We start from the raw sequence: 57,165 nt of genomic DNA on the forward strand, positions 1-57,165 counted from the left end.
CGGAAGATCCGCATTCCCGCTCTTCAGGGTGACGACAAGATCGCCTGCGCTTTCTTCAATCGTATCGATTTCTTCAAGAAGCCCGAGTGCTGCCGAGGTGGAGTCCTTGTCGGAATGACGGCGCAGTGTCTGGACAGCATCGTTGACCGTGAATGGTGTGCCATCGTGAAAGCGCACATTCTTGCGCAGTTTGAATGTCCATACCTTTGCGTCATCTGACGATGTCCAGCTTTCAGCAAGGCTTGGCAGGGCTTCACCGGTGACCGGATCAGTGTTGACGAGGCGGTCTCCCCAGGTAAAGCCGACAACGAACATGGTGCTGCCTGCATAAGTGCCTGGATCAAGAATGTCGGTTGACTGGCCGCCATCAAGGCCAAGCACCAGGTGTCCGCCGGTTTGCGGCTCTTCTGCAGCAAAAGCGGCCTGCGGCATCATAAGTCCGGAAGCGGTGACCGCGAACCCGGCCGCTGCCGCAGAGGTGAGAAAAGCGCGACGGTTCAGGCCGGCTTTTGCTTTGTTCTGATTTTCGTTTCCGTTGTTCATTTTGTTTCCCCGAATTCTGTTTTGCTGTGATGTGTCAATTGAGAACCGCTGCATGTGAGGCAACCGCACAAAGTGTCCGGTGCAGTATGGTCGCGGGATACCAAAAAAGGGTCTGAGACATTTGTGTCAGAAATCATGGCCGAAGGAATAAGAGGTTTGAGATACATGGACAACTTCGCTAATCGACGCTATGTGACGCAAACTGACGTTAGCAAGGGTTTTAGCCGGAGTGAAAAATCAGATCTTTTCAGACAATTTGCGATCTGCCTGCGAAACCTTTCCCTCGATTGCCGCTATCTGCCGCGACATCGGCATCAACCGCCAGCAGTTTAACCGCTATCTGGCCGGCGAGACACGGCCCTCCCCCTACAATCTTGGACGTATCGCGCGATATTTCGGTTTAAGGGCGCGGGACTTTGATCTGCCGCAGGGCCGCTTTCACGAACGACTGAAAACCCCTCCGGACTCCGGCGATGCTATGTCGCTTCTGCGCGATGGGTTTCCCGGCAGTCTGCGCGATTTGCGGCAATATGCTGGCTATTATCAACTTTTCCACAAAAGCCTTTCCTGGCCGGGAAAAATCGTCAGAAGTTGTGCCAGGATTGAAGAAAGAAGCGGTCAGGTCACCGTAAAATCCATTGAGCGCATTTATGACAGCGCACTGGAAATCCGGCAATTGTCAAAATATTCGGGACTGGCTGCCTATTGGCGCAATCGCCTGTTTATTGTCGAGCGAGGGGGCGGAGAGCATTCGTTTCTGTGTCAAACCACGCTCATGCCCTTCGGCGAACATCAGCGCATTTATCTGCGTGGGGTGACAACCGGCGTCTCCTGGCGCGAGGAGAACCTGCCCTATTCGACCCGCACAATCTGGCGCGCTGTCGGCCCCAACCCAGACAAGCGTAAACTGATTGAAGACTGCAGCCTTCTGTCTGAAAAATCTCCCAAATTGCCACTGCCGGTACGCCGATACCTGAATGACGAGGGAGATGATAATACGATGGTGACGGCACGATAGGACAACAGCGGACTGGCATTTCCGCCGGAACGCCACCTTAGGTCGTCCTTTGTGCATCCATTCGGATGCACAAAGGACGACCTAACCTATTGAATCTACGTATCGGACAGCTTCAGAAGCCCTCCATTAAAAAAGCGGCGCCGGACGAACGGCACCGCTTTGTCTTGATCTACAGCACAAAGAACGTGCGTATCAGGCCGAGTGCGGCTTGATGAGATTGCGCTCAAGCAGCAACTCTGCAATCTGAATAGTGTTCAAAGCGGCGCCCTTGCGAAGGTTATCGGAGACAACCCAAAGCGCCAGACCGTTTTCAACAGTCGCATCTTCGCGAATACGCGAGATGTATGTGGCGTCCTCACCAGCGCACTCAACCGGCGTGATGTAGCCACCATCTTCATGCTTGTCGATGACCTGGCAGCCAGGCGCTTCACGCAGAATATCGCGGGCCTGATCAGCAGTGATTTCATTTTCAAATTCAAGGTTCACGGCTTCACCATGACCGACGAAAACCGGCACACGAACAGCGGTACAGGTGACCTTGATCTTCGGATCAAGCATTTTCTTGGTTTCGGCCAGCACCTTCCATTCTTCCTTGGTGTAGCCGTCTTCCATGAAGCTGTCGATGTGCGGGATCACGTTGAAGGCAATCCGCTTGGTGAACTTGTGGTTCTCGATCGGGTCGGCAACAAAAACTGCACGCGTCTGATTGAACAGCTCGTCCATGCCGTCTTTACCTGCGCCGGAAACAGACTGGTAGGTCGAAACCACCAGACGCTTGATCTTTGCGGCATCGTGCAGCGGCTTCAGCGCCACAACCAGCTGGGCCGTCGAGCAGTTCGGATTGGCGATGATATTGCGCTTGCGGAAACCTTCAATCGCATCCGGGTTCACTTCCGGAACGATCAGCGGCACATCAGCTTCATAACGCCAGGCCGAAGAGTTATCGATCACGACACAGCCCTGCGCTCCGATTTTCGGCGCCCACTTTTTCGAAATTGATCCGCCTGCCGACATCAGGCAGATATCGGTATCGGAAAAGTCATAGGTTTCGAGGTTTTTGACCTTCAGCGTCTTGTCACCAAAGGACACTTCCTTGCCGATCGAACGGCTGGAAGCCAGTGCAACAACTTCATCTGCGGGAAAACCGCGCTCGGACAGAATGGACAGCATTTCGCGGCCGACATTTCCGGTCGCGCCTGCAACAGCAATCTTGAAACCCATGATTTTTCAGCTCTCTTTCGTTTCTCTCCTCGTTTGGCTGGAGTGAAAGGCGCGCCGATCAAAGCGCCTTCCCGCCCCCGGCCAAACCGGGGAGAGAGCGGAAGGGCCAGAGACGTCAGACGGTTTTTGTCGTCTTCTTGGCCGTTTTCGTGAAGAATGCGAACACAGGAAGCCCGCGCCCGGCCTCAAGGCCCGGCCGGTTCAAATCGGCGTTCATGCGCAAGTTCAGCGGCATTTAAACTCTTCCTGTTAACGGTAAGGCTAATCGCGCTTTTGGACGTGCAAGTCAAGGCCTGCGGCGGAGCCTGCACGTTTTGCAGCCTTCTTCTGCGCTTCTTCACGCACCTTCTGGCGGTGGCCAAAATCGAGCTTCAGCGCGGTCATGCTGTTGCGCGGAACCGGCCAGCCCGTCGGGTCAATTCTGAAGACCATGCGATGATGCGCAAAGAACAGAGCAACAAGATAAGTCCACCATGCGCCAAACGCCAGACCGGCAACCACATCGCTTGGATAATGCGCCCCGACGATGGTTCGGCTCATTGCGATACAGACAGCAAGGGAAAAGAATAGAACCCGATGGCGGGGAAAGAAAAAGGCAGCAGCAGCAAAGAAGGCAGCGGTCGTTGTCGAATGGCCGGAAGGAAAGCTTGCAAACTTCGAGCTGAACTCCAGCGGATGAAAGGAGAACGCTCCATAATCCTGATAAAGCATACTCGGACGGGCGCGACCGATACTCTTCTTGATCAGATTGACCAACAGGCCCGACGAAGCAACACAGATGAATATGAAACTGGCTGCCTGCGCAAATAAAACACCTTTAGCACGCGTTCTGACATCGGTCTTTTTGGCCACTCCGGCAGCAGTCAGTCCCAGCATAATCGCCACAAAGCTGGAGATCAGCATCCATTCCGCGCTGCCAAAATCGGTGATCATCTCGCCGTAATACCGCACAGCGGGGCTGAGATGCTCCGTCATCGTGGCAACCGGATAGTCGAGGACAGCAAATGACACCGCCACGACACCAAGTGTACCGACCAAAAAACCTCGCCACTGACAGCACGGCATTGGCGTTTTCAGCTTCCTGTGTTTGCTCAACCAGCGAAACGGTACGGCCATCCAGCTTGTGCCCCTCAATTGTAAAAATATGAACGTCCGGAAATATAACCCCGCAAATCAGACACTATTAAAAGTTGCCTGATGGATCAATCAGACACCCAATCATCCACAAAAGCAATAAGGCACTTTCGCCAAGCAGAAACTTCCGGAAAGCTTCTGAAGCTCAAACCAAATTGCTACAGTTTTATGAAATATACATTAATCATTTGATTAATTACTTACCATCGGGCCAGTGGCCACCGAGCCTTTGAAATCTCAAAGACAAGCCGGTAATGGGCAAAAAGGCAGGCCGTAAAGGTTGAAACCCACGCGCCATAGAAGAGGCCTGCAACGATGTCGCTCGGATAATGCGCACCGACTGCAACGCGCGCAAAGGCGAAGAAAATCGCAAGGCTGATAAAGCCCGGTGCCAATCGCGGCTTCAGCAAGGCCAGCGCCATAAAGACAGCACCCGCCGCAGTCGAATGGCCGGATGGAAAACTGGCATAATCATAGACCCAGCCGCCCGGCTGGAAGTTAAAAATGCCAGAAACATCAAACTGAGATGGTCGCCCCCGCCCCAGAAGGTTTTTAATGATGTTGGCGCTGGCCGAGGCAAGCGCAACGGCTGCGAAGAGATAGGCAGACTGATAGCCACAGACCAGTGCACGCCAGCGCTTGCGCACATCCGTGATATTCTCTGAAGCCGCAAAGCAGATGCAGGCCAGAACAAAGGTAACCGAGAGAATCCAGGGGGCCGTTGTAATATCTGTCAGATGCTTCGAAATCGTCACCAGCCAGGCAGGACGCGCGGCTTTATCCAGAACGACCGCCTGGTCCAGCAACGCAAAGGACAACAGAACCAGTGTCAGACCGGGAAACAGAAAAAACGGCCAGCGTGTTGCCGAAAACGAAAACGGCAGGCGCGAACGACGGTTCAAAATCTTAAAACTGAACTGTTTCTCTGTCTTTTGACCTGTCTTCATTCCAGACGATATAGGGCCGGATCAGGCTGAATGAAAGACAAAGCTTGGCAGAGAACGTCGGGCAAAGGGCCGGTCTTGGAAAAACCGGCCCTTTGCTTCAATCAACCAAGCTTTTCGGTAAAGGCAGCCAGCACCGCATCGCCCATTTCAGACGTACCAACCTTGCGGCAGCCTTCCGCCATGATGTCGCCGGTTCGCAGCCCCTGCTCGAGAACACCGGAAATGGCAGCTTCCAGCGCCTCGGCTTCCGCGGTCATGTTGAAAGAATAACGAAGACACATCGCAAACGATGCGATCATTGCAAGCGGGTTGGCGATGCCCTGCCCTGCAATATCCGGAGCAGAGCCATGAACCGGCTCATACATGGCCTTGCGCTTGCCTGTCGCCGGATCTTCTGCACCAAGCGAAGCTGACGGCAGCATCCCCAGAGACCCCGTCAGCATGGCTGCGACGTCAGACAGAATATCACCGAAGAGGTTATCCGTAACAATCACATCAAACTGTTTGGGGGCGCGAACAAGCTGCATACCACCGGCATCTGCCAGCATGTGTGACAGCGTCACATCGGAGAATTTTTCTTCATGGACGCGGCTGACAACCTGATTCCAGAACAGGCCGGACTTCATGACGTTGCGTTTTTCCATTGAGCAGACGCGGTTATCACGCGTTCTGGCCAGTTCGAAAGCGACGGCAGCAATCCGTTCAATTTCGTAGGTATCATAGACCTGCGTATCAATTGCGCGCTGCTGGCCGTTTTCCAGATCGATAATTTCCTTCGGCTCACCGAAGTAAACCCCGCCCGTCAGTTCGCGCACGATCAGAACATCAAGACCTTCGACCAGCTCCGGCTTCAGCGATGATGACGCAGCCAGCGCAGAATAGCAGATTGCCGGGCGCAGATTGGCAAACAGCTGCATATCTTTACGCAAACGCAGCAGACCGGCCTCCGGACGGACATCATAGGGAACGCTGTCCCACTTCGGGCCGCCAACGGCAGCCAGAATGACAGCATCGGCTGCCAGCGCGCGCGCCATATCATCGTCGGAAATAGCAACGCCGTGCGCATCATAAGCCGCGCCGCCAACAAGGCCTTCTTCAATTTCGAAGCCTGCATTTTTCCGGTCATTCAGACGTTTGATAATCTTGACCAGCTCGGCCGTAATTTCCGGACCAATCCCGTCACCGGGCAGAAGAAAAAGTTTACGTTGGCTCAACGAAGCCTCCCTGAGAAAAATCGTCCGCCTCCTTGCCTGCTGAGAGCAGGCAGGCCAGCGGATCTGGCGCATGCTTGTCCGGCACGGGCCACACCGGACCGCCGGGATGAACAGGTTCTAGAATGGCAATTGGGTTATTTCAAGCCGGATGCAGCCATCGCGGTACGGCTTCAGGCCTTGTCAGGGGCCTTGAAGGGGACCTTGTCGGGTGCTGTGCCTGATCCAAAACGAAGACGGTTCAGCAGCGTATCAGCATAAAGGGGCGCATCCGGCGCTTTACCATATTTAAGCTGAACCACCTTGTATCCCTCATCCTTCAGCCGGTTCAGCAAAGGTCCGATCGCTTTTGCAGTCCGTCGTTGCAGGTCGTGCATCAGGATGATGCCGCCGCCATGCTGCTCCAGCCCCAGCATAATGCGGGATACGAGGCGGTTTGTGTCGGCAGGCATATAGTCGAGCGAGTCGATATCAACGCCGACGGGGATATAGTCACGCTCAAAAAGCGCCTGATCGAGTTTTTCATTTTCGGAAAGATAGGGAAACCGGAAGAAGTGGGTCTTCGTGCCGGTCGCCTGATCGACCACGAAGGCTCCGTGATCAATATCTGCAAGCGCTTTCTCGAGAGGCAGCGTGACCAGGTTTGGGTGCGAATAGGTATGCGAACCGATTGTGTGCCCCTCGGCCACCACGCGGGCGGCGACCTCCGGATGATAATGCGCCATTTCCCCGACCATGAAAAACAGCCCCTTTACACCGTGCGCCTTCATCGCATCCAGAACAGCTGGCGTATTATGCGGCACCGGCCCATCATCAAAACTCAACACCACTTCTTTGGGATAAAGCTGAATGTTCTGCGTCTGATCCAGATAAATCGTACGGCCAGCAAGCGGAGAGAGCGGCTTTCCCGATGCAGGATCAAAGGCAATTGTATGCACTTTTGCGGAAGAATCCATTTGAGGGGCGATATGTGAATGGATGGATTCAAGCTGTGCTATATCTTCTCTCTCCGTCGAGCCCGTGATCATCGTGCTCACCGGATCTGCAACCTGCTGAATGGCCATCTGCCGCTTGTTATCGACAAGTGCCGTTTTATAGCTGGCGCCATCTCGCTCCCCGGTGGATGCACAAGCTGTCAAAGCCATCATCATAGTGGCCAGAAGCGCTGGAACGGGACGCAGCATATTTGATCCATTTCAGGTCAGAGCAAGCGACGAGCGGGCCTGGAACCGCCCGCCGGGATACTCACCGAAAATGTGATAATATGGTTACCAACCAGTAAACACAGGCTGTTTCAGCACTTACTTTTTTCAATTTCTAAGTGCATCATCAGTTTGCTGGAAGAACAAGTATCGCCCTGAAATCATTGACATTCGTCAATGTTGGACCGGTAATGACCTGATCGTCAAGGGCTTCAAAAAAACCATGCCCGTCATTATTGTCGAGTGAAGCCTGAGGGTTGATGCCAAGGACAACTGCGCGTTCCAGCGTATCCGGTGTGATGATCGCACCGGCAATCTCTTCAATCCCGTCGACACCATCGGTATCACCCGCAAGCGCATAAACTCCGGAAAGTCCGTGAAGCTGGACTGCAAGTGACAGCAAAAACTCCACATTGCGGCCGCCGCGGCCATTGCCCCTCAGCGTCACGCTGGTTTCGCCACCTGAAAGCACAAGAGCCGGTGCGGCAAGTGGCGCACCATGATGCACAACCGACCCGGCAATTCCTGCATGAACAATGCCAACCTCACGCGCTTCACCTTCAATTGTATCGCCCAGAACAAGGGTTGGAAGCCCCACCGCCTCGGCATAAGCAGAAGCGGCTGCAAGCGACTGATAAGGTGTTGCGATGATATGATTTTCCGTTCGCGCCAGACGCGGATCTTCCGGAGATATGCATTCAGCGTCCGGCTTATCGAGATGCGCCGCAACATGTGGCGGCACGTCGATTTTATAGCGCTTCAAAATGGCTTTGGCATCCGCACGCGTCGTCGTTTCCCCAACGGTCGGACCAGAGGCGATGACGGCGGGATCGTCACCGGGAACATCTGAAATCAGAAGTGCGTGACAGCGCGCCGGGTGGATGGCTGCCGCCAGCCTGCCGCCTTTGACAGCGGAGAGATGCTTGCGCACACAGTTCATTTCATCGATGGAGGCGCCGCAGCGCAACAGGGCCTTGTTCAACGCGATCTTGTCATCCAGCGTCAAACCTTCTGGCGGAAGTGCCAGCAAGGCCGAACCGCCACCGGAGATCAGAACGATCACCAGATCATCTTCTGAAAGCCCCTCAACCATCTGCATGATACGCCGCGCAGCCATTTCACCTGCGGCATCGGGGACCGGATGCGAAGCCTCGACGATTTCGATGCGCGAGCATGGCGCCGAATGGCCGTAACGCGTGACCACCAGCCCTTCAAGCGGCCCGCTCCAGCTGGTTTCCAGCGCTTCCGCCATCCGTGCCGAGCCCTTGCCCGCGCCGATTACAATCGTTCGGCCTTTTGGCGGGGCCGGCAGGTATTTCGCGACCTGCTCCATCGGGTCGGCTGCCGCGACCGCAACATCAAATAGCTGCCGCAGAAAAGCTGTCGGTTCGTCTCTGAATTGCATTTCCGTTCCCCGGCCGTATGATGATCAGTGCAAATCTTTCATAATCATCCGGCCTACTCAAGCCGGATCGGAACCATTTTGCGCGAAAAGCGTTATTGGAACGCGGGACACGCGCCCGGCACTCCCTACGATCAGGAGTTGCTGCGACCTTTAGAACAAAAAGATTTGTCGCTGCAGAGCGCAGTGCTGCCATGGCGCCTCGCCGTTCCGCGACTTGCAAGGAAGGAATGATCATAATGGTTGAAACAAACGAGTCCGATAGGTTTCCCAGTATCGCTCTTGTTTCCACACACGGATATGTTGCGGCAGATCCGCCACTTGGCGCTGCAGATACTGGCGGCCAGGTCGTCTACATTCTCGAACTTTCCAAGAAACTCGCCCAACTCGGCTTTTCTGTCGATATTTACACGCGCCGATTTGAAGATCAGCCGGAAATCGATGAAGTCGATGAGCGGGTGCGGGTCATCCGTATCCCCTGCGGCGGCAAGGACTTTATTCCCAAGGAATATCTCTACAAACATCTGCTCGAGTGGAGCGAAAATGCCCTGCGCTACATGCGCGACCATCATCTGAATTACAGCTTCATCAACTCGCATTACTGGGACGCCGGCTATGCCGGTCTCAGGCTGGCCGAGGCCCTCTCGATTCCGCACCTTCACACGCCGCACTCCCTCGGTCTCTGGAAAAAACGGACCATGGAGACCGATTATCCGGACCAGAAAGAGCAGTTTGAGAAGGATTTCAACTTCACGGAAAGGATCAAGCACGAAAACAAGATCTATCGTGCATGCGATTCCGTGATTGCAACCACGCCTATCCAGGTCGATATGCTGGTTGAAGATTATGGTATTCGCGAAGATCGTGTTTACATGATTCCGCCTGGTTATGATGACAACCGTTTTTATCCGGTCTCAGGGGCCAGCCGGCAGATGCTTCGCGAGCACTTCGGTTTCAAGGGAAAAACGGTTCTCTCGCTTGGCCGCCTTGCGACCAACAAGGGCTATGACCTTCTGATCGATGCCTTTTCTGTCATGGTTGAACGTGTTCCCGACGCGGAACTGCATCTCGCCGTCGGTGGCGAAGACATGGACGAGCTTGAAACCCGGATCATGAACGAGCTGAAAGAGCAGGTCAAAGAGCTTGGTCTGGAGGAGAAGGTTCATTTCTCCGGCTATGTTTCCGACGAAGATCTTCCCGATATCTACCGGGCAGCCGATATGTTCGTACTTTCCAGCCGTTACGAACCCTTCGGCATGACCGCTATTGAGGCCATGGCATCGGGCACACCGACGGTCGTCACCACCAATGGTGGACTCTATCGTGCTATCAGTTTCGGGCGCCATGCTCTTTTTGCCGATACATTCGACAAGTATGATCTCGGTATCATCATGATGAAGCCGTTCAAGCATCAGCGGCTGTATAATCGTCTGGCACGCATGGGCGCACACAAGGCGCGCAGCCTGTTTACATGGACCGGCATCGCCCAGCAGATGATCTCGCTCGTCGAAGGCCGGCCGATGCGTCAGTCACTACAGGACAGTGACTGGGCCGAGCCCTGGAATGACGGCGACTAAGTCATGACAATAAAGATGTTCTCTTCCGATCTCGACGGTACACTTGTCGGCGACAACGCAGCAACGGCCCGCTTCAAGCAGGCCTATGAAGCCATACCGGAACCCAATCGTCCGTTGCTTGTCTATAACAGCGGTCGGCTGGTCGACGATATACTGGAACTGATTCCTGCGGTTGGGCTGCCCGAACCGGACTTTCTGATCGGTGGCGTTGGGACCATGCTGCACGATCACAAAGGAAGCGGTCAGACGCACGGCTTTAGCGATTTTCTGGGCGCTTCTTTTAACCCGGCACGCGTGGCCCACATTCTGGAAGATGTGCCGGACATATCACGCCAGCCGGAGCGTTATCAGCACGGGTTCAAGTCGAGCTGGTATCTGGAACACGCGACCGATGGACGTCTGCGGGATATCGAGCGGACGCTTGCCAATGAGGGGCTGGATATCAAGCTGGTCTATTCCTCAAACCGCGATCTGGATGTGCTGCCGCGCGTCGCGGACAAAGGCGCAGCATTGTCGTGGCTTTGCGGCAGGCTGGGGATCGCGCATAACGAGGTCGTCGTGGCTGGCGATACCGGCAATGACAGCGCGATGTTCATGGTTGAGGGAGTGAATGGCATCATTCCCGCCAACGGTTTTGATGAGCTTCGCCGGATCGCCCGCAGCAATGGCAATGGCAAAGTCTACGAGGCAAAGCGGGAAATCGCCGATGGCGTGATCGAAGGCTTGCGCCATTTCAACGTTCCGCTCTGAGAGACCATGCCGGGCAGCGCTATCGCTGTCCGGCATATTTGGACCGGTCCACCTCAATCCCTGATGGATGAAGGACAATCATCAAAACTATCGACTTTGATTTCCTTACACGAGCCAGAGCAATCATAAATTCAGATCTTGTCGAAACCGTCGTCGTTCTCCCCACTGAACTCGCAGGTCCAAGCCAGCTTATCCTGCGCCCAGTCTTCAAGCGATGGTCTTTCAACCTGAGGCCCCGACGGTCCGGCTGGCGCAAATGACATCAGCGCAACCAGGAATGCCGACAATAACAAAAGAGCCAGTCGCTGGACGACTGGCCCTTATGAAGGAAAAACATATGCCGTCGCCTGGCAATCAGGCCCAGGGACGCTCAGCCGCAAGCTTTTCTTCGTAGGAAGCGATATTGTCAGCCTTCTCAAGCGTCAGAGAAATATCGTCAAGACCATTCAGGAGGCAGTGGCGGCGGAAACCATCAACCTCAAACTTCACCGAACCGCCATCAGGCCCGGTGATCTCCTGATTTTCCAGATCGACTGTGACAACTGCGTTCGAGCCACGCTCGGCGTCATCCATCAGCTTTTCCAGCTCTTCCGGCGACACAATGATCGGCAGAATGCCGTTCTTGAAGCAGTTATTGTAGAAAATATCGGCGAAGCTCGTGGAAATAACACAGCGAATGCCGAAGTCAGCCAGTGCCCACGGTGCATGCTCACGCGAAGAGCCGCAGCCAAAGTTATCACCGGCGACAAGAATCTTAGCATCGCGGTAGGCAGACTTGTTCAGAACAAAATCCGGATTTTCGGAACCATCAACATTATAACGGGCTTCGGCGAAAAGCCCCTTGCCAAGACCTGTGCGCTTAATCGTCTTCAGATAATCCTTCGGGATAATCATGTCGGTGTCGACATTCACAACCGGCAGCGGCGCAGCAACGCCCGTCAACTTGACGAATTTTTCCATGGTTTTGTCCCTTAGCGCATCAGTGCGATATTATGCGCACCGCTTTAGCCCGGTTGGGAAGTTTTTTCAACAAAAAACCGGTACCAAACGGTACGGCCAACCTGTTACAACGCACCGGGGCAGATACGCGACACTCAGAGGTCGATGATCTTACCGCGCCCGTCGTCCCAGACACGCATGGCTTCACGCTTGCGCTGCTCGCGCGTTTTAACCGGCACGGTGGCGCGATCAAGCTTCATTGCGATCAGGCGTGCAATTGAAAGTACAAACAGGACGCCCATCAGCGCCAGACCAACCGAAGCGGCAAAGACAGTCAGAACAGCGACAGCTGCGAGACCGACAACGGCCATGAGAACGGTGCGGATATTTTCCATCGTCAAATTCCTTTCACATTTGACAATCTGGCGTCTGGATGCGGTTTTCGCAAGGGGCTCAGGCCATTTTGTCTCATTGAATGCGCAGGCGAAGTCTGAAAAAGTCCAAATTCGCTTCGGCATTTATCAGTAATGTAAAAATTGGTGGGAATAAGGCCATGAATCAGATTCAGCTTGCACGCTCGGTTCTATGTGTCCCGGCTGTCAATCGCAGGGCCCTCGAGAAATCAGCAACACTTCCGGCAGATGTGATTATTTACGACCTTGAGGATGCCGTTGCACGCGAGCGCAAAGGCGAAGCGCGTGAAAATCTGGAACGTCTTTTCAAAAACAATCGGCCGGCGGGCAAACAGACCGTCATCCGTATCAATCCGCTGGATACCGATTTTGGTCGGGAGGATATGCGCGTGGTTCTGGCATGCCAGCCGGATGCCGTGCTGCTGCCCAAGGTCGAAACCGTAGCGAACATGGCCGCGGCCAGCGCGATCCTCAACAGCAACGGCGCACCGCTGCGGGTGAAAATCTGGGGCATGCTGGAAACGCCGCGTGGCGTGGTCAACGCTGCTGCCATCGCCGGGGCTTATTCTGCAGCACTGGCGGGCGGGCGACTGGAGGCGCTGATCGTCGGCGTCAATGATCTTCGCTCGCAGACAGGCGTTCTGGCCGAAACCGATCGCACCTACCTTGTGCCGTGGCTAATGCAGGTTGTGCTTGCTGCCCGCGCTTATGGTTTGCGGGTCATCGATGGCGTTTATAACGACTTCTCCGATACAGACGGCTTTGTCGCCGAGTGCGAACAGTCTCGTGCCATGGGTTTTGATGGCAAGATGCTGATCCACCCGAGCCAGATAGAAGGTGCAAACCGTCACTTCAGCCCGTCAGACGACGCGCTTGCAGAAGCTCACGCCATCATCAACGCTTTTTCCGCCCCTGAAGCGACAGGACTCAACGTCATTGACCTCAATGGCCGTATGGTTGAGCGCCTGCATCTTGAACAGGCAGAAAAGCTCGTTGCTCTTGCCAGCGCGATCAACCAGACAGGAGATGCGCAATGAAACTTTATCGTTTCCTCACCGGCATTGATGAATCCAGCTTCTGTCACAAGGTCACAGAGGCCCTGAACAAAGGTTGGGAGCTCTATGGCTCCCCCTCGCTGACCTACGATCACCAGTCCGGCAAGACCTATTGCGGACAGGCTGTTGTCAAAGAGGTCGAGGGGAAAGAATATGATCCCTCGATGAAGCTGGGACAGCAATAGGTGATGGACCGATAATGCCAGTGCCTGTAACGGAAAATACCGATATTGTGACGGAGCGCCGGGGCTGCATTGGCCATATCCGGTTAAACCGCCCCAAGGCGCTCAACGCGCTGTCACACGCCATGATCCACGCTCTGCATGCGGCGATCCGGGCTTTTGCCTGTGATGATGCCGTGCGCGCGATCCTCATCACAGGGACCGGAGCGCGGGGCCTATGTGCCGGTGGCGATATTCGTGAAATCCGCACAAGCGTGCTTGAGAAAGATTTGAAAGCCGCGGAGTTCCTGCGTGACGAATACCGCATGAATGCGGAAATTGCTGCGCTGGAGAAGCCTTATATCGCGATCATGGACGGCATTGTCATGGGCGGTGGGGCAGGCGTTTCCGTGCACGGCTCTCATCGGATCGTAACGGAGAAAACGCGCTTTGCCATGCCTGAAACCGGCATCGGCCTGTTACCGGATGTCGGAGCCACGTGGTTCCTGTCCCTGCCGGAAAATGAATTCGGTACCTATATGGGCCTGACGGGCACAACCATCGGCGCAGCCGACGCTTTGCGCATGCAGCTTGCCGATTTCTTCGTGCCCTCGGAAAAACTTGAAAAGCTGACCACAGCATTATTTGAAGCCGACGTTTCGTTGCAGACTGAAACGCTTGATGCGCAGATTGCGGATTTTGCCGAAACACCACCGGAATCTGCGCTTCGCGGAGAACACCGGACTATCGAACAGACATTCCGGTTTGACACCGTCGAAGACATCCTTACCGCCCTTAAAGCCGACGGTTCCTCCTTTGCGCTTGCAACAGCGCAACTGATTGAAAGCCGTTCACCGACGTCGCTGAAGCTCACCTTGAAACTGTTGCGTCTTGGTGGCCGGGCCGAGCGGCTGGCGGATTGTCAGGAGCGTGAGTTTGCTTCAGGCAGCCGCATCATCTTCACCCATGATTTTGCCGAAGGCGTGCGCGCGGCGGTTGTCGACAAGGACCGCAACCCGAAATGGGATCCGGAAAACCTTGCCGACGTCAGCGATGAGATGATTGAGGCCCTGATAGCGCCGGTGCGACAGCCTTTGTTCATCTAGGATGCCGTGGGGCTAATGATCTGAGACCGTTCCGGGCCGCGCACCTAACGACCGTGTCAGCCGGAGCAAATAGCCATCCGGATCCCGAACGCAAAACTGACGATTGCCAACCTCCTCACTGCCGCGTCGATACCACTTTTCCTCAATCGGAAGAAAAAGGGGCCATTCAGCGTCAGCCAACACTCTGACAATGTGATCGGGATCGGTCACTTCGATCTGAAAATTGACACCACGCCCGCTCAAACCATCGGCGACACCATCAAATGTACGGCCCATTCCCACGGTATCAAGCATGAGCTGCGCAGCACCCAATTGCAAAAAGGCAAAGCCTTCTTCCGGGCGCTGATAGACAATGGAAAACCCAATCAGGTTCACATAGAAATCGAGGCTGGTCCGCAAATCCGAAATCTCAAGCTCTGGGACCAGCGCATTTTCCATCACTTCACGGCCCAGAGAACTTTGAAGCGCGCGTTGCGATAGTCCTCACCGCTCTTCTTGCAATTTGCGGCCAGAACATCCTCGTAGGGCAGGCCGCGATTGGCCACCAGAAACAGTTTACCACCAAGCTTCAATGTGTTGCAGGCTGCTTCCACGATCGCCTTGCCGAGAGAAGGTTCCGTCGCCTTGCCAGCGTGGAAGGGCGGGTTCAGGATAACGAGATCGTAGCGCGTTTTTACTTTTTCGTTGACCAGATCCTGCCAGAAATAGCGGATTGCGGTATTCTCTTCTGTCACAGCCAGATTGACTTTTGCCCGTTCCAGTGCGCGAAAATCCGCCTCATAAAGATCGATACCGACTGTGCGTGGCGATCTTTCCGCCAGCATCGCCGAGAGATAGCCCCATCCGGCGCCGAAATCGGCCGCCAGTCCCGAAAAATCTTCCGGCAGGTGCTCACCCAGAATGCGCGAACCTTCATCGATCCTGTCATGAGAAAAAAGGCCCGGAACAGTGGTAAAACGACCGTCAATCTCAACGGTCGGATGCGCAAGGGCTTCAACGGCTGGCGCGATGTCGTCCGGACGGTGAAACCAGACGGCCAGACCATGGTATTTCGGCATGGATTCCAGATCGTCGAACAGGCCTTTCAGCCGCTTGCGCAAAGACTGCGCGCCTTCTTCCTTGGATCCGGCGATCATGATGAGCGCGCCGGGAACTGTTTTCTGCAGCGCTTCAACAATACGGTTCTCGTTTTCACCGCGATGCTTGGTCAGCAGGATCAGCGCCAGGTCATATGGCCCCTCGCCGGCTTCCGGCGTCACGGCAGAACCCGCCTTTTCCAACGCGTTGTAGTGAGGGCGAAGCGGCTGGACCGCATCAACTTCGGCTTCAAAGCCGTCCGGTAGGCGGTAGCCGGGCTCTGCACCCAGAAACAGGCATTTGCGCCCGCTTTCCGGCATGGCGATAACTTCACTTTCGAAGGGGTGAAACAGGGTTTTCAGGGTATCGCGTGACATGATTTTTCCCAAACAGTACGAAAAAAGCGCGGGCCGTTTCAAAACGCCCGCGCTCTTTAATGATCTTTGAAAGAAACGGCCTTATTCGGCAGCGTCATCCTTCGGCTTGCGCTCGGGCTTGGCCAATTCCTTGCCAGTTTCCTGATCGACAACCTTCATCGACAGCTTGACCTTGCCACGTTCATCAAAGCCGATGAGCTTGACCCAGACCTTGTCGCCTTCCTTGACCACATCGGTGGTCTTGGCAACGCGTTCCTGTGCCAGCTGCGAGATGTGAACGAGACCGTCGCGTGGACCGAAGAAGTTGACGAATGCGCCGAAGTCGGCGGTCTTGACGACCGTACCTTCGTAAATCGCATTCAGCTCAGGCTCATCAACGATGGAGTGAATCCACTTCTTCGCGGCTTCGATTTCCTTGGCCGAGGAGGACGCGATCTTGATCGTGCCGTCATCGTCAATGTTGATCTTGGCACCGGTCTTTTCAACGATTTCGCGAATGATCTTGCCGCCGGAGCCGATAACATCACGAATCTTGTCGACTGCGATGTTCATGACTTCAATGCGCGGCGCGTATTCACCAAGCTGCTCACGGCCTTCGCTGATCGCCTTGGCCATTTCGCCGAGAATGTGCATGCGGCCACCCTTGGCCTGGTTGAGAGCAACCTGCATGATCTCTTCGGTGATGCCGTTGATCTTGATATCCATCTGCAGCGAGGTGATACCGGCTTCCGTACCGGCAACCTTGAAGTCCATGTCGCCGAGGTGGTCTTCATCACCCAGAATATCGGACAGAACGGCGAAACGCTCATCTTCCTTGATCAGGCCCATGGCGATACCGGCAACCGGCTTGGCCAGCGGAACACCAGCATCCATCAGCGCCAGCGAAGTGCCGCAAACGGTCGCCATCGAGGAGGAACCGTTGGATTCGGTGATCTCGGAAACAACACGCAGCGTGTAAGGGAACTGCTCGACTTCCGGAAGCATCGGATGAATGGCCCGCCATGCCAGCTTGCCATGACCGATTTCGCGACGGCCCGGGGACCCCATGCGGCCCGTTTCACCGACCGAATAGGGCGGGAAGTTGTAGTGCAGCAGGAAGCGTTCCTTGTACATGCCGGTCAGGGCATCCACAAACTGCTCATCTTCACCGGTGCCCAGCGTGGCGACGACCATAGCCTGCGTTTCACCACGGGTGAACAATGCGGAACCATGTGTGCGCGGCAGAAGACCGACTTCCGAAACGATCGGGCGGACGGTTTCCAGATCGCGGCCATCAATACGGCTCTTGGTGTCAAGAATGTTCCAGCGAACAATCTTGGCCTGAAGATGCTTGAAAACAGCGGCGATTTCTTCACCGGCATATTTGGCTTCTTCGCCTTCAGCCGGAGCATAATGCTCCTTGACCTTGGTCTTGCAGGCATCAACGGCTGCATAACGCTCGGTCTTTTCCGTGATCTTGTAAGCTTCGCGCAGATCAGCTTCGATGAAGGAGAGCATATCGGCTTCAAGCGCGGAGAAATCTTCCGGTTCGAATTCGCGCGGCTCCTTGGCAGCGACTTCAGCAAGCTTGATGATCGCATCGATGACCGGCTGAAAACCCTTGTGACCGAACGTCACGGCGCCGAGCATGATGTCTTCCGGCAGTTCCTTGGCTTCGGACTCAACCATGAGAACAGCATCGCCTGTACCGGCAACGACCAGGTCCAGCGAAGTTTCCGGCATCTCGTCAAGATGCGGGTTCAGCACATATTCGCCGTTGATGTAACCAACGCGCGCGCCACCGATCGGGCCCATGAAGGGAACGCCGGACAGCGTCAGAGCTGCCGATGTGGCAACCATGGCCAGAACATCCGGGTTGTTTTCCAGATCGTGCTGCAGAACGGTGATCACGACCTGCGTGTCGTTCTTGTAGCCTTCCGGAAACAGCGGGCGGATCGGACGGTCGATCAGGCGCGAAACCAGTGTTTCGTTTTCGCTCGGGCGGCCTTCGCGCTTGAAGTAGCCACCGGGGATCTTACCGGCTGCGTAGGTCTTTTCCTGATAGTTGACCGTCAGCGGGAAAAAATCCTGACCCGGCTTCGGCTCCTTGGCAGAAACAACAGTCGCCAGAACGGCGGTTTCGCCGTAGGTGGCCAGAACCGCACCGTCAGCCTGACGGGCAATCTTGCCGGTCTCGAGCTTCAGTGTACGTCCGGCCCACTCAATTTCGACTTTGTGGGTGTTGAACATGTCTTGTCCTTCAATAACGCAATGCCCGCTTTCCGGCTGTGAAGCCGGAGCAGAACAGGCATAATCGTCTGTTTCGTTCGACAGGTCACGGGCAAGACAACGCGCTGCTTGTTACAAAAAGGCTCAAGCAGCCTGCAATCCTGCCCCATGACAGGTCCGTTTTGGCCTCATGATACCGGAAACCCTTCCGGGATCATCTGAATGATCCGGTCCCGTGCCACCGGGGCGGACCGGCGCGGCGAAAACGCGCGCCAACAAGAAAACCGGCGGACGACAACCGTCCGCCGGAATAGCTTTAGCGGCGAAGGCCCAGGCGGCCGATGAGGGCCGTGTAGCGGCTTTCGTCAATGCGCTTGAGGTAATCAAGCAGAGAACGACGGCTGGAAACGAGCTTCAGCAGACCACGGCGGGAATGGTTATCCTTCTTGTGATCCTTGAAGTGTTCGGTCAGGTTGGTAATCCGCTCGGTGAGGATTGCGACCTGAACTTCCGGCGAGCCGGTGTCGTTTTCCTTCGTTGCGTATTCCTTGATGATTTCCGCTTTACGCTCAGCAGTAATCGACATCGCTTCATCCTTTCTAAAAAAGAGGTGATTTCATGCCGCCCGGGCCGGGATGTCGTCCAGCACGGGCCGTTCAAACGCATATGTCTCAATGCTGGCGTTCGTATAGGGCAAAAGGGCACAATTGTCGAGTGTTCAGAAAAACCGGAACAATACAAATTCCAAGCCCCGTGCGCACCAGAGCGACAGCCGACATCGGACTGCTGACACGGCAGACAGGATCAGGCGTATAACCCAGAACCGCGCCGGCAAGCCGCAACCCATCGCGATCTCCCGCGCCGGAATACCCGATAAACGGTTCTTAACGCAGATCGTAACGGCAAATGGGAGGACTATTAGACAGTCGATGCGCCTGGCCAAGCGCGACGCAGACCGGATGGGAAAGTATGACCTAGCGCTGCCGCTGAAGGACAGGGAGCGTACGCCCGAGGTGAAAGAGACCAAGGTGATACGCACCGATCCGGATGCCGGCGACATGGTGCGTGACGGCAAGACGGACTGGAGCGAGGCGACCTACAAACGACGAAAGGAGACAGTGGAGCATCCATTTGCCGATGCCAGGCAACTTCGCGGGCACTGCTATACACGCTTTCGAGGACTCCAAAACCAGCACGGGAATGCAAAGACAAGAGCAGTTTCAGTTCAATCCGAAAAGCTTCGAAAAACAGCTGAGAATTGTCTTCAAACACAAAACCGGGAACCCGCCGAAACATCGACGGGTTTGTAGCAGTCTGAGGGCCGCAAATACGGCCCCCTTCACTTCTTTTCATCAAAGCGATCTCAATCAGCCGATTACAGCCTCGACCTTAACGGCTTTCGTGCCTTCTGCCGGCGGCGCAATCAGGTTGCCCTCAATCGCCTTGCCATCAACCGTCAGATGAACATCATTGCCCTTGCCCTTCCGGGTGATCGTGATGTCGTAGGTCACGCCGCGCCAGATACGCTTGACGGAAAAGCCGGTCCAGCGTTCCGGGATCACGGGTGCCAGACGCAGGCCTTCATATTCCGGGCGAATGCCAAGAATGAACTGCGTGATGGCATAGTAATTCCATGCCGCTGTGCCCGTCAGCCAGGAGTTCTTGGCTTCACCATGACGCGTGGCATCACGACCCGCAATCATCTGCGCATAGACATAGGGCTCCAGCCGGTGCGTATCGGAAATACCTTCTCGTGCTGACGGGTTGATGCGGGTGTAATAATCAAACGCTGCATCACCATTGCCGAGCACGGTTTCGCCGATGACCACCCACGGATTGTTATGGCAGAAGATACCGGCATTTTCCTTGTAGCCCGGAGGATAGGTCGAGATTTCGCCATACTCGATATAATATTTGGTATAGGCGGGCTGCAGCACGACAATCCCATGCGGGGTTGCCAGATGCTTGGCAACGGAATCAAGCGCTTTGCGGGCCTTGCCATCGTCCACACCGACACCGGCCAGAACACAGAAGCCCTGACTTTCGATGAAGATCTTGCCTTCTTCGTTCTCTTTCGAGCCAACCGGACGACCGAAATCATCATAAGCCCGCAGGAACCAGTCACCATCCCAACCGTGTTCACGGATGGTCGCATCCATATCGGTGGCAACCTTGGCATAGGTCTCCGCATCCTGGCTGCGACCGCTTTCCTTCGCAATATCGGAAAGTTCACGGGCAGACAGAACCATCAAACCGGCAATGAACACGCTTTCAGCAACCTTGCCATCCTTGCTGGTTGTCGTCTGGAAGCTTTCGCCGGGCGTATCGGAAAAGCAATTGAGGTTGAGGCAGTCATTCCAGTCCGCGCGGCCGATCAGCGGCAGGCCATGCGGTCCGAGTCTGTCCAGTGCATACTGCATGGAACGCTGAAGATGCACATAAAGCGGCTCTTCCGTGCCAGGCTGATTGTCGAAAACAACGGGCTCTTCAAGGATCGAGAAGTCGCCGGTTTCCTTCAGATACGCGGCAACGCCGATGATCAGCCAGTGCGGATCGTCGTTAAAGTCACCACCGATATCGTTGTTGCCCTTCTTCGTCAGCGGCTGATACTGGTGATATGCGCCGCCGGAGGAAAGCTGGGTCGCTGCGATATCGAGAATGCGCTCACGGGCACGCGATGGCACCATATGGACGAAGCCGAGCAGATCCTGATTGGAATCGCGGAAGCCAAGTCCACGGCCAATACCGCTTTCAAACGACGAGGCCGAACGCGACATATTAAATGTCGCCATGCACTGATAAGCATTCCAGATGTTGATCATGCGGTTGGAATGCTCATCCGGCGTTTCGGCCTGATAAACACCCAGAAGATCATCCCAGTGTCTGTTCAGTGCCTCAAAAGCGGTTTCAACATTCTCTGCCGCCAGATATTTCGAAATCACGGGCAGAACTGTCTTCTTGTTGATGGTCTGCGAACCGGGCGGATCGAACTTCTCGTCCTTGTCATTCTCATGATAGCCAAGCACGAAGATCACCTGACGCGTTTCGCCCGGTGCCAGTGTCATTTTGACGTGATGAGAACCCATAGGCGACCAGCCATGCGCAACCGAGTTGCGCGACTTGCCCTCAGCGACGGCGGCAGGCTTATCCCAGCCGCGCCACGCACCGAGAAAGTCCTCACGCTGCGTATCAAAACCAGCCAGTTCTTCCGAGCATGCAAAATAGGCGAAATGATTACGGCGCTCACGATATTCCGTCTTGTGATAGATCACCCCCTCTTCCACCTCGACCTGACCGGTCGACAGGTTCCGCTGGAAGTTGCTCTGGTCATCCAGCGCATCCCACAGGCAGAATTCAACAGAAGAAAACAGCGAAAGATCTGCAGGCACCAGACGTTCATTGGTCACGGTCAACTGCCAGATTTCCAGCGTTTCGCCCAGCGGAACGAAGTAGCGGTTCGATACGCGGATGCCGTTGCGCTTGGAGCCGATGGTGGAATAGCCCATGCCATGACGGCAGGAATAGTCTTCCACTTCAGACTGGGTCGGCATCCATGACGGCGACCAGAAATCACCATCTTCATTGTCGCGGACGTAAACATAACGGCCGCCATTATCCTGCGGAACGTTATTGTAGCGTCCACGCGTCAGACGGCGCAGCCGGGCGTCGCGGTAATAGGAGTAGCCGCCAGCCGTGGCGGAGAGAATGCCGAAATAGCCCTCACAACCGATATAGTTGATCCATGGATAAGGGGTATCAGGGCGCGTAATGACGTATTCGCGCGCGTTATCGTCGAAAAAACCGTACTTCATGATGAAATCCCGTTCGTTGCTGCTGACCGGCAAAGCTCGCAATCCGTATCGTTTCAGATTGCGCGGCCCAGCCTCCTCCTGCGGCAAATCTCGTACCACAATAATATGCCATTCAAAAGCAAAAGGTTAGAATTTTCGCTAAAAACGGCATCTCAAACCGCTTTTAAACCACGATAGGATAAATCCAAGTGCTGCACCGAACCTTCCATTCAAGGCTTTGGGAAACCCGGAAACCAGCACTGGATGCCTAACAGGTTACGCTTTTAATCCATTGATCTGAAACGTTTCAGAAAATGTTTCAAATCCCTTCAGGCAGGTGCCAGAACATTAGAGCGCCAGAGACACGTAACACGTAACAAGGCCGATAGTTGCGAATAGCGGCTGCAGAGTCCGCCAATCTGATGCTTTCAGCGTTGACAAGCGCGCCCCGGCTGGTCCAGCTTTTGTGGATATCTCGAAAGATCCTACCAGAGCGGGACACTCAATATATGAAGACCATGTTGAAAGCGGCCATCATCGCGGGCGCAGCCCTTTTTGCCGGGCAGGCAGCCAATGCCGAAACCCTGACACTTGCCAACTGGCTGCCGCCTTCACATCCACTGGTGGCTGATGTCATGGTGCCGTTCGCCGAAAACATCAAGGCAGCGACCGATGGGCGCGTGACGGTGAATATGCTGCCCGCGCCTCTCGGCCCGCCGCCTGCGCAATACGACCTCGCCGTCAACGGCGTTGCCGATATCACTTTCGGCGTGCAGGGTTATACGCCCGGCCGCTTCCGCACCACCAACCTTGCGGAAATCCCGTTCTGGGGTGACACTGCCGAAGTCACGTCCATCGCCTACTGGCGCACATGGGATGCGCTTTTGAAAGACGCCGGTGAATATGATGACGTTCATGTTCTGGGGGTCTTCACGCATGGTCCGGGCCAAGCCTTCATGAAGGGCAAGGATCTTTCCAGCCTCGATGCTCTGAACGGCGCAAAAATCCGTGTCGGTGGCGGCATTGTCCATGAAATTGCGACAGCCCTTGGCGCTGTGCCGGTTGAAGGCCCATCATCGCAAACCTATGAGCTTTTGTCTCAGGGCGTTGCTGATGGCATCATGTTTCCCTATGAGTCGGTGAACTTCTTTGGCCTGACCGATCTGGTCGATCAGGCGCTGGTTGTTCCCGGCGGGCTTTACAACACGTCGTTCTTTGTCGTGATGAATAAAGCCAAATGGGACAGCCTCTCTGACGAAGATCAGGCGGCGATCAATTCCGTTTCAGGTGAAGCGCTGGCGCAACTGGCGGGCAAGGCCTGGGATGCCGCAGATGCAGCGGGGCTGGAAGCCATGCGCGATACAGTGACCTTTAATATTGCGACACCTGGCCAGATCGACGCTATCCGGGAAATGGTCGAGCCTGTCGTGGAGGCCAAACTGGCCGAGATCGACGAAGCTGGTGTTTCATCTGAAAAGGCTTATCAGATAATGGAAAAAAACATCGAAGAAATGCAGGGTGAATGAGCGACGTTGACTATATCGCACAAGACAACAAGGCCGCGAGCGCAATTGCCCGCGGCCTTCGTCTTGTTCTGACATTAACTGCAGGTCTGTTGTTGATGGCGCTGATGGGTCTGACGGTCTTTGATGTGATTGGCCGCTATCTGCTGAATGCCCCGGTCAAAGGCGCTTCGGAGCTTTCTGAGCTTCTACTGGTGGCGACCGTTTTTCTGGGATTGCCGGTTGTCTGCCTGGATGGCGGGCATGTAACCGTTGACCTTGTGACCAAGAACATGCCGAAGGCGATCGAGCGGCCCCGCCTTTTCATAACCGGTGTCATATCTACGGCCGTTCTGGCCGTGATCAGCTGGCGGCTTTTTGCCTATGGTGATCAGGTCGCAAGCTATAATCTGGTGACCAACAGCCTCAGATTGCCGGTTGCCCCCGTGGTCTGGTTTTGTGCTGTTTTTACCGCTATAGCAGCGCTCATCACCCTTGCCATGGCTCTCGCCATGCTTTTCAAGAGACACGCATGATTGACTGGCCTATCGGTATCGCGGCGCTGCTCGTTCTTCTTCTGGGCGGCATGCCGATTGCGTTTGCACTGACAATTGTCGGCCTTGTCGGCACAGCCTCGATCATCGGACTGAAGCCGTCCCTGTCGCTTCTCGGACCGACCTTTTTCGATAACGGACGCTCCTATGCGCTCACCGTGATGCCGCTTTTCCTGCTGATGGGCAATTTCGTTGTCCAGTCCGGCATTGCCCGTGACCTTTACCAGTCAGCCCATGCCTGGCTGAGACATCGCCGCGGCGGACTGGCGCTTGCCACCGTGGTCGCATGTGGCGGCTTTTCTTCCGTCTGCGGCTCATCCATGGCAACGGCGGCCACCATGTCTAAGATTGCGCTGCCCTCCATGCGCCGCTTTGGCTATCCGGACAGTCTTGCAACAGCCTCCATTGCCGCCGGCGGCACGCTGGGCATTCTGATCCCGCCTTCGGTTATTCTGGTGTTTTACGGCATCATGACACAGCAGAATATCGGCAAGCTTTTCATGGCGGGTATCATACCGGGTCTGATCGGTATTTTCGGCTATGCCATTGCGGTCATGATCTCCGTACGGCTGTCCGGTGACAATCTGCCATCGGAGGGAAAGCTGCCGCTGATCGAACGTTTCCGCGCGCTGAAAGGCACAGCGGGCGCCATTCTCCTGTTTATCTTCGTCATGGGCGGCATTTATCTGGGCGTCTTCACCCCGACGGAAAGTGCCGGAATGGGTGCATTTGGTGCTTTCCTATTGACCCTGTTTTCCGGAAAATTCAGTTGGTCGGATTTTGGCGATATTGTTTATTCGACGGTCAAGACAACAGCGATGATGTTCTTCATCCTGTTTGGCGCACTGACCTTTACCAACTATGTCAACCTGTCCGGCATGACGGCCGATATTCAGGCCGGCCTTTCCATCTTCGGCGACGGCCCCCTGCCCACGATTCTCGCCATTCTGGTGATCTATCTTCTGCTTGGCTGCGTGCTGGAAGGACTTTCGATGATCACGCTGACCGTGCCGATCTTCTACCCCATTGTCGCCGCACAAGGTTTCGATCTGATCTGGTTCGGCATTTTCGTCGTCGTCATCACCGAGGTCAGCTATATCACGCCGCCGGTCGGCATGAATGCCTTCGTGCTCAACACGGTCGTGCGCGATGTGAGCCTGCGTACCATCTTTGCCGGTTTGCTGCCGTTTGTGGCTATGGATATTGTGCGCATTGCGCTTTTGATCGCCATTCCGGGGATCGCACTTTTCATACCTTCCATGATGTGAAGCAGCTGACCGATGCATAGGCACCGGTCAGGCTTTCTCTCAGGCCGCCTGTCGCCCCCACTGCGGGAACGGGTCCGGCAGGCCAGCATAGGCCCCGGCGTCGAATGGCGTTTCGGTATCGGCATCCACAAGGCAGGCATCCAGTGCCGCACGGATCAGCTTTTCATCCATATTGGTTCCGATGAAGACGATTTCCTGACGGCGATCACCGAAAGCCTTGTCCCAGTTTGCCTCAATCAGAGCCTGTAGTTCCGGGTGATCCGGCCAGCGGCTTTGCGGTACAGCCGCCCACCAGCGCCCAAGCGGCACGGAACGGGCAATTGATCCGGCAAGCGAAAACTCTCCGGCAAAATCCGGTCGTGTTGCCAGCCAGAAATGACCTTTGGCGCGGATCAGGCCAGGCCATGTGGCGCGGGAAAACAGGGCGAATTTTTCCGGATGGAACGGCTTGCGTGCGCGATAGACGAAGCTCGAAATCCCGTATTCCTCGGTTTCCGGCACATGATCGGCAAAGCCATAAAGTTCTTTTGCCCAGAGCGGATGCTGACTGGCCTTATCCTCGGAAAACAGGCCGGTATCCAGCACCTGGTCCAGATCTACCTTGCTGAAATCGGTCTCGATCACCTTTGCATCCACATTCAGTGCGCGCACAACCTTGCGGACATTTTCGCGCTCTTCGGCTGCAACCGCGGAGATTTTATTGATGACTACAACGTCGGCAAATTCAATCTGTTCGACATGCAGGTCCACCAGCGTGCGGTCGTCGCCATCACCGGCCACTTCGCCGCGATCACTCAAGAATTCGTGGCTTCCATATTCTCTCAAAAGGTTCACCGCATCGACAACCGTCACCATGGTGTCAAGACGCGCCAGATCCGAAAGACTGAAGTCATTTTCATCGCGCCAGGAGAAGGTCGCAGCCACAGGCAGCGGCTCTGCTATGCCTGTACCTTCAATGAGGAGATATTCGAACCGTCCATCCTCGCTCAACCTGCGCACTTCACTCAGAAGATCGTCGCGAAGGGTGCAACAGATGCAGCCATTGGTCATTTCGACGAGTTTCTCGTCTGTACGCGAAAGGTCCGCACCGCCATCGCGCACGAGGTCGGCATCGATATTAACCTCACTCATGTCGTTGACGATGACGGCAACCTTGCGGCCCTCGCGGTTGTTCAGGATGTGGTTCAAAAGCGTGGTTTTGCCTGCACCGAGAAATCCGGACAGGACAGTGACGGGCAGACGGCGATCAGTTTCAGTTTGCATCTTGGCCTCTTTTTTGTAATGTTATACTATAACTAATTGAGGTTGCATTTTTCGTCAATGGTGAAGGCTTGTCCGTCACGCTCCTTGTATCTGACGTTCGTTCAGAGCAAGCGAAACACGGCGACGACCTTCAGATTCGGGTGACGAGCGCATCGGCCGGGAAATCGGAATGATTTACGGAAAGCACGATGCGTAGATTCAACAAGTCAGAGCGTCCTTTGTGCGCACGAACGAATGCACGGCGCTAGCGGCGAGAGGCGTTGAGGGGCAGGAAAGACGCCGGCAGTGCCGCGCTTCACCGCATCCGTGCAAGGCTCATCGAAATATGAGCACGGCGCATATGACCGACAGCATCAAGATTGTTCTGCTCCAGCGCCGTGACAATGTCCTCGGTCTCACGGCAGTAGACTTCGGCCTCTTTTTCCAGATCGATGGCGGATGCTGTGATCTTCTCCAGCCAGATGCGGGCTGTCCGGAAATAAAGCCGTTCGCTGATTTTGCGCAGTGGCTGATTTTTGGTGAGCGTTAAAAGAAGCAGGAACATATCGCGGTCGAGCGCAGCGAAATCCCGCGCTTCAGGATTTTCGCGCAGCGCTTCGGCCCTTTGATTCATGACGCGGAAAGCCTCAATCAACGGCCCGGTCACCGCCACCGGCTCGAGGCTTGTGACCAGCACCATCAGTTCCATACGCAGCTGATAGACCTGCATCAGTTCCTGAACATCCACATCGGTCACCATCGTTCCGACACCATGGACGGAAGAAACCAGCCCCTCATCTTCCAACTTGGCCAGCACCCGGCGCAAAGGCGTGCGCGACGTGCCGAACTCGGCTGCCAGCTCGGCTTCGGAAAGCCGCATACCTGGGGGATAATCCAGCATGCAGATGCGCTCACGAATGATATCGTGAATCTGGGCGTAGCGGTTGCGCGCTGCCGGCGCATGCTCGTCGTCTGAGGCTTTGTCGGTTATATCCATCGTTCCGCCAGCTTATCGAGCATGTTCAGACATTTCTCAAGCTCTGCGACAGCGATAAATTCATCCGGCGTATGCGCCTGATCGATCGAGCCCGGACCGCAGACAACAACGTCCATACCCACATCCTGAAAGAACCCGGCCTCCGTGCCAAAGGGCACGAGGTGCGCGGCATTCTGGCCTGTGAGTGCAAACACAAGATCGCGGGCGGCATTGTAGGCTCTGGGTTCCAGCGCGGCAGCCTCACCTACGATCTCGGTTTCAATTGCCGCTTCAGGGGCAACAGAGCGCATCAGCGGCAGAAGTTCATGCTCGCAATAATCTGCTATCTGCCGTTTCACATAAGCCAGATCATTCGCCACGACAGGCCGCGTTTCCCATTTTAGCACAGCACGCGGCGCAATCACATTATGTGACATGCCGCCTTCCAGACCACCAATATTCAGCGTTGAATGCGGTGGCTGATACCCGGTTCCTTCCGGGGTGTGCTCCATCAGCCCGGTGCGCAGTTCAATCAGCCGGTTGATGTAGCGCGCGGCATATTCCACCGCGTTGATCCCCAGTTCAGGTGCAGATGAGTGGCCCGAGCGACCGGTAAACGTCACAGTATATTCGCAGCATCCTTTATGCCCCTCAATCACCTTCATGCGCGTGGGCTCGCCGACAATGGCCATGGCAGGCACGATTTCACGTTCGCGCAGATGGGCAACAAGGGACTGAACCCCGACACACCCCACCTCCTCATCATGCGTAAAGGCAAAATGGACAGGCCTGCGCTGCGCCGCGGCGGCCAGCACATCCAGTTTGGTAAGACAGCAGGCAATGAAGCCCTTCATATCGCAGGTGCCGCGCCCGAACAGGTGGCCGTCGCGTTCTGCAAGTGTAAAGGGATAGCTGGTCCACAGCTGCTCATCGACCGGCACCACATCCGTGTGACCGGAAAGCACGATACCCCCTGGCTTTTCCGGGCCAAGGGTTGCGAAAAGATTGGCCTTGGTGCCGGTTGCGTCCGTCACGAACTCAAGGCGGGCCCCGGCATCGGAAAGCCGTTCTGCAATATAGGCAATGATCGGCAGATTGCTTTGCGAGGAAACCGACGGAAAGCCAACCAGATCTCTGAGAATATCCTTACAGGTTTCGATATCTTGCATCAGTCTTTGACATACAGCTTACGCGGCACAGTGCAGAGGGCTTCTGCCGGGCCGCTGTCTTTGATCAGAATGGTTTCGGTCATTTCAAGCCCCCAGTCATCCATCCAGATGCCGGGCATGAAGTGGATCGTCATACCAGGCTGCAACACCGTGTCGTCACTGAAACGGATGCTCACTGTATGCTCGCCCCAGTCCGGCGGATAAGCCAGCCCTGTGGCATAGCCGGCGCGGTTGGGCCTTGTGATCCCGACTTTCTTGAGTGCAGCTTCCAGCGCCTTGGCAATATCGCTGGCGCGGCTGCCGGCTTTTGCTGCCTCGATACCTGCATTCAGCCCTTCCATCTGTGCCTCGGCTGCATCCCGCATAAACTGCGGCGGCCTGCCGAGAAAGATCGTACGCGACAGCGGCGCATGATAGCGGCGATAGCATCCCGCTTGTTCAATAAAGGTCGCCTCACCGGTTTTGAATGTGTCACCGCTCCATGTCAGATGTGGCGCAGATGCATCGGCTCCCGACGGCAGAAGCGGCATGATCGCAGGATAATCGCCCCAATCCTCTCCCACACCATCGATAGCGGCTTTCATCACCTCGCCGACCAGATGGTTTTTCCGCATTCCCGGTTCGGCAAGTGCCAGCGCATGGGTCATCACCTTGTCCGAGATTCTGGCGGCCTTGCGCATGAAAGCGATTTCCGCCGCGGACTTGATGACACGTTGCCAGTCCAGGAGGCCCGAGGCATCAACCAGCTGCGCACTTGGCAAACCTGATTGCAAGGCGATATGGCCAGCTGCTGAATAATAATAGGCACGCATCTCGACGCCGATCCGGGCGCGCTCGAACCCGAGCATCTTCAGCTTTTCAGCCAGATCATCCATTGGATGACATTCATTGGCCTGAATGAAAAAATCTTCATAGTGAAGAATATAATCATCCGAAAGCGTCGTGGTGCGCCGCGCGCCGTTGGCGTCCATCAGCCGCCCCCACCAGTAAGCCTCGCCGTCCAGCGGCACGATCAGTCCCTGATCGACATAAAACGACCAGCCATCATAACCGGTCAGCCAGTTCATGCCTGCCGGTGTGGTGACGAACAGGACATCAAGTCCCTGCTTTCCCATTGCCTGCCGCGTTAGCGCCAGACGCCGCTGATATTCCTTTTTTTCAAAGGGCATCTGCTGTGCTGCCATGCCATTCCCCATTTATATTTGTGCACAACACAATTTTCACCTTCCAGAGAAGCCCTGAACGCGGCGTTTTTTATCGCTTTTTGGGATTATTTCGCTTGACTTTCGATGATTGCAACTCTGTTGTACACAACAGTAATGCGCTTTTTGAAGCCGGTGCAATCGATTTCTTTCAACAGCGCAAAAACACTGTCCGGTATAAGGTTCCGACCGATGGCGGACTGACCTGATCTGACCTTGCCCCATGAGGAATGCCATGCTCACCAACGACCAGCTTGACCGCTTCGACCGCGAAAACTTTTTCCACCCTTCTACGCATCTTGCACAGCACGCCCGTGGCGAAAGCCCGAGCCGGATCGTCAAAACCGCAAAGGGTGTTTTTATTGAAGATCGCGATGGCAAAAAACTTCTGGATGGCTTTGGTGGTCTTTACTGCGTCAATGTCGGCTATGGGCGTGAAAGCATTATTGAAGCCATTGCCGACCAGGCAAAGGAGTTGGCCTACTACCACGCCTATGCCGGCCACGGCACGGAGGCCTCGATCAATCTGGCAAAGATGGTCATGGACCGCGCGCCGGACCATATGTCCAAGGTCTATTTCGGCTTGTCTGGCTCGGACGCGAATGAGACGAACATCAAGCTGGTCTGGTACTACAACAACATTCTTGGCCGTCCGGAAAAGAAGAAGATCATTTCGCGGCGTCGCGGTTATCATGGCTCCGGCCTGATGACCGGTTCACTGACCGGACTTCCCGGCTTTCAGAAAAAGTTCGACCTGCCGCTCGATCGCATTCTCCACACCGAGGCCCCATATTACTTCCGCCGCGACGACCTTTCGATGAGCGAGGCCGATTTCGTTTCGCATTGCGTGGATGAACTGGAAGTGATGATTGCACGCGAAGGTGCCGACACGATTGCGGCCTTTATTGGCGAACCCGTGCTGGGTACCGGTGGCATTGTGCCCCCGCCTGCCGGCTACTGGGAAGCGATTTCAGCCGTGCTTGAAAAGCATGATATCATGCTGATCGCCGACGAAGTCGTCACCGGTTTCGGCCGTCTTGGCACCATGTTCGGGTCTGAGCATTACGGCCTCAAGCCGGACCTGATTACCATCGCCAAGGGCCTGACGTCGGCTTATGCGCCACTGTCCGGCTCAATCGTTTCGGAGAAAATGTGGAAAGTGCTGGAGCAGGGAACCGATGAAAACGGCCCGATCGGTCACGGGTGGACCTATTCTGCCCATCCGATTGGAGCTGCTGCAGGTATCGCCAACCTGAAACTTATCGATGAACTGAACCTGGTTCAAAATGCCGGAGAAACCGGCGCCTATCTGCGCCATACCATGAAAGAAGCCATTGGCGACCATCCTCACGTCGGCGATATCCGCGGCGAAGGCATGCTGATGGCCGTGGAATTCGTTAAGGACAAGGCCGACCGGACATTCTTTGAGGCGTCGGACAAGATGGGCTACAAACTGGCCGCAGCGCTGCTTTCAGAAGGGGTGATCGCCCGTGCTATGCCGGAAGGCGATATTCTGGGCTATGCGCCACCGCTATGCCTGACACGCGAAGAGGCCGATCAGATCGTCAATGCGACCCATAAGGCCGTTACAACTGTTCTTGGCTGAAATCGGTGGCCCTGAACGGATAATATTGCTGAAATCAGGCCGGGCTGTAATGCCCGGCCTTTAACGTTCGTCGCAATGACGAAACACCCGCAAAAGCGCGTGATAAACAACGTGCAACAACAAAAGCACCAGCCCGCTGACGACAGCCAGACGGCTTAATGGAAACAACAGACTTTCCTGCAGCATTCCGCTTGCGCTCGTGTGTGCATAAAAACAGGCATTAAAGGTCCAGGCGGCCACGCCGACAACGACCATTATGAGCCCGGCAATTTTCATCTCCGATCTCCGTCACATTGGAATGCTGGATTTTCGACACCGGCCCTGGCATGAGCACTTTAAGTCCTGTACGCGTTCATGTCGTTTTGGCCGAAGGTGCGAGGTAACATATACAAAGTGATCGCCGTGCAGCTATGTTGATCTGAGTATTATCTGTTTATGGCTTTTTAAAGCCGCTTCGTGCAGACATTCTAATCTGCATACCAACATGGCAAGCAAGGCAGAAATGACAAAAAAAAGCCGGAATCAAGTACAAGAAAAACGCGCATTGATTGCACTATCATTGAGGAAATACAACCAAAACGTCAAAATCATTTGACAACATTATAACACCTAGGCTTCAACCTGATTTCGCAACAGGGTTCTCTGCGAATTGTCGTGATTGTTTCACAATCGCTTCATCAAAAAAGAGCAGGAGCCGGGTCAGTTCACTAACGATTTCGCCTGACGCACTGACGCCAAGCGAGAGAACGCGGAGAAACACCAATGCTAATCGCTATTGTCATTGTGGCAGCATTGTTCGGATTGCTCTTTGGTTTCGACCAGGGTGTCATTTCGGGCGCATTGCCCTTCATCAAGCAGGACTTCGTCGTCACCCCGTTCATGGAGGGCGTGATCACATCCGCCGTCCCGCTCGGCGCGGTTGCCGGTACCATCGTCGCGATGGTCACCACGGACAAATATGGGCGAAAGCCGATGCTTGTCCTCGGCGCCATCATCTTCTTCGTCGGCTCGCTCGCCTCTGCTCTGGCGTTTGACCAGTATATTCTGACGCTCTCACGTCTTCTGATTGGTGTGGGTATCGGCGCCTCGGCAATGACCGCACCGATGTTTCTGGCGGAAGTGGCCCCGGCACGGATCCGCGGTACGATCGTTTCGGCTTTTCAGCTGATGATCACCATCGGTATTATGGTGTCATACATGTCGAACGCTGCCTTTGGAGCGTCGGGAGACTGGCGCTGGATGATTGGTGTCGGCGTGTTCCCGGCCATCATCGCTTTTGTTGGTATCCTCCTCTCACCGGAAACACCACGCTGGCTGACGCTGAACAAGAACGCAGACAAGGCACGCGATATCATCGCCCACCTTCAGCCAGAAGCGACAGATGCCGATCTTGACCGCATCATCCATGAGATCAAGGAAAGTGCACATGAGGAAGACGCAAAGCCCGCATGGAGCACCTTCCTGAAGAAGGGGATCCTGCCGGTCACAAGCTTTGCCATGATCGTCTTCGTGCTTCAGCAGCTTTCCGGTATCAACGCGATCATCTATTACGCCCCGGAAATTTTCAAACAGGCTGGCTTTTCCGGCCAGATGACACAGCTTCTTGCAACGGTCGGCGTGGGTGTCGTCAATGTCGCCCTGACAATCGTTGCGATGTATCTCGTAGAGTCGATCGGTCGCCGCAAGCTTCTCATTCTCGGCTTTGTTGGCACATCGATCAGCATGGCCGTTGTGACCGGCGCAACCATGGCTGCCATACCGGCAAGTCCCTATATCGCGCTGTTCGGCATCTTTGCCTTTATCGCCTTCTTCGCGGTCAGTCTCGGTCCGTTGCCCTGGCTTTACATGTCCGAGCTGTTTCCGCTTCGTCTTCGCCCGCGCGGTATGGCGCTGGCTTCGGTCGCAAACTGGTTCTTCAACTTCATCGTTGCCTTGTTGTTCCCGGTTCTTCTCAGCGGCATCGGCATTGTCGGCACCTTCGGTATTTTCACGATCTGCTGTGTCGCTGGCATTATCTATGCCATCGCCGTAGCACCGGAAACCAAAGGCGTTTCGCTGGAAGAAATCGAACAACGCATGGTTATGGAAAGCTGATCATAAAGCTTTTCAGCCTGCCAATTCTCAAAAAAGCCCGCGGCGCTGCTCTGCGGGCTTTTGTCGTTTGCACGCCTTAACCATGCCCCAAAGGACTACGACTAATGGCTGCATTGCTGTGGCCAGTACAAATGGGCGAATAATGCAGCGGGAGACACAGACTGCCGTTTCCATGAGACGGTCAGTCAGGCGGGAGGAGCACTGATGAAGACCCATATGGTCCGGACCTACACGTCATCCGAAGGTCTTGCACGACACGATCAGCTAGCCTGGAAGATCGCGGCTGTGGCCGCAGATGATGTACCGCTGGATGATGATGTGGTGGAGATGATCGGCAACCGCATCATCGATAATGCCTCGGTGGCAGCCGCTTCGCTGGCGCGGCGCCCGATTGTGAGCGCACGCGCGCAGGCCATGTCTCACCCGTTTTCTCGCGGGGCATGCCTGTTCGGTCTGCCGGATGCAGAACGTTTTTCACCGGAGTGGGCCGCCTGGGCCAATGGCGTGGCCGTGCGCGAGCTCGACTATCACGACACGTTTCTGGCCGCCGATTATTCCCACCCCGGTGATAATATACCGCCGGTTCTGTCCGTGGCCCAGCATTGCGGTCTGTCTGGCGAAGCGTTGGCCAGAGGCATTGCCACGGGATATGAAATTCAGGTCAATCTGGTCAAAGGTATCTGCCTGCATGAGCACAAGATCGATCATATTGCCCATCTCGGCCCTTCGGCAGCGGCTGGTATCGGCACGGCCCTCAAACTGGATCACGAGACGATTTATCAGGCAGTGCAGCAGGCTTTGCACCTGACGACAACAACCCGGCAATCGCGCAAGGGCGAGATTTCCAGCTGGAAGGCCTATGCCCCCGCATTTGCCGGCAAGGTCGCGGTTGAAGCTGTTGACCGGGCTATGCGCGGTGAAGGTGCACCATCGCCGGCATGGGAAGGCGAAGACGGATTCATCGCCTGGCTGCTTTCCGGCCCGAAAGCGCTCTATGAAGTTCCCCTGCCCGGCCCCGGCGAGGCCAAACGTGCGATCATGGATACCTACACCAAGGAACACTCAGCCGAATATCAAAGCCAGGCCCTGATTGATCTGGCCCGACGCATGGGACCAAAGATCGGCGATCTTTCCGAAGTCCGGTCGATCCTGATCGAAACAAGTCACCACACGCATTATGTGATCGGTACCGGCGCCAATGATCCGCAAAAGATGGATCCCAATGCCAGCCGGGAGACCCTCGACCACTCGATCATGTATATCTTCGCCGTAGCGCTGGAAGACGGCGGCTGGCATCATGAGCGCTCATATGCACCGGAACGCGCCCGCAGGCCGGAGACAGTCGCTCTTTGGCACAAGATTGAAACCACGGAGCATCCGGAATGGACGAAACGCTATCACAGCCACGATCCGGCTGAAAAAGCCTTTGGCGGACATGTGACGGTGGCCATGAACGATGGCCGTGTGATTGAGGACGAACTGACCGTGGCCGATGCGCACCCTCTTGGGGCCCGGCCCTTCAGCCGCCCGGACTATGTGCGCAAATTCCGTATGCTGGCTGACGGCATCGTTGATGCCGATGAACAGGACCGGTTTCTGGATATGGTGGACCAGCTGATCACCCTTACACCGGCAGAGGTGCTTGAGCTGAATTTTACCGCCCTGCCGGACAAGCTGGGTCCGCCCGCCAGAACCGGTATTTTTGACTGGTCCTGAACCACCTGCGGCATGCTTTGAGGAGGGCATGGCGGAGCGTATTGCTTTTGAGGAGGAGCATCATGTCCGAACTGAAAAAGCCGAAGAAATCGGTGGCGCTTTCCGGCGTCGTTGCTGGCAATACAGCGCTTTGCTCGGTCGGGCAGAGCGGCAACGATCTGCATTATCGCGGCTACGACATTCTCGATATTGCAGAAACCTGCGATTTTGAAGAGATCGCCTACCTTCTGGTACACGGCGAACTGCCAAACAGGGCCGCCCTTGCCGCTTACAAAGCCAAGCTCAGAGCGCTACGCGGCCTGCCGACACAGGTGAAACAGGCGCTGGAACTGCTGCCCGCCGCGGCACACCCGATGGATGTGATGCGTACCGGCGTTTCGGTTCTTGGCTGCGTTTTGCCGGAAACGGCCGACCACAACATACCCGGCACCCGTGATATTGCCGACAAGCTTCTGGCCTCGCTCAGCTCGATGCTGATCTACTGGTATCACTTTTCACACAATGGCCGCCGCATTGATGTCGAGACCACGGACGATTCCATCGGCGGACATTTTCTGCACCTTCTGCACGGCGAACGACCGCCCGAAAGCCATGTGCGGGCAATGCACACATCACTGATCCTTTATGCCGAACACGAATTCAACGCCTCAACATTTACCGCACGTTCAATCACCGGCACGGGCACTGATTTCTATTCCGCCATTTGCGGGGCAATCGGGGCTTTGCGCGGCCCGAAACATGGCGGCGCCAACGAAGTGGCATTCGAGATTCAGAAACGTTACACGACCGCCGATGAAGCCGAGGCCGATATCCGCGCGCGCGTGGCGGACAAGGAAGTCATCATCGGCTTCGGCCATCCGGTTTATACCATTGCCGACCCACGCAACCGGGTGATCAAGGAGGTGGCCCGCACACTCTCTAAGGAAGCCGGTACGATGAAGATGTTCGAGATCGCAGACCGCATCGAAGTAACGATGGCCGATGCCCGCAACATGTTCGCAAATCTCGATTGGTTCTCGGCCGTTTCCTATCACATGATGGGTGTGCCGACCGCGATGTTTACACCGCTTTTTGTGATCGCGCGAACGGCTGGCTGGGCGGCTCATATCATCGAGCAGCGCGAGGACAAAAAGATCATCCGTCCCTCTGCAAACTATATCGGGCCGGAAAACCGGCCTTTCGTATCCATTGATCAACGCCCGTAAAGGAGACGGCTTATGCCTTACCTGATGTCAGCCGATCTGCCGGATGAACCGGCCGGCATTCGCTTTCGCCGCGCCGTGGAGAGGCGTGAAATCGTCACCATGCCGGGCGTCCATAATGGCATGGCAGCGCTTCAGGCTAAAAAGACCGGATTTGAAGCGCTTTATCTTTCCGGCGCAGCAATGACTGCCTCAATGGGCATTCCCGATCTTGGTATGATCACCGTTGACGAGGTCGCATTTTTTATTCGCCAGATCACACGGGCCAGTGGGCTGCCGCTTCTCGTTGATGGCGACACAGGCTATGGCGAGGCACTGAATGTCATGCACATGGTCCGCACATTCGAGGATGCGGGCGCAGCGGCTGTTCATATCGAAGATCAGCTACTGCCGAAGAAATGCGGCCACCTGAATGACAAGAAACTGGCCAACCCGCACGACATGGCCGCAAAAATTGCTGCGGCAGCAAAAGCACGACGGCATCTTTATATCATTGCCCGCACGGATGCGGCCGCCAGCGAAGGCATGGATGGAGCCGTGGCACGCGCTAAGATGTTCATGGATGCTGGCGCAGATGCAATCTTCCCGGAAGCTCTGACCACTGCCGATATGTTCCGCGAATTCGCCGAACGTATGGACGGTGTCCCACTTCTTGCCAATATGACTGAATTTGGCCGCACACCTTATATGACGGCGAGCGAATTCGAGGCTTTGGGCTACAAAATGGTGATCTTCCCGGTGTCATCGCTCCGGGTGGCCAACAAAGCGCAGGAACGGCTGTTTCACACCCTGAAACAGACAGGTTCAACGAAGAATGAACTTGAGAATATGCAGACACGGGCGGAGCTTTACGACACGATCGGCCTTGCGGAGTATGAAGCGCTTGATGCCACCATTGTCAGTACCGTTCTGCCCACGCCGGAGAAATAGGAAACGCCGGGCCCGCGGGGCTGTCGGTTGCGTCATTCAAGACAGAATGATGAAACATGCATGAGTGAAAGACCTTTTTCACTCATGGTCCTTGCCTTGGCTTTGAGGACGCGATAGCGGACGACCTGACTTGCCGCAGACGGCATTTTTCACGAAATCCATGCTCCTCCCTTTCAGGCAATCCGGCCATGCCTCATTTCCTGCCCCCTGCCCTGCTGTTTCTGGGCAATGCAACGCTGTTTATCTCACTTTTCGTGCGCATGCCGGAAATCTCGGCAGACATGGGCGTGGGGAAGTCCGCGCTCGGCATTGCGATTTTCGGGGCCTCAATCGGCACATTTCTCGCTCTGCCGGTAGCAGGGCGCATTACAAACCGACTGACGCCCCGCATTGCTGCGACGCTGGCGCTCGGCCTGATGGCACCGCTGATCCCGCTGATGAGTATCATGCCCTATTGGGCCTTCATGCTGGGCTTTGTCAGCTTCGGGTTTATCCGTACTGTTCTGGATGTGGCGGCCAATATGGTCGCGATGGAAGTGGAAAAGACCACCGGTGTGAAAGTGCTTTCCCGGTCGCACGGTTTCTGGTCGGTTGGTCTTCTGATCGGCTCGCTCTATGGCGGGTTCATGGCCGGGCAGGATATCACACCGTTTCCCCACCTGATCACGGTTGCCGTTGCCATTATGGCGCTGGCACTGATCGAATTGCGGCTTCTGCCCAAAGGCGGCGTTTCAACGACATCCGGCAGTGGCGGCAAGATTTTTGTTGTGCCGGACAAGGCCGTGCTTCTGGTCTGCGCCATTGTCTTCGGCCTCGCGATTGCAGAAGGCACGATTTATGACTGGGGGATTTTTTACTTTCGCAATGTGCTGGGCGCCTCACCCGCCAATGCAGGTCTGCTGTTTGCCTGCTTCACCGCCAGCATGGGCCTGATGCGCATGTTTGGCGACCAGTTGCGTGGCCGCTTCACACCCGTTCACCTGCTCAGATTTTCGGTTGTCTGCGTTTTCAGCGGCATCACCGTTCTTGTCGCATTCCCGAATATCGTCGTCGGCGCATTCGCGCTCATCGTCGTCGGCGCTGGTGTGGCGCTCAACATGCCGGTCGCAGTCGCCGCTGTGACACAGCTTCCCGGCCGGTCGGCAGCGGATAATCTGGCCGCAATGACACTGGCACTGATGCTTTCAACGCTCGGCGTTCCGCCATTGATGGGAACCGTGGCCGAACATTTCGGCCTGCAGGTCACCTTCCTTCTGCTGCTGCCAATGCTGGTTGTCAGCTTCTGGCTGGCACCGCGTGCCTATCGCGACATGTGATCAGGATCAGCTGAAGGCCTTGAAAGTCACCAGCGTGAACGTGTCCTTCACGCCTTTGATGGTCTGCAGCTGGCTGGTGACGAAATGCCCGATATCGGCCTCGTCCGGCAGATAGAACTTGGCCAGCAGATCATAGTGGCCGGAAGTGGAATAAATCTCCGAGGTCTCTTCCAGCGTGCGCACGACGATATCGGCAACCTCATAAGCTTCACCGGGATCGCATTTGAACTGAACGAATATCGCCTTCATAGTCTGCCTCGTATCATATTGCCGGATCGAAAATTCCGTTGTCACCGGAACTCTATAACAGATGATTATGTTTCTGAAAGGTGCGGTAGCCTTGCAAGCCGTGCCGCGCTAGCATGAGTTTCAAAATGGCAAGGGAGATTACAATGGCGATTACACCGGAACTGGAATCAAAGTTGAACGACCCGGCGCTTGCCGGTGGCGGCGCCTTCGTCGCCGGCAACTGGCGAAATGAAGCGAAGAGCGGAGAAACTTTCGAAGTCACAAACCCTTCGACCGGAGCGGTGATCGCCACTCTGCCGGATTGTGGCCCGGAGGACGTGGAAGAAGCCATTGCCGCGGCACATCGTGCGCAGAAAGAATGGGCCGCCAAAACCGGTAAGGAACGTGCCGCCATTCTGCGCAAGCTTTATGATCTTATGGTTGAAAACGCCGACGACCTGGCAACCATCCTCACCATCGAAATGGGCAAGCCCTGGAAAGAGGCACGCGGCGAAATTCTTTATGGCGGCAGTTATGTCGAATGGTTTGGCGAAGAAGCCAAACGTGCCTATGGCGACATGATCCCCGGCCACCAGGCCGATAAACGTATTATGGTGATCCGCCAGCCCATCGGCGTTGTTGGCGCGATTACGCCGTGGAATTTCCCGAACGCCATGCTGGCGCGCAAAATGGCACCGGCTCTGGCCGCCGGGTGTGCCATGGTTGCCAAGCCTGCGACCCAGACCCCTCTTTCCGCGCTTGCGCTGGCGGTTCTGGCCGAGCGCGCCGGTGTGCCGTCCGGTGTGCTCTCTGTTCTGACAGCATCCGATGCATCAATGGTCGGCAAGGCTTTCAGTGACGATGACCGCGTGCGCAAGATCACATTCACCGGCTCCACCAATGTCGGGCGAATTTTGATGCGTCAGGGTGCCGATCAGATCAAGAAGATGGGGCTCGAGCTCGGAGGTAATGCACCATTTATCGTCTTTGACGACGCTGATATTGACGCTGCAGTCGATGGCGCCATCGCTTCCAAATACCGCAATGCCGGGCAGACCTGCGTATGCTCAAACCGCCTTTATGTGCAGGCCAATGTCTATGATGCCTTTGCCGAAAAACTGGCAAAGCGCGTTTCGGAGCTTTCCGTCGGCGACGGTATGGAAGAAGGCGTCGATATCGGCCCGCTGATCGATGAGAATGCGATCAAGAAGGTCAAATCCCATGTTGAGGATGCGGTTGAAAAGGGCGCGCAGATCCAGCTCGGTGGTCGCCCTCACGCACGCGGCGGCCTCTTCTTCGAGCCGACCGTGCTGACTGATGTGACCACAGACATGAAATGCGCCCGCGAGGAAACGTTCGGTCCCGTCGCACCGCTATTCAGGTTCGAGACGGAAAAAGACGTGATCGCCATGGCCAATGATACCGAATTCGGCCTCGCCTCTTATTTCTTCTCCCGCGATGTTGCGAAAATCTTCCGCGTCGCAGAGGCGCTGGAATATGGCATTGTCGGTGTCAATACGGGGCTGATATCAACGGAAGTGGCGCCCTTTGGCGGGATCAAACAGTCCGGCATCGGCCGCGAAGGCTCAAAATACGGTCTCGATGACTATATGGAGCTGAAATATATCTGCCTCGGCGGCATCGAATAACGCGATCAACCACGAAAAAGAGCGGTCAAAAACGATAAAAGGCGGGCACCGGGCCCGCCTTTTATCAATCAGTCTTCATGCGGGAGACCTGATTAGTCCTTCGCACGCTCAACGTATGAGCCGTCTTCTGTCAGAATGACAACGCGTGTTCCGGCATCAATGTGCGGGGGAACCATGGTGCGAACGCCATTCGAAAGCATGGCTGGTTTGTATGACGACGATGCTGTCTGCCCCTTAACGACCGGCTCGGTTTCGGTCACTTCCAGCGTTACCTGACGCGGAAGTTCCAGCGCAATTGCAATGCCCTCATGAATCGACAGAATGACGTTCATGCCTTCTGACAGGTAATTGGCAGAATCGCCAACATCGTCAGCGCTCATGGTCAGCTGGTCATATGTTTCCGGGTTCATGAAGTGGAACCCTTCGGCATCATTATAAAGGAAAGTGTGGTTCGTATCCTCAACGAAAGCACGCTCAACCTGCTCCGTCGTCTTCCAGCGCTCCGAGACCTTCACACCGTCAGCAATCCGGCGCATGTCAATCTGGGTGACGGGCGTGCCCTTTCCGGGATGGAAATTCTGGGCGGTGAGAACGACATAAAGCTTGCCGCCGACATCGACGACATTGCCCTTGCGCAGCGACGAGGCGATGACTTTAACCATAAGACTTCCTTTGAACGACGGTTGAGCATCAAAAAAGCACGCATCAACCTTTGAAAATTCTTGAAAGCGGACTAACCCAAATTTGATCGGAATTCTAGGCCGATTCGGAATTCCAGGCTTTACATCCACCTGCCCGGACGCGCTTTTGTCTTCGCCTGAACGCGAATCCGCAGGACCAGGGTTTGAAATCCTCCATTTCGAGCGAAAACAGGCACGGGATAAGACAAAAGCCATGAGCAAGACGGAACATATCAGCAGCGCCTGGTGGCACCCGCACCGCCATGCAGACCGGCGTGCGGCACTTCTGGCGCGAAATCGGACAAAAAGCCGGATTCTCAACTGGTTTGCCGAGCAGGATTTTATCGAAATCGATGTGCCTGCACTGCAGTTTTCGCCGGGTAACGAGACCCATCTCCATGCCTTTCATACCAGTATGATCGGCAATGACGGGGCAGCTGAAACGATGTATCTTCACACATCACCGGAATTCACCGCCAAGAAGCTGCTGGCCGCCGGGGAAGAAAAAATCGTCAGCTTCGGGCATGTCTATCGCAACCGCGAACGTGGTCCGCTGCACCATCCCGAGTTTACAATGGTGGAATGGTACCGCGCCGGTGCGCCTTTCGAGAAGCTGTACGAAGACTGCGCCGCGCTGATGATCATCGCGGCCGAAGCCGCAGGCACAGATCAGCTCCGCTGGAGAGACAGCGTCTGTGATCCGTTTGCGACGCCGGAACGCCTTTCGGTTGCCGATGCCTTTGAACAATTCGCAGGGATCAATCTCATTGCAACGATCGGAACGGACGGCACCACCCACCAGCAAGAACTGGCGGCGCAGATGCAAGACGCCGGAATTCGCTTTGCCGAGGATGATACATGGTCTGACCTTTTCTCCCGTATTCTCGTGGAAAAGGTAGAGCCGAGGCTCGGTCACCATCGTGCAACCATTCTGGAAAAATACCCGGCACCGGAGGCAGCACTGGCACGAAAAAGCCCCGATGACAATCGCATCAGCGAGCGGTTTGAGCTTTATGCCTGCGGTGTGGAACTTGCAAACGGCTTCGGCGAATTAACCGACCCAACGGAGCAACGCAGCCGGTTCGAGGTAGAGATGAGAGATAAGCTGTCGCTTTATGGCGAAGAATATCCGATCGATGAAGACTTTCTGTCGGCACTTTCGATCATGCCGGACGCAAGCGGCATTGCTCTTGGCTTCGACCGGTTGGTGATGCTGGCGGTCGGTGCCCGACGCATCGAAGACGTGCTGTGGGCACCGGTTTACGGCAAGTCAGGAAAACGTAGTCTCTGACCTCAGCTCCGGCAGGTCTTGGCGGGAATACCAAGAGCAGGTTCCAGTGTGCGCAGTATCTGGCTGCCGCCGTCGCGCAGGTTCGGATGAATAATCATCGGTGCGTTCTTCGGCCACCAGTCACCACTCGCCCAGTAGGCCCAGCCGACCCAGCGATCAGGATTGTTATCGACAACGTCAATCATCTGCTTCAGCCCCACCAGACAATTGAGGCTGTCTACCGTTCCGAACTCGCCGAGAAAGCCCTTGGCGTCATTCGCCTGCAGCCAGTTATCAAAGTCCTTCAACGCCGAAACGGCATCATTGATATGGCTGCAATTATCGGCCTTTCCGGAAAAATCAGAGTCAGCGTACTGATGCACTTCGAAAGCAAAATTATTGCTGGGGTCGACGACACCGGTCATGACAGACGCATTTGAAGGACCGTAAAAGCTCTGCGTCCAGCTATGGGCGCCGGTCCAGGCTGTTCCCGGTACAAGAACGAGATTTCCGGCACCGATATCGCGGATGGAGCGTATAGCCGCATTGGCAGCCGTCAGCCAGTCAGTTGCAGCAATATCATGCGGCTCATTCATGATGCCGAAGAGAATATCGCGGTCATTTGCAAAAACCGCACTGAGACGCTTCCAGAAATCGGCAAAGGCGGAAACCGGCACCGCCGCACTGCCGATCAGTTCGCCGTTATACCGGGCATAGTTATGCACATCGAGGATCACGACGAGTTTATTCGCCCGTGCGGTTTTGACAACATCCTGAATACGACCGAGTTCAGTGGGGTCCAGCGGCTGGTTCAGTGTCGGCTGCAGTCGCTCCCAAAGAAACGGCAGCCGTATACTGTTGAACCTGTCCGTTCCCATCGCCTCGATGGTTTCTTTCGAAGGGTAGATGTAGCCCTGACCATAGGGCTGTCCGACTGAGCCAAATTCAGCACCGGCAAGATTAATGCCTCTCAAGTTCATGCTGCAGGCCTTCGCGTTTGCTGGTGACGACAGGGCTGAAATGGCGGAAAACAGAAGGGCAAATGCTCCAGCAAATCCGGACCATCTGGTACCGGCTTTCTGACGAAATGAAGGTTCAGGAAGAGGCTGGCGCTGCATTCTCAGAGGCTCCAAAGGCAGAATAAGGCATTCATCCAAACCTATCGAAAAGGCATTAACAAAATACGGCGACCGTCGATTACAGGTAAAACGCTACTGAAATCCCCGGCACCGGTCAAATCCATCTTTCGGGAGAACAACCGGAATGGCGGCATTTTGCAGTTTTTCGTCGTCAATGGCCAATCGCACATTTCTTATGCGTAGTCTGATGCCGGACATAAGCAAGGCAAGTGTTGAAACGCTTTTGTCAAACCTCTAAAGACCGACAGGCCCCAGAACAAATAACTGGCGCCTGGTCCGGTGCTTTCAAGACAGGAAAAGATCATGAACAACTACGTCCTCACAGTGACTTGTTCTTCCCAGCGCGGCATTGTCGCTGCAATTTCGGGCTATCTTGCCGCTGAAGGCTGCAACATCATCGACAGTTCGCAGTTCGATGATCTGGAAACCGGGCGCTTTTTCATTCGCACTGTCTTCATTTCGGAAACCGGCGCCAATCTCGAACAGCTTCGTGAAGGCTTCAAAGATGTGGCCAAAGATTTCGATATGGACTTCAAGCTGCATGACGGAAACTATCGCCCCAAAACCCTGATCATGGTTTCGCGTTTCGGCCACTGCCTCAACGATCTGCTCTATCGCTGGCGCATTGGCGCCCTGCCGGTCGATATCGTCGGCGTCGTCTCCAATCATCTTGATTACCAGAAGCTGGTGGTCAATCACGACATTCCCTTCTACCACATCCCGGTGAAGAAGGAGACGAAGCCACAGGCGGAAGACAAGCTGATCGAACTGATTGAGCAAACCGAAACCGAGCTTGTTGTCCTGGCCCGCTATATGCAGGTGCTTTCAGACAGGCTTTGCAAGAAGATGGCCGGTCAGGTGATCAATATCCACCACTCATTCCTGCCAAGCTTCAAAGGCGCCAACCCTTACAAACAGGCATATCAGCGCGGTGTGAAGCTGATCGGCGCGACAGCACACTACGTGACGCCGGAACTGGACGAAGGCCCGATCATCGAGCAGGAGACCGTGCGCATTACCCACGCTCAAAGCCCGGAAGATTATGTGGCACTCGGGAGGGATGTGGAGGCACTGGTGTTGGCGCGGGCGATCCATGCCCATATTCACCATCGGGTTTTCGTAAACGGCAACCGAACCGTTGTGTTCCCGCCTTCAGCCGGATCTTATGCGTCTGAGCGGATGGGCTGACCTTGATACCTGACGCCGGACAATATACACTTTAAGTTGTATACGAAATATACGGGCATGTCTTTTCCGCGCATGCCTCTTGTTTTGCGATGACACTATCCTATCTAGCGCTCAGTAGGACAGGGCAGTGCGTTGAAGTGTCCGCATGAGGCGGAACAACTTTTTCTTTCTGCCCATTTTTTTGACACGTTTCAGAAAAAATCCTACACAAACAGGAATTATAGTCTGGTTCGTAAGTCGTCGTTCGGCTAAAACCAGTCTCGAACGATTTAGGTCGTAGAGAAAGACAGGGAGGGTGCAATGCCCTTTGGAATGTGCAAATCGCAAATTCACCACCACCCCCGCCTCGTGCGTGGGATGCATCGATGCTGTCGCTAGGCATATAACGTCATTTGTGTGCATTTTCAGGTTGAAACAATAGGATCGGAAGTCTTTAAACACTTCTGAAGCTGGTTCCATGAAAAAAGAGATGGTTGAATTCGGCGGTCAGCCGGTGGGTATCGTCGTGCCGGAGAACGGGCGACTAAAGTTTGTCGCTGTTAAATTCCATGTCCATGACCTCGATGGCCGCATTTATGAAACAATGGACGAGCTGCGCCGCGCATTGCGCGCTCATGTCGCTGCGTTGACATCAACGCCGGAGAAGGCCGCAGCCGCCAGTTAAGTCTGTCTGCAATTTTCGGCGTCACGGCGGTTGTCAGCCGGGCCGATTAGGCGCACCTTCTTTTTCGTCAGTGCAGGTAAGTCAGCTGATTGCGGAACAATTGGCGTCTCTATGCATTTGGTCAACGGAAGAAAGTTTAAAACGGGAGTCCAGATATGGCAGAAGCGAAAAGCACCGGTTCAAGATCAACCGGATCAAATGCCTCGCAAGCCGATGTTCAGGCACAGATTGATCAGCTTCGTGATGACATCTCCAAGCTGACCAAAACAATTTCGGACCTCGGAAGCCAGAAGGCAGAAGAAGCCCGTGGTCGTGCTGAGGAGCGTTTTGGCGAAGCGCGCGCCCGTGCGGAGAAATTCCGTGACGACGCGACGAAAGCGGGCCATGACGCCTATGACCGTGCGCGGGAAGAAGCGCTTTCTCTTGAGGAGGATCTGGAAGACCGTATTCGAGAGCGCCCGGTTCAATCGCTGATGCTGGCAGCTGGCGTTGGTTTTCTGGCAGCACTTCTGACACGTCGCTGAGCCATGGACAGATTGATTTCACTGGCGGCGACCGTACTCAGCGTCGATAGCCGCCTGCTGGCGCGTTCTGCCAAACGGAACATGATTATCGCCGTGGTGCTGATATTCCTGTTCTTTTCTGCTTATGCAGGCGGCGTGGCTGCCCTTGCCATTTATCTGGCCTCCGTTCTCGGCCCCTTGGGTGCCGCACTGACTGTTGCAATCGCCTCACTGGCGCTTGCGATCTTTGTGCTGGCCTACGCCCTGATCATGAACAGAATGGAACAGCGGCGTATGAAAGCAGCCCGGCTGGCGACAGAAGAAATGCTTCAGGGTGTCGCTGGCATCGTTCCTGCCATGATGCGGGAAAAACCGATTTCCGGCCTCGCTGCAGCCGCCGGCCTTGCCTATGTGCTGGCACGCACCATGGCTAAAAAGAAGTAATTATTCCATTCTGGTCGGTATTATTCATTTACCACGCCACTCAGGCGTGTGCCATATTGACTGATAGCAGCGCTCTGTCCGCAACGGACTGTCCCGGCGAACCGGGCGCGGGAGAGAGAATTTGACCATTCATCCGAAAACAACGCACCAACTACCGCTTCGCCGACTTGGCAAAACAGATATGGCGATCACCCGCACAGGTTTTGGAGCCTGGGCGATTGGCGGTGGAGACTGGGCTGCCGGGTGGGGCTCGCAGGATGATGATGATTCCATTTCCGCGATTCACCGGGCCATATCTCTGGGCGTGAACTGGATCGACACTGCTTCCGTCTATGGACTTGGCCATTCGGAAGAAGTCGTTGGACGCGCGATCAGAGATATTCCACAGGCAGAGCGCCCCTTCATTTTCACGAAATGCGGACTGGAATGGGACGAGCAGAACCGTCATGAAAAGCCACGCCGCATCGGCCATCCAGACCGTATCCGCGTCCAGACGGAGGAATCGCTGCAACGCCTTGGCGTGGAACGCATTGACCTGATGCAGGTGCACTGGCCTTCCGAAGACGTGCCGTTGGCTGAATACTGGGGCGCGCTTTCAAAACTGAAGGCAGAGGGAAAGGTTCGTGCCATCGGACTTTCCAATCACAATGCCACGCAGCTGCAGGAGGCCGAAGCGGTCGCCCATGTGGACACATTGCAGCCTCCGTTTTCCGCGATCCGTCGCGATACGGCCGAACAGCTTCTGCCGTGGGCGCGCGGTCACGATACCGCAGTCATTTGCTACAGCCCAATGCAGGCGGGCCTTTTGACCGGACGCTTCAGCGAAGACCGCGCCGCAAACCTGCCCGATGACGACTGGCGCAAGAACGCAGAACAGTTCAACGGCGACAAGCTGAGGGCCAATCTCGCACTGGCTGAAGCGCTGAAACCGGTGGCCAAACGCCATGGCGTCAGCCAGGCAGCAATTGCAATTGCCTGGGTTCTGGCGTGGCCGGGGCTGACGGGTGCAATTGTCGGCGCGCGCAACCCGGACCAGATTGATGGCTGGATTGCAGCTGCCAGCCTTGACCTGGATGATGACGACATGAACGAAATTGCCGAAGCGATCAAACGCACAGGCGCTGGAAGCGGACCAATGCGCCCCTGATCCAACGCTGACACACAATTCACGGAGTGACATCATGGCAGAGTTGAGGACGATCAACGGTATCCCGCAGATGGGTTTCGGCACATGGAAACGCAAAGGCGACGAAGGCTACCGCACGGTTCTCGCAGCGCTTGAAGCGGGCTATCGTCACATCGACACCGCCCAGGCTTATGAAAATGAATCCGAGGTGGGGGGCGCGCTTAAGGATTCAGGTCTGCCGACATCCGACATCTTTGTGACGACAAAGGTCTGGATCGATAACTACGATGCCGGACGTTTTCGCCCAAGCGTCGAAAACAGCCTTGAAAAGCTTGGTCGAGATAAGCTCGACCTTCTTCTGCTTCACTGGCCGGCGCGCGATGCCTCCATACCATTCGAAGACTATATCGGTCGCCTTGCCGAGATGTATGACGACGGACTGACAGAACGGATCGGCGTATCGAATTTCAATCGCGACCTGATCTCGAAAGCTGAAGACCTGCTTGGTGACCGGCCGATTTCCGCCAATCAGGTGGAATGCCATGTTTTCTTCCAGAACCGTGTGATTGCCGATTTCTGCGAAGCCCGTGGCATTGCTCTGACTGCCTATTCACCGCTTGCCCAGGGCAAGGTCGCTGGCGACCCGGTGCTCTCAGGCATCGCTGATGTTCACGGTGTTTCCGAGGCGGAAATTGCGCTGGCATTCCTGATTGCCGAAGGTCATGTCGTCATTCCGACTTCAAGCAACGCCGCAAGAATACGGTCCAATCTCGAAGCTGCAAATATCACACTCGAAACCACGGAACTGGCCGATCTGCGCGCGCTCGACCGGGGTGAGCGGTTGATCAATCCTTCATGGGCTCCTGAGTGGGACTGATGCAAAATGCGTTGGCAGCACTCGCCGCATAGCGCTGACAACATATTGTTTCTACTGATTATTTTTACTTTCAGATTGCAACCGGCGCAAAACTGGATCAGCCTCTCATATTGTCAACAAACAATATGAGGTGGAACATGCGCTTTGCGTCCGAGTTTGAAATGCAACTGGCTGGTTATGGCCTGACGACGGCTCAGATTCTATACCGTATGCCCGATTACGACAGCCTTCTGCAGACCTACATCTGGCAGGATTACGATCTTGCGCCGGATTTTCCCGAAATGCAGAAGTTTCTCGATTTCTGGAAAGACAATCTCGACGGGCCGCTGCATTCTGTGCGCTACGCGCATAAACGTCTGATTGGGCCAAACGAATGGCGGCAGATCGCAGGCGAAATCACGCTTCACTGATCGCCGGTCAAACGCGCGACGATCAGGGACGGCACTGTGCGTTGTGCTTCGTCGATCCGATAGGCAGATTGAAGCGCATCGGTGGCAATGTCTGCCGATGCTTCGTCGCGGGCATGTACAAAACCGATCGGCTCGCCAACCTCAATCGGACTGCCAAGCGGTCTCAGACCGGAAAAACCAACGCTGTGATCAATCTGGTCGTCCGGATGCTTTCGGCCTCCGCCCAGCGTCAGTGCGCTAAGCCCGATTGCCCGCGCGTCACAGGCAGACAGAAATCCACTTTGCCCCGAAGGAACAGGCCGGACAACCGGTGCGACCGGTAAATAGCGCTCCGTCTTTTCGACAAAATCTGACGGCCCACCAAGACCTGCAACCATTCTCGCAAAACACGACAGCGCGGCACCACTTGTCAGCGCTGCTTCAGCCTTGATCTGCGCCTCTTCCGGTGACTGCGCGATATCCGAACCCATGAGCATTTCACCAGCAAGAGCCAAAACCACGGCCTGAAGCCTGGTGCCGGACTTTTCGCCTTTCAGAAACGCCAGTGCATTTTCGATCTCAACGGCATTGCCGACGGCATCGGCAAGCGGCTCATTCATATCCGTCACCAGCGCGGTGGCTGGAAGACCGGCTCCATTGGCAACGGAAACAAGCTTTTTCGCCAGTGCAATGGCGTCATCTGTGTTCGCCATAAAGGCACCGCCACCGGCTTTGACATCCAGAACCAGTGTTTGAAGGCCGGCGGCCAGCTTCTTGGACAGTATCGACGAAACGATCAGCGGCATGGATTCAACGGTCGCTGTCACATCACGAATGGCATAAAGCCTCTTGTCAGCAGGCGCCAGATCGCCCGTCTGACCAACAATTGCGCAACCAGTCTCACGCACAATGGCTTTCAAGGCTGACTGCGACGGGCTGACATTATAACCCGGGATCGACTCAAGCTTATCCAGTGTGCCGCCCGTTGGCCCAAGGCCGCGACCGGAGATCATCGGAACAGTGAGACCGCAGGCTGCTGCGATCGGCGCCAGCATCAGCGAGACATTATCGCCAATGCCCCCGGTTGAATGCTTGTCCGCAATCGGCTTGCCCGTATCTTCCCAGCTCAGGACACTTCCGGAGTCACGCATGGCAAGCGTGAGTGCGACCGTTTCATCATCACTCATGCCACGCAAATAGACCGCCATGGCAAAAGCAGCAGCCTGCGAATCAGCGAGACTGCCATCCGAAAGCGCTTTAACCAGCCCTGAAATATCGGTGTCGGTCAGCACCTTCCCATCGCGCTTCTTTGCGATGATCTCCTGCGCCAGCATCAGTAACTATCGCCGGAAACCGCAGATTGCTTGCCAGCCAGAACACCTTCGATATCATTCAGCAGGCCGGATGCACCAAAGCGGAAGGTGGCGGGGGTTACCCATCCCTCCCCCATGACCGTTTCAGCCAGGCTCAGATAAAGCTGGGCATCCTGAACCGAAGAGACACCACCTGCCGGTTTGAACCCAACCGGGCGCTCAGCTTCGCGGATCACACCGAGCATAATATCGGCGGCCTCTAATGTGGCATTCACGCTGACCTTTCCGGTCGACGTCTTGATGAAATCAGCTCCCTCATCAATCGCCAGCCTGGCCGCCTTGCGGATAAGCCCGGCATCGGCCAGTTCGCCGGTCTCGAGTATAACCTTGAGGGTCACCGGCTCGCGGCACAAAAAGCGAATGGCACGGATCATCTCGCTGACGGCCCATTCATTTCCGGCCTTCAGCTTCTTATAGGGAATGACAAGGTCGATCTCGTCGGCGCCATCGCGAATAGCTTGTTCCGTTTCTTCCTCGACCGTGCTCAGCGACAGGTCGCCAGACGGGAAATTGACGACCGTGGCAATCCGGATCAGATGGTCATCGCCAAGGATCTGCCTTGCCAGAGACACGAAACGCGGCCAGATACAGATGGCAGCGGGCGTTCCATAAGGCGTATGGGCACGCGCCAGCAGATCTTCGACATCACGCTCGTTACAATCGTCTTTCAGGTTTGTCAGGTCGAGCAGGGAGAGCGAAACCGAAGCGGCCTCCTGGAGACTGTGATGTTTCATGGCTTATCACCCCTCACCAATCATGTGTTTCAAGATCGCGGCCAGCTTCCGGCCACCCACCGGCGCCATTTCCTTGGTCTCATCATGCCCGAGTTCACCATTGGCCATACCAGCCCCGAAATTCGTGATGACCGAAAGCGCTGCAACCTCAAGGCCGAAAAAGCGCGCCAGTATCACCTCAGGAACCGTGGACATGCCAACCGCGTCTGCCCCCAGAATACGGGCCATGCGGATTTCTGCCGGTGTTTCGAAGCTTGGCCCTGAAAACCACATATAAACGCCGTGGGCAAGCGGAATATCCAGGTCAGATGCCGCATAGCGAAGCCCGATCGACAGTGTCTCGCTATAGGCATGGCTCATGCCAACGAAACGGCGATCCGAAGGTTCACCAATCAGAGGGTTCATTCCAGAATAGTTTATGTGATCGGTGATCAGCATAACCGAACCCGGAGGCATGTCATTTCGCAGCGACCCGGCCGCATTGGTCAGTATAACGCTTTCCACGCCAAGTGTTGCCAGCGTTTCCAGCGGCACGCGCATGGCCGCAGCATCTCCAGCCTCGTAATAATGGACGCGACCGGACAGCAAAATCACAGGAACACCGGAAAGCGTTCCGGCAATTAGACGTCCGTCATGACCGCTGACACGGCTTTGTGGGAAGCCGGGGAGCTCAGAAAAGGCAAAGCCCGTTGCATCCTCAAGATCCGCCGCCAGCCCGCCAAGACCCGAACCGAGAACCAGACCGAAGCGTGGCTGAAAATCCCCCAGAGCACGCCTGATAAACTGCGCCGCTTCCGTCATCCGATATTCTCGGTTTCGAAAGCATGCGGCAAAAGCTCTGCAATCGTCACGCTTTTCTGAACGCCTGCATCATCACACAGGAGAATACTGGCACCGGCTTCGGCAAACTCAGCAATCTTCTGCCTGCAGCCTCCGCATGGTGAGCATAATGCCAGACGCGGAGCATAAACCGCGACCGTTTCGATTTTCCGGCCGCCGCCCATGATCATGCGACCAATGGCAACGCCTTCAGCGCAAATCCCTTCCGGATAGGCGAGGTTTTCGATATTCGCGCCTGAATAGACCTTGCCATCATCAGAAAGGATAGCCGCGCCCACCGGAAATTTCGAATAGGGCGCATAGGCTTTCTCACTGGCAGCCTTGGCTGTTTCAAACAGTGCATCAAGAGATGTTTCAGCCATCTTAACGTTCCTTCACGTACGGCACGCCACCGGCTTTCGGCGGCCGCGCCGAACCGATAAAGCCAGCGAGCAGCACACAGGTCAGGACGTATGGCATCGCCTGAAAGACCTGAACCGGCACCTCACCGATAAGCGGAATGGCTTTACCCTGCATGAAGTTCGACAAGGCCTCGAGGAAGCCAAACAACAAACAGGCGAACATGACAGGCACGGGCTTCCACTTGGCGAAGATCAGCGCCGCCAGCGCAATATAGCCTTTGCCGGCAGACATGTTGTTGATGAATGATGCCGACTGGGCAATCGACAGATAGGTGCCTGCGAAGCCACACAGGAAACCGGCAAGCAGAACCGAGCGGTACCGCAGCCAGGCGACAGAAATACCGGCGGTATCAACGGCTCCGGGGTTTTCGCCAACGGCGCGCATACGAAGGCCAAAACGGGTTTTGTAAACCACCCACCAGACCAGCGGCACCGTGATGAAGGCCAGATAGACCAGAATGTTGTTACCGGAGATCACGTCTGAATAGAGTTTTCCGAAAAAGCCCATCTGACTGGCAGCATCAGCCCCCGGCAGCGTGATATCGGTAAACCGGGCACTGTTTTCCAGTTGCGGCGTGCGCCCGCCCTGCCGGAACCAGGCATTCCCCAGCACCACTGTGAGACCGGCTGCCACGAAATTCAGCGCCACCCCCGATACGATCTGATTGCCTCTGGCGGTAATCGAGGCATAGCTGTGCACGACACTGAACGCCATCGATACCACAATGCCACCGAGAAGCCCCATCCAGGGTGAACCCGTATAATAGGCGACCACGGCGGCTGCAAAGGCAGAGGCCAGCATTTTGCCTTCCAGCCCGATATCGACAATCCCCGAGCGCTCCGAAAACAGCCCTGCCAGTGCAGTAAACAGCAAGGGAACGGACAATCTGACCGTCGAACCAAGCATGCCGATGATGATATCAACTGTTTGCATCGATCACGCCCCCACAGTCTGTTTTTGGCCAAAAAGTTTAGCCAGAGCAGGCCGGTACAGGAACTCAAGCGCACCGGCGAAGAGGATCACCAGCCCCTGAATCATCACGATCATATCGCGGGTGATTTCCGGCATCATGAAGGAAAGCTGCGCCCCCCCCTGATACAGAATTCCAAACAGGATCGCAGCAAGCACAATGCCGAGCGGATGGCTTCGGCCCATCAGTGAAACGGCAATACCGACAAAACCGGCCCCCCCGACAAATTCAACCTGAAGCCTGTCCGCCGATCCCATCACCACATTCAACGCCATCATGCCGGCAAGACCACCGGAAATCAGCATGGCAAGGATGACAGTGCGGGCATAGGGGATGCCGGCATAAGACGCGGCCGAAGCGCTCATTCCAAGCGCGCGGACTGAATAGCCGAATTTGGTACGCCAGATCAGAAACCAAACCACAACGCACATGCCGAGTGCGAGAATGAACGAAACGTTCAGCGGCGCAGGACCAAGCCTGGAACCGAAAATCGCCATCAGCCAGTCCAGCCCCGGCAATTGCCCGCCGGGTGCGAAACCACGCGTTTCCGGTGACATGTTCCCCGGCGGCTTGAGCACATGCACGAGAAGGTAGACCATCAGTGCCGCGCCGATAAAGTTGAACATGATCGTGGTGATCACGATATGGCTTCCGCGCTTTGCCTGGAGCCAGGCCGGAATGAAAGCCCATGCCGCCCCGAAAAGAGCAGCGCCCAGAACGGCAAAGGGCATCGTGACATACCACGGAACATAGTCGCCGAGCGTTAGCGCAACCAGCGCACAGCCGAGCCCGCCGACATAGGCCTGCCCCTCTGAGCCGATATTGAAAAGGCCTGCGTGGTAAGCGACGGCGACCGAGAGTCCGGTAAAAATAAAATTGGTGGCATAAAACAAGGTAAAGCCGATGCCCATGCCATTGCCCAGCGCGCCCTGAAGCAGGATCAGTAACGCATCGAAAGGATTCTGGCCGATCATCCAGATCACAAATCCGGAGATAACCAGTGCAGTGACCAGATTGAGAACCGGCATAAGGAGGAATGTGACCCAGCCTGGAAGCGGTGTGTTTGCTGCGCTCATTTCAGCCTCAAGATGCTATGCCGGCCATCATCAGGCCAAGCTGCTGTTCATCGGCATCAGGCGATGCCTCGCCCACATTCTCACCAGCGAACATCACAAGTATGCGATCCGAAAGAGCCCGGATTTCATCCAGCTCCACTGAAACCAGCAGGACAGCCTTGCCGGAATCACGCATATCAATGATCCGTTTGTGAATAAATTCGATTGCACCGATATCAACGCCGCGGGTCGGTTGCCCGACCAGAAGAATATCAGGATCCCGCTCGATCTCGCGCGCGACAACGATTTTCTGCTGGTTACCGCCGGAAAAATTCGCGGTCTTGAGCGTCGGATTGGGCGGCCGGATATCGTATTTCTCGATTTTCTCTTTCGCATCTTCCAGCACAGCCTGCCGGTCAATAACCCCGGCGCGGCCATATTTTGGAAGATTATGATAGCCGAGAATATTGTTCTCACGCTCTTCAAGCGGCAAAATCAGGCCCATATGGTGGCGATCTTCGGGAATATGGGCAACACCGATATTCCGCATCTTCGCGGGATCTGTATGCTCAACCTTCTTGCCGTTGATCCAGATTTCGCCGGAGCGTGGCTTACGCATGCCTGACAGCGTTTCCAGAAGCTCGGACTGACCATTCCCGGCCACACCGGCGATACCGACAATCTCGCCTTTGCGCACATCAAACGAGACATTCTTGACCATCGGCACACCGCGGCTGTCATGAACCGTTAAGTTCCGGACCGAAAGCGCTACGTCATCAGGATTGGACGGCCCCTTTTCGACCCTGAGCAGAACCCGGCGGCCAACCATAAGCTCCGCAAGTTCCTCAACTGTCGTATCAGAGGTTTTGCGGGTTGCTACCATCTCGCCGCGTCGCATCACCGACACATCGTCGGTAATTGCCATAATCTCACGCAGCTTGTGGGTGATGAAGATTACGGTATGGCCCTGATCGCGCAGCATGCCGAGAATCCGAAACAGGTGATCAGCCTCAGCTGGCGTCAGCGCACCGGTGGGCTCATCCAAGATCAGAATTTCCGCGCCACGAAACATGGCCTTGAGAATTTCCACACGCTGCTGAAGGCCAACCGGCAACTGGTCGATGATCGCATCGGGATCAACATCCAGACCGTACTCGCTCTCAAGCCGTTTCAGCTCCTTGCGCGATACGTTTTCGCCCTGGGCCAGAAGCGCGCCCCCCTCGGCGCCCAGCATGACATTTTCAAGGACGGTGAAGTTCTCAACAAGCATAAAGTGCTGGTGAACCATGCCAATGCCAGCGGCAATAGCAACATCACTGTCTGTGATTTGCAACGCTTTGCCGTTGACCCTGATTTCACCCCGGTCAGCCTGGTAAAAACCATAAAGAATCGACATCAGGGTCGACTTTCCGGCACCGTTTTCACCGATAATGCCGTGAATCGTGCCTTTTTCGACCTTCAGGTTGATATTCTTATTGGCGTGAACCGGCCCAAAACTCTTATCAATGCCGATGAGTTCAATGGCGGGCGGTGTGCTCAAAAGTCCTAAACTCCGGAACAGACGATGTTCATAAAACGGGATGCGCCCGGACCGCCAAGGCCCTGGCGCATCTCATGAAACGCAGAAAAATCAGTAAGGGCAGGTATTATCAACCGCGTAATCATGCACCTTGATTTCCCCGGAAATGATGCCTTCCTTGGCCTTATCAACGGCGGCAAGCATCTCTTCCGTGATCAGCGACTTATTGTACTCGTCATAAGCCCAACTGACACCGTCTTCAGCGATTCCGAGGCTGTTTACGCCCGGCTCGAAACTGCCGTCCATGCTGGTTTCAAAGGCATCATAGACGGCGTTGTCAACGCGCTTGACCATTGAAGTCAGCACCGAACCGGGATGAACATAGTTCTGGTTGGAATCGACGCCGATGGAGTATTTTTCGCCATCAGCGGCGGCCTGAAGCACGCCGAGACCGGAAGCCCCGGCAGCGGCGTAGATCACATCAGCGCTCTGATCCATCTGGTTCTTGGTCAGCTCGCCGGCCTTCACCGGGTCATTCCATGCAGCACCGGTTGTACCAACGAAATTGCGGAGAATCTTGACATTTTCGTCAGCCGCTTTGGCACCCTGCGCATAGCCACAACCAAATTTGTGAATGAGCGGAATATCCATACCGCCGATGAAACCAACCGTGCCGGTTTCGGATTTCATTGCGCCAAGAAGGCCGACAAGATAAGAGCCCTGCTCTTCCTTGAAGACAATCGACTGAACGTTCGGTCCCTCGACCACATCATCGACGATGTAGAATTCAGTGTCAGGAAACTGCGGTGCAATTTTCTGAACAGCAGATTTCCAGGCGAATGAAAGCGCAACAACCGGACTAAAACCCATGGAGGCGAAGTTCAGGATCGCCTGCTCACCCTGCGTATCACCGGTCGGCTCAAAATCGCGATAAGCAACACCGGTATCCTTCTTGAAGCGTTCTGCACCATTATAGGCAGATTCATTGAAGGATTTATCGAACTTCCCGCCAGTTCCGTAAACCAGCGCCGGCTTGAAATCGGCAGCAAGTGCGGATGTCGACATGGCGGCGACGGCAAGAAGGCTCAAAACAGTTTTTTTCATAATAGCAGCTCTGTTCCCTTTGATGAACGTGGACCCCTGCACATCTTTTCCTCTTGAAAGGGAAATGATGTCACATCCTGACACTAGACGTCAGGTTGCAGG

General features: G+C 55.4%; 55 protein-coding genes and 2 pseudogenes (1 of these 57 cut by a window edge). 25 read left to right on the forward strand and 32 right to left on the reverse strand.

Annotated features, from left to right (window positions below; all coding sequences use genetic code 11):
- A protein-coding gene (locus tag EDC90_RS06680) for an ABC transporter substrate-binding protein (RefSeq protein ID WP_132309774.1) crosses the window boundary here: on the reverse strand, window positions 1-543 show its 5' end (the start). Its footprint begins 1,044 nt before the window's first position; 543 of the gene's 1,587 nt are visible here — the first part of the coding sequence; it begins with the start codon at window positions 541-543; its stop codon lies beyond the left edge, outside the window.
- Window positions 544-772: 229 nt separating this feature from the next.
- On the opposite strand from EDC90_RS06680, the gene EDC90_RS06685 reads away from it, so the two are divergent.
- Window positions 773-1,561 carry a helix-turn-helix domain-containing protein gene (locus EDC90_RS06685; RefSeq protein WP_132309776.1) on the forward strand — a complete coding sequence of 263 codons (789 nt, stop codon included), beginning with the start codon at window positions 773-775 and terminating at the stop codon, window positions 1,559-1,561.
- A gap of 192 nt (window positions 1,562-1,753) precedes the next feature.
- Here EDC90_RS06685 and EDC90_RS06690 read toward each other — a convergent pair whose 3' ends face one another.
- The 6 genes from EDC90_RS06690 to EDC90_RS06715 form a co-directional block, all read right to left on the reverse strand.
- Window positions 1,754-2,782, reverse strand: coding sequence for an aspartate-semialdehyde dehydrogenase (locus EDC90_RS06690; protein ID WP_132309778.1), 1,029 nt, complete (start codon window positions 2,780-2,782; stop codon window positions 1,754-1,756).
- Between the two features lie 261 nt (window positions 2,783-3,043).
- Window positions 3,044-3,820, reverse strand: coding sequence for a phosphatase PAP2 family protein (locus EDC90_RS06695; RefSeq protein WP_165972761.1), 777 nt, complete (start codon window positions 3,818-3,820; stop codon window positions 3,044-3,046).
- A gap of 296 nt (window positions 3,821-4,116) precedes the next feature.
- Complete coding sequence (locus EDC90_RS06700) at window positions 4,117-4,818, reverse strand: phosphatase PAP2 family protein (RefSeq protein ID WP_165972762.1); 702 nt, start codon at window positions 4,816-4,818, stop codon at window positions 4,117-4,119.
- Window positions 4,819-4,964: 146 nt separating this feature from the next.
- Window positions 4,965-6,077: a 3-isopropylmalate dehydrogenase gene (gene leuB / locus EDC90_RS06705; RefSeq protein ID WP_132309784.1), complete on the reverse strand. Its 1,113-nt coding sequence runs from the start codon at window positions 6,075-6,077 to the stop codon at window positions 4,965-4,967.
- A gap of 170 nt (window positions 6,078-6,247) precedes the next feature.
- Window positions 6,248-7,258 (reverse strand): polysaccharide deacetylase family protein, encoded by a 1,011-nt coding sequence (locus EDC90_RS06710; protein WP_132309786.1) that lies wholly within the window; start codon window positions 7,256-7,258, stop codon window positions 6,248-6,250.
- A gap of 145 nt (window positions 7,259-7,403) precedes the next feature.
- A complete protein-coding gene (locus tag EDC90_RS06715; RefSeq protein WP_132309788.1) occupies window positions 7,404-8,681 on the reverse strand; it encodes a glycerate kinase type-2 family protein in 1,278 nt (425 codons plus the stop codon).
- Window positions 8,682-8,917: 236 nt separating this feature from the next.
- On the opposite strand from EDC90_RS06715, the gene EDC90_RS06720 reads away from it, so the two are divergent.
- Together EDC90_RS06720 and EDC90_RS06725 are read left to right on the forward strand one after the other, a co-directional pair.
- Entirely contained in the window at window positions 8,918-10,255 is a 1,338-nt protein-coding gene (locus EDC90_RS06720; RefSeq protein ID WP_132309790.1) for a glycosyltransferase family 4 protein, read from the forward strand.
- Between the two features lie 3 nt (window positions 10,256-10,258).
- A complete protein-coding gene (locus tag EDC90_RS06725; RefSeq protein ID WP_132309792.1) occupies window positions 10,259-11,005 on the forward strand; it encodes an HAD-IIB family hydrolase in 747 nt (248 codons plus the stop codon).
- A 131-nt stretch (window positions 11,006-11,136) separates the two neighbouring features.
- On the opposite strand, the gene EDC90_RS21425 is transcribed toward EDC90_RS06725, so the two are convergent.
- From EDC90_RS21425 to EDC90_RS06735, 3 genes are all read right to left on the reverse strand, one after another.
- Window positions 11,137-11,268 (reverse strand): hypothetical protein, encoded by a 132-nt coding sequence (locus EDC90_RS21425; protein ID WP_281015396.1) that lies wholly within the window; start codon window positions 11,266-11,268, stop codon window positions 11,137-11,139.
- Between the two features lie 91 nt (window positions 11,269-11,359).
- Window positions 11,360-11,965 carry a 3-isopropylmalate dehydratase small subunit gene (gene leuD / locus EDC90_RS06730; protein WP_132309794.1) on the reverse strand — a complete coding sequence of 202 codons (606 nt, stop codon included), beginning with the start codon at window positions 11,963-11,965 and terminating at the stop codon, window positions 11,360-11,362.
- A 134-nt stretch (window positions 11,966-12,099) separates the two neighbouring features.
- The gene (locus EDC90_RS06735; RefSeq protein ID WP_132309796.1) at window positions 12,100-12,339 is read right to left on the reverse strand and encodes a hypothetical protein; all 240 of its coding nucleotides are present in this window, start codon (window positions 12,337-12,339) and stop codon (window positions 12,100-12,102) included.
- Between the two features lie 158 nt (window positions 12,340-12,497).
- On the opposite strand from EDC90_RS06735, the gene EDC90_RS06740 reads away from it, so the two are divergent.
- Genes EDC90_RS06740 through EDC90_RS06750 form a run of 3 tightly spaced genes read left to right on the forward strand, consistent with a single transcriptional unit; the run spans window position 12,498 to window position 14,679 of the window.
- Window positions 12,498-13,394, forward strand: a complete 897-nt coding sequence (locus EDC90_RS06740; RefSeq protein ID WP_132309798.1) for an HpcH/HpaI aldolase/citrate lyase family protein — start codon at window positions 12,498-12,500, stop codon at window positions 13,392-13,394.
- Window positions 13,391-13,597, forward strand: a complete 207-nt coding sequence (locus tag EDC90_RS06745; RefSeq protein WP_132309800.1) for a DUF1737 domain-containing protein — start codon at window positions 13,391-13,393, stop codon at window positions 13,595-13,597. The genes EDC90_RS06740 and EDC90_RS06745 overlap by 4 nt, the downstream gene beginning before the upstream one ends.
- A 14-nt stretch (window positions 13,598-13,611) precedes the next feature.
- Entirely contained in the window at window positions 13,612-14,679 is a 1,068-nt protein-coding gene (locus tag EDC90_RS06750) for an enoyl-CoA hydratase/isomerase family protein (RefSeq protein WP_132309802.1), read from the forward strand.
- Window positions 14,680-14,691: 12 nt separating this feature from the next.
- Here the strand turns inward: EDC90_RS06750 and EDC90_RS06755 are convergent, their stop codons facing one another.
- The 5 genes from EDC90_RS06755 to EDC90_RS21535 all read right to left on the reverse strand — a co-directional run bounded on the left by EDC90_RS06755 (window position 14,692) and on the right by EDC90_RS21535 (window position 19,216).
- Complete coding sequence (locus tag EDC90_RS06755; protein ID WP_132309804.1) at window positions 14,692-15,117, reverse strand: bleomycin resistance protein; 426 nt, start codon at window positions 15,115-15,117, stop codon at window positions 14,692-14,694.
- The gene (locus tag EDC90_RS06760; protein WP_132309806.1) at window positions 15,117-16,133 is read right to left on the reverse strand and encodes a class I SAM-dependent methyltransferase; all 1,017 of its coding nucleotides are present in this window, start codon (window positions 16,131-16,133) and stop codon (window positions 15,117-15,119) included. The genes EDC90_RS06755 and EDC90_RS06760 overlap by 1 nt, the downstream gene beginning before the upstream one ends.
- An 81-nt stretch (window positions 16,134-16,214) precedes the next feature.
- Window positions 16,215-18,362 carry a polyribonucleotide nucleotidyltransferase gene (gene pnp, locus EDC90_RS06765; protein WP_132309808.1) on the reverse strand — a complete coding sequence of 716 codons (2,148 nt, stop codon included), beginning with the start codon at window positions 18,360-18,362 and terminating at the stop codon, window positions 16,215-16,217.
- Window positions 18,363-18,657: 295 nt separating this feature from the next.
- Entirely contained in the window at window positions 18,658-18,927 is a 270-nt protein-coding gene (gene rpsO, locus EDC90_RS06770) for a 30S ribosomal protein S15 (RefSeq protein WP_132309810.1), read from the reverse strand.
- A gap of 85 nt (window positions 18,928-19,012) precedes the next feature.
- Complete coding sequence (locus EDC90_RS21535) at window positions 19,013-19,216, reverse strand: hypothetical protein (RefSeq protein WP_132310009.1); 204 nt, start codon at window positions 19,214-19,216, stop codon at window positions 19,013-19,015.
- A 216-nt stretch (window positions 19,217-19,432) separates the two neighbouring features.
- On the opposite strand from EDC90_RS21535, the pseudogene EDC90_RS21540 reads away from it, so the two are divergent.
- Window positions 19,433-19,651 (forward strand): annotated as a pseudogene (locus tag EDC90_RS21540) (hypothetical protein); the annotation flags it as partial.
- 57 nt (window positions 19,652-19,708) lie between these two features.
- On the opposite strand, the gene EDC90_RS06785 reads toward EDC90_RS21540, so the two are convergent.
- On the reverse strand, window positions 19,709-22,153 hold the full coding sequence (locus EDC90_RS06785) for a GH36-type glycosyl hydrolase domain-containing protein (RefSeq protein WP_132309814.1): 2,445 nt from the start codon (window positions 22,151-22,153) through the stop codon (window positions 19,709-19,711).
- Between the two features lie 488 nt (window positions 22,154-22,641).
- Between EDC90_RS06785 and EDC90_RS06790 the strand changes: the two genes are divergently transcribed.
- Genes EDC90_RS06790 through EDC90_RS06800 form a run of 3 tightly spaced genes read left to right on the forward strand, consistent with a single transcriptional unit; the run spans window position 22,642 to window position 25,456 of the window.
- Window positions 22,642-23,658, forward strand: coding sequence for a TRAP transporter substrate-binding protein (locus tag EDC90_RS06790; protein ID WP_132309816.1), 1,017 nt, complete (start codon window positions 22,642-22,644; stop codon window positions 23,656-23,658).
- Window positions 23,655-24,170, forward strand: a complete 516-nt coding sequence (locus tag EDC90_RS06795; protein WP_132309818.1) for a TRAP transporter small permease — start codon at window positions 23,655-23,657, stop codon at window positions 24,168-24,170. The genes EDC90_RS06790 and EDC90_RS06795 overlap by 4 nt, the downstream gene beginning before the upstream one ends.
- Entirely contained in the window at window positions 24,167-25,456 is a 1,290-nt protein-coding gene (locus tag EDC90_RS06800; protein WP_132309820.1) for a TRAP transporter large permease, read from the forward strand. Before EDC90_RS06795 ends, EDC90_RS06800 begins: the two co-directional genes overlap by 4 nt.
- Before the next feature lie 39 nt (window positions 25,457-25,495).
- On the opposite strand, the gene zigA is transcribed toward EDC90_RS06800, so the two are convergent.
- The 4 genes from zigA to EDC90_RS06820 form a co-directional block, all read right to left on the reverse strand.
- Entirely contained in the window at window positions 25,496-26,719 is a 1,224-nt protein-coding gene (gene zigA, locus EDC90_RS06805; RefSeq protein WP_132309822.1) for a zinc metallochaperone GTPase ZigA, read from the reverse strand.
- A gap of 295 nt (window positions 26,720-27,014) precedes the next feature.
- Complete coding sequence (locus EDC90_RS06810) at window positions 27,015-27,695, reverse strand: GntR family transcriptional regulator (RefSeq protein ID WP_132309824.1); 681 nt, start codon at window positions 27,693-27,695, stop codon at window positions 27,015-27,017.
- Complete coding sequence (gene argE / locus EDC90_RS06815) at window positions 27,686-28,843, reverse strand: acetylornithine deacetylase (RefSeq protein ID WP_132309826.1); 1,158 nt, start codon at window positions 28,841-28,843, stop codon at window positions 27,686-27,688. The genes EDC90_RS06810 and argE overlap by 10 nt, the downstream gene beginning before the upstream one ends.
- The gene (locus EDC90_RS06820) at window positions 28,843-30,027 is read right to left on the reverse strand and encodes a M24 family metallopeptidase (protein ID WP_132309828.1); all 1,185 of its coding nucleotides are present in this window, start codon (window positions 30,025-30,027) and stop codon (window positions 28,843-28,845) included. The genes argE and EDC90_RS06820 overlap by 1 nt, the downstream gene beginning before the upstream one ends.
- Window positions 30,028-30,280: 253 nt before the next feature.
- Here EDC90_RS06820 and EDC90_RS06825 point away from each other — a divergent pair, with 253 nt between their 5' ends.
- Window positions 30,281-31,651 (forward strand): aspartate aminotransferase family protein, encoded by a 1,371-nt coding sequence (locus tag EDC90_RS06825; RefSeq protein WP_132309830.1) that lies wholly within the window; start codon window positions 30,281-30,283, stop codon window positions 31,649-31,651.
- A gap of 60 nt (window positions 31,652-31,711) precedes the next feature.
- Here EDC90_RS06825 and EDC90_RS06830 read toward each other — a convergent pair whose 3' ends face one another.
- Entirely contained in the window at window positions 31,712-31,927 is a 216-nt protein-coding gene (locus tag EDC90_RS06830) for a DUF3955 domain-containing protein (RefSeq protein ID WP_132309832.1), read from the reverse strand.
- Window positions 31,928-32,410: 483 nt separating this feature from the next.
- On the opposite strand from EDC90_RS06830, the pseudogene EDC90_RS06835 reads away from it, so the two are divergent.
- From EDC90_RS06835 to EDC90_RS06855, 5 genes and pseudogenes are all read left to right on the forward strand, one after another.
- Window positions 32,411-33,745: pseudogene (locus tag EDC90_RS06835) on the forward strand (sugar porter family MFS transporter); the annotation flags it as partial.
- A 204-nt stretch (window positions 33,746-33,949) separates the two neighbouring features.
- On the forward strand, window positions 33,950-35,461 hold the full coding sequence (locus EDC90_RS06840; RefSeq protein WP_132309836.1) for an MmgE/PrpD family protein: 1,512 nt from the start codon (window positions 33,950-33,952) through the stop codon (window positions 35,459-35,461).
- 62 nt (window positions 35,462-35,523) lie between these two features.
- Window positions 35,524-36,666 (forward strand): bifunctional 2-methylcitrate synthase/citrate synthase, encoded by a 1,143-nt coding sequence (gene prpC, locus EDC90_RS06845; RefSeq protein ID WP_132309838.1) that lies wholly within the window; start codon window positions 35,524-35,526, stop codon window positions 36,664-36,666.
- Between the two features lie 12 nt (window positions 36,667-36,678).
- Window positions 36,679-37,593 carry a methylisocitrate lyase gene (gene prpB, locus EDC90_RS06850; protein WP_132309840.1) on the forward strand — a complete coding sequence of 305 codons (915 nt, stop codon included), beginning with the start codon at window positions 36,679-36,681 and terminating at the stop codon, window positions 37,591-37,593.
- Window positions 37,594-37,781: 188 nt separating this feature from the next.
- Window positions 37,782-38,909, forward strand: coding sequence for an MFS transporter (locus EDC90_RS06855; RefSeq protein WP_132309842.1), 1,128 nt, complete (start codon window positions 37,782-37,784; stop codon window positions 38,907-38,909).
- A gap of 6 nt (window positions 38,910-38,915) precedes the next feature.
- Here the strand turns inward: EDC90_RS06855 and EDC90_RS06860 are convergent, their stop codons facing one another.
- On the reverse strand, window positions 38,916-39,158 hold the full coding sequence (locus tag EDC90_RS06860) for an Lrp/AsnC family transcriptional regulator (RefSeq protein ID WP_132309844.1): 243 nt from the start codon (window positions 39,156-39,158) through the stop codon (window positions 38,916-38,918).
- A 143-nt stretch (window positions 39,159-39,301) separates the two neighbouring features.
- On the opposite strand from EDC90_RS06860, the gene EDC90_RS06865 reads away from it, so the two are divergent.
- Window positions 39,302-40,786 (forward strand): NAD-dependent succinate-semialdehyde dehydrogenase, encoded by a 1,485-nt coding sequence (locus EDC90_RS06865; RefSeq protein ID WP_132309846.1) that lies wholly within the window; start codon window positions 39,302-39,304, stop codon window positions 40,784-40,786.
- A gap of 92 nt (window positions 40,787-40,878) precedes the next feature.
- Here EDC90_RS06865 and efp read toward each other — a convergent pair whose 3' ends face one another.
- A complete protein-coding gene (efp, locus tag EDC90_RS06870) occupies window positions 40,879-41,448 on the reverse strand; it encodes an elongation factor P (protein ID WP_132309848.1) in 570 nt (189 codons plus the stop codon).
- A 232-nt stretch (window positions 41,449-41,680) separates the two neighbouring features.
- Between efp and epmA the strand changes: the two genes are divergently transcribed.
- Entirely contained in the window at window positions 41,681-42,757 is a 1,077-nt protein-coding gene (gene epmA / locus EDC90_RS06875) for an EF-P lysine aminoacylase EpmA (RefSeq protein ID WP_132309850.1), read from the forward strand.
- A gap of 2 nt (window positions 42,758-42,759) precedes the next feature.
- Here epmA and EDC90_RS06880 read toward each other — a convergent pair whose 3' ends face one another.
- Window positions 42,760-43,854 carry a glycoside hydrolase family 5 protein gene (locus EDC90_RS06880; protein WP_132309852.1) on the reverse strand — a complete coding sequence of 365 codons (1,095 nt, stop codon included), beginning with the start codon at window positions 43,852-43,854 and terminating at the stop codon, window positions 42,760-42,762.
- A gap of 324 nt (window positions 43,855-44,178) precedes the next feature.
- On the opposite strand from EDC90_RS06880, the gene purU reads away from it, so the two are divergent.
- From purU to EDC90_RS06915, 7 genes are all read left to right on the forward strand, one after another.
- Window positions 44,179-45,063 (forward strand): formyltetrahydrofolate deformylase, encoded by an 885-nt coding sequence (purU, locus tag EDC90_RS06885; protein ID WP_132309854.1) that lies wholly within the window; start codon window positions 44,179-44,181, stop codon window positions 45,061-45,063.
- A 457-nt stretch (window positions 45,064-45,520) separates the two neighbouring features.
- Window positions 45,521-45,727 (forward strand): hypothetical protein, encoded by a 207-nt coding sequence (locus tag EDC90_RS06890; RefSeq protein ID WP_165972764.1) that lies wholly within the window; start codon window positions 45,521-45,523, stop codon window positions 45,725-45,727.
- Between the two features lie 155 nt (window positions 45,728-45,882).
- Window positions 45,883-46,251, forward strand: a complete 369-nt coding sequence (locus EDC90_RS06895) for a DUF883 family protein (RefSeq protein ID WP_132309856.1) — start codon at window positions 45,883-45,885, stop codon at window positions 46,249-46,251.
- A 3-nt stretch (window positions 46,252-46,254) separates the two neighbouring features.
- The gene (locus EDC90_RS06900; protein WP_132309858.1) at window positions 46,255-46,674 is read left to right on the forward strand and encodes a hypothetical protein; all 420 of its coding nucleotides are present in this window, start codon (window positions 46,255-46,257) and stop codon (window positions 46,672-46,674) included.
- Window positions 46,675-46,795: 121 nt separating this feature from the next.
- The gene (locus tag EDC90_RS06905; RefSeq protein ID WP_245510966.1) at window positions 46,796-47,821 is read left to right on the forward strand and encodes an aldo/keto reductase; all 1,026 of its coding nucleotides are present in this window, start codon (window positions 46,796-46,798) and stop codon (window positions 47,819-47,821) included.
- A gap of 34 nt (window positions 47,822-47,855) precedes the next feature.
- Window positions 47,856-48,677, forward strand: coding sequence for an aldo/keto reductase (locus tag EDC90_RS06910; protein ID WP_132309860.1), 822 nt, complete (start codon window positions 47,856-47,858; stop codon window positions 48,675-48,677).
- A gap of 137 nt (window positions 48,678-48,814) precedes the next feature.
- Window positions 48,815-49,087 carry an usg protein gene (locus EDC90_RS06915; protein ID WP_132309862.1) on the forward strand — a complete coding sequence of 91 codons (273 nt, stop codon included), beginning with the start codon at window positions 48,815-48,817 and terminating at the stop codon, window positions 49,085-49,087.
- On the opposite strand, the gene deoA is transcribed toward EDC90_RS06915, so the two are convergent.
- The 8 genes from deoA to EDC90_RS06955 form a co-directional block, all read right to left on the reverse strand.
- A complete protein-coding gene (gene deoA, locus EDC90_RS06920) occupies window positions 49,081-50,400 on the reverse strand; it encodes a thymidine phosphorylase (protein WP_132309863.1) in 1,320 nt (439 codons plus the stop codon). The two genes, EDC90_RS06915 and deoA, sit on opposite strands and share 7 nt — an antisense overlap.
- A complete protein-coding gene (deoC, locus tag EDC90_RS06925; RefSeq protein ID WP_132309865.1) occupies window positions 50,400-51,173 on the reverse strand; it encodes a deoxyribose-phosphate aldolase in 774 nt (257 codons plus the stop codon). The genes deoA and deoC overlap by 1 nt, the downstream gene beginning before the upstream one ends.
- A gap of 6 nt (window positions 51,174-51,179) precedes the next feature.
- The gene (locus EDC90_RS06930; RefSeq protein WP_132309867.1) at window positions 51,180-51,974 is read right to left on the reverse strand and encodes a purine-nucleoside phosphorylase; all 795 of its coding nucleotides are present in this window, start codon (window positions 51,972-51,974) and stop codon (window positions 51,180-51,182) included.
- Complete coding sequence (locus EDC90_RS06935) at window positions 51,971-52,375, reverse strand: cytidine deaminase (RefSeq protein ID WP_132309869.1); 405 nt, start codon at window positions 52,373-52,375, stop codon at window positions 51,971-51,973. The genes EDC90_RS06930 and EDC90_RS06935 overlap by 4 nt, the downstream gene beginning before the upstream one ends.
- Before the next feature lies 1 nt (window position 52,376).
- Window positions 52,377-53,348, reverse strand: a complete 972-nt coding sequence (locus EDC90_RS06940; RefSeq protein ID WP_132309871.1) for an ABC transporter permease — start codon at window positions 53,346-53,348, stop codon at window positions 52,377-52,379.
- Window positions 53,349-53,351: 3 nt separating this feature from the next.
- On the reverse strand, window positions 53,352-54,461 hold the full coding sequence (locus tag EDC90_RS06945) for an ABC transporter permease (protein ID WP_132309873.1): 1,110 nt from the start codon (window positions 54,459-54,461) through the stop codon (window positions 53,352-53,354).
- A 7-nt stretch (window positions 54,462-54,468) separates the two neighbouring features.
- On the reverse strand, window positions 54,469-55,980 hold the full coding sequence (locus tag EDC90_RS06950) for an ABC transporter ATP-binding protein (protein WP_132309875.1): 1,512 nt from the start codon (window positions 55,978-55,980) through the stop codon (window positions 54,469-54,471).
- A 90-nt stretch (window positions 55,981-56,070) separates the two neighbouring features.
- Window positions 56,071-57,063 carry a BMP family lipoprotein gene (locus EDC90_RS06955; RefSeq protein WP_132309877.1) on the reverse strand — a complete coding sequence of 331 codons (993 nt, stop codon included), beginning with the start codon at window positions 57,061-57,063 and terminating at the stop codon, window positions 56,071-56,073.
- Between the last annotated feature and the right edge of the window lie 102 nt (window positions 57,064-57,165).

Source organism: Martelella mediterranea, from assembly GCF_004342225.1.
Classification (GTDB): Bacteria; Pseudomonadota; Alphaproteobacteria; order Rhizobiales; family Rhizobiaceae; genus Martelella; species Martelella mediterranea_B.

Coding starts and splice junctions, on each gene's coding strand:
- EDC90_RS06690 (WP_132309778.1), bottom strand. CDS start 2,782: ATGGGTTTCAAGATTGCTGTTGCAGGCGCGACCGGAAATGTCGGCCGC.
- EDC90_RS06710 (WP_132309786.1), bottom strand. CDS start 7,258: ATGCTGCGTCCCGTTCCAGCGCTTCTGGCCACTATGATGATGGCTTTG.
- EDC90_RS06715 (WP_132309788.1), bottom strand. CDS start 8,681: ATGCAATTCAGAGACGAACCGACAGCTTTTCTGCGGCAGCTATTTGAT.
- EDC90_RS06720 (WP_132309790.1), top strand. CDS start 8,918: ATGGTTGAAACAAACGAGTCCGATAGGTTTCCCAGTATCGCTCTTGTT.
- EDC90_RS06725 (WP_132309792.1), top strand. CDS start 10,259: ATGACAATAAAGATGTTCTCTTCCGATCTCGACGGTACACTTGTCGGC.
- EDC90_RS21425 (WP_281015396.1), bottom strand. CDS start 11,268: ATGTCATTTGCGCCAGCCGGACCGTCGGGGCCTCAGGTTGAAAGACCA.
- leuD (WP_132309794.1), bottom strand. CDS start 11,965: ATGGAAAAATTCGTCAAGTTGACGGGCGTTGCTGCGCCGCTGCCGGTT.
- EDC90_RS06735 (WP_132309796.1), bottom strand. CDS start 12,339: ATGGAAAATATCCGCACCGTTCTCATGGCCGTTGTCGGTCTCGCAGCT.
- EDC90_RS06740 (WP_132309798.1), top strand. CDS start 12,498: ATGAATCAGATTCAGCTTGCACGCTCGGTTCTATGTGTCCCGGCTGTC.
- EDC90_RS06745 (WP_132309800.1), top strand. CDS start 13,391: ATGAAACTTTATCGTTTCCTCACCGGCATTGATGAATCCAGCTTCTGT.
- EDC90_RS06750 (WP_132309802.1), top strand. CDS start 13,612: ATGCCAGTGCCTGTAACGGAAAATACCGATATTGTGACGGAGCGCCGG.
- EDC90_RS06755 (WP_132309804.1), bottom strand. CDS start 15,117: ATGGAAAATGCGCTGGTCCCAGAGCTTGAGATTTCGGATTTGCGGACC.
- EDC90_RS06760 (WP_132309806.1), bottom strand. CDS start 16,133: ATGTCACGCGATACCCTGAAAACCCTGTTTCACCCCTTCGAAAGTGAA.
- pnp (WP_132309808.1), bottom strand. CDS start 18,362: ATGTTCAACACCCACAAAGTCGAAATTGAGTGGGCCGGACGTACACTG.
- rpsO (WP_132309810.1), bottom strand. CDS start 18,927: ATGTCGATTACTGCTGAGCGTAAAGCGGAAATCATCAAGGAATACGCA.
- EDC90_RS06785 (WP_132309814.1), bottom strand. CDS start 22,153: ATGAAGTACGGTTTTTTCGACGATAACGCGCGCGAATACGTCATTACG.
- EDC90_RS06790 (WP_132309816.1), top strand. CDS start 22,642: ATGAAGACCATGTTGAAAGCGGCCATCATCGCGGGCGCAGCCCTTTTT.
- EDC90_RS06795 (WP_132309818.1), top strand. CDS start 23,655: ATGAGCGACGTTGACTATATCGCACAAGACAACAAGGCCGCGAGCGCA.
- EDC90_RS06800 (WP_132309820.1), top strand. CDS start 24,167: ATGATTGACTGGCCTATCGGTATCGCGGCGCTGCTCGTTCTTCTTCTG.
- zigA (WP_132309822.1), bottom strand. CDS start 26,719: ATGCAAACTGAAACTGATCGCCGTCTGCCCGTCACTGTCCTGTCCGGA.
- EDC90_RS06810 (WP_132309824.1), bottom strand. CDS start 27,695: ATGGATATAACCGACAAAGCCTCAGACGACGAGCATGCGCCGGCAGCG.
- argE (WP_132309826.1), bottom strand. CDS start 28,843: ATGCAAGATATCGAAACCTGTAAGGATATTCTCAGAGATCTGGTTGGC.
- EDC90_RS06820 (WP_132309828.1), bottom strand. CDS start 30,027: ATGGCAGCACAGCAGATGCCCTTTGAAAAAAAGGAATATCAGCGGCGT.
- EDC90_RS06825 (WP_132309830.1), top strand. CDS start 30,281: ATGCTCACCAACGACCAGCTTGACCGCTTCGACCGCGAAAACTTTTTC.
- EDC90_RS06830 (WP_132309832.1), bottom strand. CDS start 31,927: ATGAAAATTGCCGGGCTCATAATGGTCGTTGTCGGCGTGGCCGCCTGG.
- EDC90_RS06840 (WP_132309836.1), top strand. CDS start 33,950: ATGAAGACCCATATGGTCCGGACCTACACGTCATCCGAAGGTCTTGCA.
- prpC (WP_132309838.1), top strand. CDS start 35,524: ATGTCCGAACTGAAAAAGCCGAAGAAATCGGTGGCGCTTTCCGGCGTC.
- prpB (WP_132309840.1), top strand. CDS start 36,679: ATGCCTTACCTGATGTCAGCCGATCTGCCGGATGAACCGGCCGGCATT.
- EDC90_RS06855 (WP_132309842.1), top strand. CDS start 37,782: ATGCCTCATTTCCTGCCCCCTGCCCTGCTGTTTCTGGGCAATGCAACG.
- EDC90_RS06860 (WP_132309844.1), bottom strand. CDS start 39,158: ATGAAGGCGATATTCGTTCAGTTCAAATGCGATCCCGGTGAAGCTTAT.
- EDC90_RS06865 (WP_132309846.1), top strand. CDS start 39,302: ATGGCGATTACACCGGAACTGGAATCAAAGTTGAACGACCCGGCGCTT.
- efp (WP_132309848.1), bottom strand. CDS start 41,448: ATGGTTAAAGTCATCGCCTCGTCGCTGCGCAAGGGCAATGTCGTCGAT.
- epmA (WP_132309850.1), top strand. CDS start 41,681: ATGAGCAAGACGGAACATATCAGCAGCGCCTGGTGGCACCCGCACCGC.
- EDC90_RS06880 (WP_132309852.1), bottom strand. CDS start 43,854: ATGCAGCGCCAGCCTCTTCCTGAACCTTCATTTCGTCAGAAAGCCGGT.
- purU (WP_132309854.1), top strand. CDS start 44,179: ATGAACAACTACGTCCTCACAGTGACTTGTTCTTCCCAGCGCGGCATT.
- EDC90_RS06890 (WP_165972764.1), top strand. CDS start 45,521: ATGAAAAAAGAGATGGTTGAATTCGGCGGTCAGCCGGTGGGTATCGTC.
- EDC90_RS06895 (WP_132309856.1), top strand. CDS start 45,883: ATGGCAGAAGCGAAAAGCACCGGTTCAAGATCAACCGGATCAAATGCC.
- EDC90_RS06900 (WP_132309858.1), top strand. CDS start 46,255: ATGGACAGATTGATTTCACTGGCGGCGACCGTACTCAGCGTCGATAGC.
- EDC90_RS06910 (WP_132309860.1), top strand. CDS start 47,856: ATGGCAGAGTTGAGGACGATCAACGGTATCCCGCAGATGGGTTTCGGC.
- EDC90_RS06915 (WP_132309862.1), top strand. CDS start 48,815: ATGCGCTTTGCGTCCGAGTTTGAAATGCAACTGGCTGGTTATGGCCTG.
- deoA (WP_132309863.1), bottom strand. CDS start 50,400: ATGCTGGCGCAGGAGATCATCGCAAAGAAGCGCGATGGGAAGGTGCTG.
- deoC (WP_132309865.1), bottom strand. CDS start 51,173: ATGAAACATCACAGTCTCCAGGAGGCCGCTTCGGTTTCGCTCTCCCTG.
- EDC90_RS06930 (WP_132309867.1), bottom strand. CDS start 51,974: ATGACGGAAGCGGCGCAGTTTATCAGGCGTGCTCTGGGGGATTTTCAG.
- EDC90_RS06935 (WP_132309869.1), bottom strand. CDS start 52,375: ATGGCTGAAACATCTCTTGATGCACTGTTTGAAACAGCCAAGGCTGCC.
- EDC90_RS06940 (WP_132309871.1), bottom strand. CDS start 53,348: ATGCAAACAGTTGATATCATCATCGGCATGCTTGGTTCGACGGTCAGA.
- EDC90_RS06945 (WP_132309873.1), bottom strand. CDS start 54,461: ATGAGCGCAGCAAACACACCGCTTCCAGGCTGGGTCACATTCCTCCTT.
- EDC90_RS06955 (WP_132309877.1), bottom strand. CDS start 57,063: ATGAAAAAAACTGTTTTGAGCCTTCTTGCCGTCGCCGCCATGTCGACA.